The 55,894-nt window shown below is 57.5% G+C and carries 56 protein-coding genes (1 of these 56 cut by a window edge); 29 read left to right on the top strand and 27 right to left on the bottom strand.

The window, feature by feature from the left end; genetic code table 11:
- The 3 genes from secD to M8N44_RS01525 all read right to left on the bottom strand — a co-directional run.
- Window positions 1-1,988 carry the 5' portion of a protein translocase subunit SecD gene (gene secD, locus M8N44_RS01535; RefSeq protein ID WP_102722551.1) on the bottom strand. The gene continues 445 nt to the left of window position 1, outside the view, so 1,988 of the gene's 2,433 nt are visible here — the first part of the coding sequence; the start codon lies at window positions 1,986-1,988; its stop codon lies beyond the left edge, outside the window.
- Window positions 1,989-2,192: 204 nt separating this feature from the next.
- The gene (locus tag M8N44_RS01530; protein WP_180973695.1) at window positions 2,193-3,155 is read right to left on the bottom strand and encodes a polysaccharide deacetylase family protein; all 963 of its coding nucleotides are present in this window, start codon (window positions 3,153-3,155) and stop codon (window positions 2,193-2,195) included.
- A 129-nt stretch (window positions 3,156-3,284) separates the two neighbouring features.
- Entirely contained in the window at window positions 3,285-3,971 is a 687-nt protein-coding gene (locus M8N44_RS01525) for an outer membrane lipoprotein-sorting protein (protein WP_215442177.1), read from the bottom strand.
- Between the two features lie 188 nt (window positions 3,972-4,159).
- Here M8N44_RS01525 and M8N44_RS01520 point away from each other — a divergent pair, with 188 nt between their 5' ends.
- Together M8N44_RS01520 and M8N44_RS01515 are read left to right on the top strand one after the other, a co-directional pair.
- Window positions 4,160-4,849 carry a purine nucleoside phosphorylase YfiH/LACC1 family protein gene (locus M8N44_RS01520; RefSeq protein WP_180975244.1) on the top strand — a complete coding sequence of 230 codons (690 nt, stop codon included), beginning with the start codon at window positions 4,160-4,162 and terminating at the stop codon, window positions 4,847-4,849.
- 225 nt (window positions 4,850-5,074) lie between these two features.
- Entirely contained in the window at window positions 5,075-5,995 is a 921-nt protein-coding gene (locus M8N44_RS01515) for a phage capsid protein (RefSeq protein WP_102722555.1), read from the top strand.
- A 168-nt stretch (window positions 5,996-6,163) separates the two neighbouring features.
- Here M8N44_RS01515 and M8N44_RS01510 read toward each other — a convergent pair whose 3' ends face one another.
- Entirely contained in the window at window positions 6,164-6,958 is a 795-nt protein-coding gene (locus M8N44_RS01510; RefSeq protein WP_102728869.1) for a hypothetical protein, read from the bottom strand.
- A 363-nt stretch (window positions 6,959-7,321) separates the two neighbouring features.
- On the opposite strand from M8N44_RS01510, the gene M8N44_RS01505 reads away from it, so the two are divergent.
- From M8N44_RS01505 to M8N44_RS01490, 4 genes are read left to right on the top strand one after another with little or no spacing between them, the layout of a single operon-like run.
- Window positions 7,322-8,029 (top strand): type I 3-dehydroquinate dehydratase, encoded by a 708-nt coding sequence (locus M8N44_RS01505; RefSeq protein ID WP_102728870.1) that lies wholly within the window; start codon window positions 7,322-7,324, stop codon window positions 8,027-8,029.
- A gap of 27 nt (window positions 8,030-8,056) precedes the next feature.
- Window positions 8,057-8,983, top strand: a complete 927-nt coding sequence (gene menA, locus M8N44_RS01500) for a 1,4-dihydroxy-2-naphthoate octaprenyltransferase (protein WP_022397281.1) — start codon at window positions 8,057-8,059, stop codon at window positions 8,981-8,983.
- A 40-nt stretch (window positions 8,984-9,023) separates the two neighbouring features.
- Window positions 9,024-9,455, top strand: coding sequence for a hypothetical protein (locus tag M8N44_RS01495; RefSeq protein ID WP_022397282.1), 432 nt, complete (start codon window positions 9,024-9,026; stop codon window positions 9,453-9,455).
- A gap of 5 nt (window positions 9,456-9,460) precedes the next feature.
- A complete protein-coding gene (locus tag M8N44_RS01490) occupies window positions 9,461-9,955 on the top strand; it encodes a hypothetical protein (protein WP_102728871.1) in 495 nt (164 codons plus the stop codon).
- A 56-nt stretch (window positions 9,956-10,011) separates the two neighbouring features.
- Here M8N44_RS01490 and gluQRS read toward each other — a convergent pair whose 3' ends face one another.
- Window positions 10,012-10,857 carry a tRNA glutamyl-Q(34) synthetase GluQRS gene (gene gluQRS / locus M8N44_RS01485; protein WP_102728872.1) on the bottom strand — a complete coding sequence of 282 codons (846 nt, stop codon included), beginning with the start codon at window positions 10,855-10,857 and terminating at the stop codon, window positions 10,012-10,014.
- Window positions 10,858-10,988: 131 nt separating this feature from the next.
- Here gluQRS and M8N44_RS01480 point away from each other — a divergent pair, with 131 nt between their 5' ends.
- Window positions 10,989-12,863 carry an SLC13 family permease gene (locus tag M8N44_RS01480; protein WP_022397285.1) on the top strand — a complete coding sequence of 625 codons (1,875 nt, stop codon included), beginning with the start codon at window positions 10,989-10,991 and terminating at the stop codon, window positions 12,861-12,863.
- 59 nt (window positions 12,864-12,922) lie between these two features.
- Here the strand turns inward: M8N44_RS01480 and M8N44_RS01475 are convergent, their stop codons facing one another.
- From M8N44_RS01475 to M8N44_RS01455, 5 genes are all read right to left on the bottom strand, one after another.
- A complete protein-coding gene (locus tag M8N44_RS01475) occupies window positions 12,923-14,011 on the bottom strand; it encodes a hypothetical protein (RefSeq protein ID WP_022397286.1) in 1,089 nt (362 codons plus the stop codon).
- Window positions 14,004-15,344 carry a hypothetical protein gene (locus M8N44_RS01470; protein ID WP_215451227.1) on the bottom strand — a complete coding sequence of 447 codons (1,341 nt, stop codon included), beginning with the start codon at window positions 15,342-15,344 and terminating at the stop codon, window positions 14,004-14,006. Before M8N44_RS01470 ends, M8N44_RS01475 begins: the two co-directional genes overlap by 8 nt.
- A gap of 178 nt (window positions 15,345-15,522) precedes the next feature.
- Window positions 15,523-16,119 carry a guanylate kinase gene (gmk, locus tag M8N44_RS01465; RefSeq protein ID WP_022397288.1) on the bottom strand — a complete coding sequence of 199 codons (597 nt, stop codon included), beginning with the start codon at window positions 16,117-16,119 and terminating at the stop codon, window positions 15,523-15,525.
- Window positions 16,120-16,124: 5 nt separating this feature from the next.
- A complete protein-coding gene (locus tag M8N44_RS01460) occupies window positions 16,125-17,000 on the bottom strand; it encodes a YicC/YloC family endoribonuclease (RefSeq protein WP_022397289.1) in 876 nt (291 codons plus the stop codon).
- Window positions 17,001-17,020: 20 nt separating this feature from the next.
- A complete protein-coding gene (locus M8N44_RS01455; RefSeq protein WP_022397290.1) occupies window positions 17,021-18,295 on the bottom strand; it encodes a valine--pyruvate transaminase in 1,275 nt (424 codons plus the stop codon).
- A gap of 108 nt (window positions 18,296-18,403) precedes the next feature.
- Here M8N44_RS01455 and M8N44_RS01450 point away from each other — a divergent pair, with 108 nt between their 5' ends.
- The 5 genes from M8N44_RS01450 to M8N44_RS01430 all read left to right on the top strand — a co-directional run bounded on the left by M8N44_RS01450 (window position 18,404) and on the right by M8N44_RS01430 (window position 23,007).
- Window positions 18,404-18,865 (top strand): hypothetical protein, encoded by a 462-nt coding sequence (locus tag M8N44_RS01450; RefSeq protein ID WP_146018153.1) that lies wholly within the window; start codon window positions 18,404-18,406, stop codon window positions 18,863-18,865.
- An 18-nt stretch (window positions 18,866-18,883) separates the two neighbouring features.
- Window positions 18,884-19,885, top strand: a complete 1,002-nt coding sequence (locus tag M8N44_RS01445) for a hypothetical protein (RefSeq protein WP_102728875.1) — start codon at window positions 18,884-18,886, stop codon at window positions 19,883-19,885.
- A 16-nt stretch (window positions 19,886-19,901) separates the two neighbouring features.
- A complete protein-coding gene (locus tag M8N44_RS01440) occupies window positions 19,902-20,924 on the top strand; it encodes a thioredoxin family protein (RefSeq protein ID WP_102728876.1) in 1,023 nt (340 codons plus the stop codon).
- A gap of 51 nt (window positions 20,925-20,975) precedes the next feature.
- Complete coding sequence (zupT, locus tag M8N44_RS01435) at window positions 20,976-21,788, top strand: zinc transporter ZupT (protein ID WP_102722568.1); 813 nt, start codon at window positions 20,976-20,978, stop codon at window positions 21,786-21,788.
- Between the two features lie 100 nt (window positions 21,789-21,888).
- Window positions 21,889-23,007, top strand: a complete 1,119-nt coding sequence (locus tag M8N44_RS01430) for a DUF805 domain-containing protein (RefSeq protein WP_249852991.1) — start codon at window positions 21,889-21,891, stop codon at window positions 23,005-23,007.
- Window positions 23,008-23,077: 70 nt separating this feature from the next.
- On the opposite strand, the gene M8N44_RS01425 is transcribed toward M8N44_RS01430, so the two are convergent.
- A complete protein-coding gene (locus M8N44_RS01425) occupies window positions 23,078-24,157 on the bottom strand; it encodes a 6-phosphofructokinase (protein WP_022396132.1) in 1,080 nt (359 codons plus the stop codon).
- Window positions 24,158-24,201: 44 nt separating this feature from the next.
- Window positions 24,202-25,173, bottom strand: a complete 972-nt coding sequence (locus M8N44_RS01420; RefSeq protein WP_102722569.1) for a D-alanyl-D-alanine carboxypeptidase family protein — start codon at window positions 25,171-25,173, stop codon at window positions 24,202-24,204.
- 175 nt (window positions 25,174-25,348) lie between these two features.
- On the opposite strand from M8N44_RS01420, the gene M8N44_RS01415 reads away from it, so the two are divergent.
- The 3 genes from M8N44_RS01415 (at window position 25,349) to M8N44_RS01405 (ending at window position 27,162) form a co-directional block, all read left to right on the top strand.
- Window positions 25,349-25,759: a thioredoxin domain-containing protein gene (locus tag M8N44_RS01415; RefSeq protein ID WP_102728878.1), complete on the top strand. Its 411-nt coding sequence runs from the start codon at window positions 25,349-25,351 to the stop codon at window positions 25,757-25,759.
- 244 nt (window positions 25,760-26,003) lie between these two features.
- Window positions 26,004-26,273 carry a hypothetical protein gene (locus tag M8N44_RS01410; RefSeq protein ID WP_102728879.1) on the top strand — a complete coding sequence of 90 codons (270 nt, stop codon included), beginning with the start codon at window positions 26,004-26,006 and terminating at the stop codon, window positions 26,271-26,273.
- 19 nt (window positions 26,274-26,292) lie between these two features.
- Complete coding sequence (locus M8N44_RS01405; RefSeq protein WP_102728880.1) at window positions 26,293-27,162, top strand: PdxA family dehydrogenase; 870 nt, start codon at window positions 26,293-26,295, stop codon at window positions 27,160-27,162.
- Here M8N44_RS01405 and M8N44_RS01400 read toward each other — a convergent pair.
- Entirely contained in the window at window positions 27,159-28,121 is a 963-nt protein-coding gene (locus M8N44_RS01400; protein WP_215458489.1) for a hypothetical protein, read from the bottom strand. The genes M8N44_RS01405 and M8N44_RS01400 overlap by 4 nt on opposite strands.
- Window positions 28,122-28,335: 214 nt before the next feature.
- On the opposite strand from M8N44_RS01400, the gene rpsF reads away from it, so the two are divergent.
- On the top strand, window positions 28,336-28,620 hold the full coding sequence (gene rpsF / locus M8N44_RS01395) for a 30S ribosomal protein S6 (RefSeq protein ID WP_022396138.1): 285 nt from the start codon (window positions 28,336-28,338) through the stop codon (window positions 28,618-28,620).
- A gap of 122 nt (window positions 28,621-28,742) precedes the next feature.
- Here the strand turns inward: rpsF and M8N44_RS01390 are convergent, their stop codons facing one another.
- The 6 genes from M8N44_RS01390 to M8N44_RS01365 all read right to left on the bottom strand — a co-directional run bounded on the left by M8N44_RS01390 (window position 28,743) and on the right by M8N44_RS01365 (window position 35,069).
- Window positions 28,743-30,209, bottom strand: a complete 1,467-nt coding sequence (locus M8N44_RS01390) for a serine hydrolase (protein WP_249852990.1) — start codon at window positions 30,207-30,209, stop codon at window positions 28,743-28,745.
- 327 nt (window positions 30,210-30,536) lie between these two features.
- The gene (gene hisH / locus M8N44_RS01385; RefSeq protein ID WP_022396140.1) at window positions 30,537-31,145 is read right to left on the bottom strand and encodes an imidazole glycerol phosphate synthase subunit HisH; all 609 of its coding nucleotides are present in this window, start codon (window positions 31,143-31,145) and stop codon (window positions 30,537-30,539) included.
- Window positions 31,146-31,149: 4 nt separating this feature from the next.
- Window positions 31,150-31,740, bottom strand: a complete 591-nt coding sequence (gene hisB, locus M8N44_RS01380; RefSeq protein WP_102722573.1) for an imidazoleglycerol-phosphate dehydratase HisB — start codon at window positions 31,738-31,740, stop codon at window positions 31,150-31,152.
- 290 nt (window positions 31,741-32,030) lie between these two features.
- Window positions 32,031-33,257 (bottom strand): hypothetical protein, encoded by a 1,227-nt coding sequence (locus M8N44_RS01375; protein ID WP_022396142.1) that lies wholly within the window; start codon window positions 33,255-33,257, stop codon window positions 32,031-32,033.
- 143 nt (window positions 33,258-33,400) lie between these two features.
- Window positions 33,401-34,006 (bottom strand): 50S ribosomal protein L25, encoded by a 606-nt coding sequence (locus M8N44_RS01370; protein ID WP_102727434.1) that lies wholly within the window; start codon window positions 34,004-34,006, stop codon window positions 33,401-33,403.
- 133 nt (window positions 34,007-34,139) lie between these two features.
- Window positions 34,140-35,069: a ribose-phosphate diphosphokinase gene (locus M8N44_RS01365; RefSeq protein WP_102722616.1), complete on the bottom strand. Its 930-nt coding sequence runs from the start codon at window positions 35,067-35,069 to the stop codon at window positions 34,140-34,142.
- A 133-nt stretch (window positions 35,070-35,202) separates the two neighbouring features.
- On the opposite strand from M8N44_RS01365, the gene M8N44_RS01360 reads away from it, so the two are divergent.
- Entirely contained in the window at window positions 35,203-36,102 is a 900-nt protein-coding gene (locus M8N44_RS01360) for an exosortase/archaeosortase family protein (protein ID WP_180971833.1), read from the top strand.
- A gap of 14 nt (window positions 36,103-36,116) precedes the next feature.
- Window positions 36,117-36,839 carry an EpsI family protein gene (locus M8N44_RS01355; protein ID WP_102728882.1) on the top strand — a complete coding sequence of 241 codons (723 nt, stop codon included), beginning with the start codon at window positions 36,117-36,119 and terminating at the stop codon, window positions 36,837-36,839.
- A 20-nt stretch (window positions 36,840-36,859) separates the two neighbouring features.
- Here M8N44_RS01355 and M8N44_RS01350 read toward each other — a convergent pair whose 3' ends face one another.
- The gene (locus tag M8N44_RS01350; protein ID WP_146021172.1) at window positions 36,860-37,513 is read right to left on the bottom strand and encodes an alpha/beta hydrolase family protein; all 654 of its coding nucleotides are present in this window, start codon (window positions 37,511-37,513) and stop codon (window positions 36,860-36,862) included.
- Between the two features lie 92 nt (window positions 37,514-37,605).
- On the opposite strand from M8N44_RS01350, the gene M8N44_RS01345 reads away from it, so the two are divergent.
- The 5 genes from M8N44_RS01345 (at window position 37,606) to M8N44_RS01325 (ending at window position 43,762) form a co-directional block, all read left to right on the top strand.
- The gene (locus tag M8N44_RS01345) at window positions 37,606-38,190 is read left to right on the top strand and encodes a DOMON-like domain-containing protein (RefSeq protein WP_022396149.1); all 585 of its coding nucleotides are present in this window, start codon (window positions 37,606-37,608) and stop codon (window positions 38,188-38,190) included.
- 3 nt (window positions 38,191-38,193) lie between these two features.
- Complete coding sequence (locus M8N44_RS01340) at window positions 38,194-39,570, top strand: FAD-binding oxidoreductase (RefSeq protein WP_102728884.1); 1,377 nt, start codon at window positions 38,194-38,196, stop codon at window positions 39,568-39,570.
- A 55-nt stretch (window positions 39,571-39,625) separates the two neighbouring features.
- Entirely contained in the window at window positions 39,626-40,909 is a 1,284-nt protein-coding gene (lepB, locus tag M8N44_RS01335) for a signal peptidase I (RefSeq protein WP_022396151.1), read from the top strand.
- 39 nt (window positions 40,910-40,948) lie between these two features.
- Window positions 40,949-41,869 carry a phytoene/squalene synthase family protein gene (locus M8N44_RS01330; protein ID WP_249852989.1) on the top strand — a complete coding sequence of 307 codons (921 nt, stop codon included), beginning with the start codon at window positions 40,949-40,951 and terminating at the stop codon, window positions 41,867-41,869.
- A 102-nt stretch (window positions 41,870-41,971) separates the two neighbouring features.
- Window positions 41,972-43,762 (top strand): alpha-1,3-galactosidase-related protein, encoded by a 1,791-nt coding sequence (locus tag M8N44_RS01325; protein ID WP_102728886.1) that lies wholly within the window; start codon window positions 41,972-41,974, stop codon window positions 43,760-43,762.
- 13 nt (window positions 43,763-43,775) lie between these two features.
- Here M8N44_RS01325 and M8N44_RS01320 read toward each other — a convergent pair whose 3' ends face one another.
- The 6 genes from M8N44_RS01320 to hisA all read right to left on the bottom strand — a co-directional run bounded on the left by M8N44_RS01320 (window position 43,776) and on the right by hisA (window position 48,501).
- Window positions 43,776-44,768, bottom strand: a complete 993-nt coding sequence (locus M8N44_RS01320) for an HAD hydrolase-like protein (protein ID WP_102728887.1) — start codon at window positions 44,766-44,768, stop codon at window positions 43,776-43,778.
- A 22-nt stretch (window positions 44,769-44,790) separates the two neighbouring features.
- Window positions 44,791-45,528, bottom strand: a complete 738-nt coding sequence (locus tag M8N44_RS01315) for a 16S rRNA (uracil(1498)-N(3))-methyltransferase (protein WP_102730602.1) — start codon at window positions 45,526-45,528, stop codon at window positions 44,791-44,793.
- 22 nt (window positions 45,529-45,550) lie between these two features.
- Window positions 45,551-46,708: a molecular chaperone DnaJ gene (dnaJ, locus tag M8N44_RS01310; RefSeq protein WP_102728889.1), complete on the bottom strand. Its 1,158-nt coding sequence runs from the start codon at window positions 46,706-46,708 to the stop codon at window positions 45,551-45,553.
- Between the two features lie 24 nt (window positions 46,709-46,732).
- Window positions 46,733-47,287 (bottom strand): nucleotide exchange factor GrpE, encoded by a 555-nt coding sequence (locus M8N44_RS01305; RefSeq protein WP_022396157.1) that lies wholly within the window; start codon window positions 47,285-47,287, stop codon window positions 46,733-46,735.
- Window positions 47,288-47,422: 135 nt separating this feature from the next.
- Window positions 47,423-47,713: a DUF167 domain-containing protein gene (locus M8N44_RS01300; protein ID WP_102722583.1), complete on the bottom strand. Its 291-nt coding sequence runs from the start codon at window positions 47,711-47,713 to the stop codon at window positions 47,423-47,425.
- A complete protein-coding gene (hisA, locus tag M8N44_RS01295) occupies window positions 47,710-48,501 on the bottom strand; it encodes a phosphoribosylformimino-5-aminoimidazole carboxamide ribotide isomerase (protein WP_102728890.1) in 792 nt (263 codons plus the stop codon). The genes M8N44_RS01300 and hisA overlap by 4 nt, the downstream gene beginning before the upstream one ends.
- A 147-nt stretch (window positions 48,502-48,648) precedes the next feature.
- Here hisA and M8N44_RS01290 point away from each other — a divergent pair, with 147 nt between their 5' ends.
- From M8N44_RS01290 to M8N44_RS01270, 5 genes are all read left to right on the top strand, one after another.
- Window positions 48,649-49,101, top strand: a complete 453-nt coding sequence (locus M8N44_RS01290) for a hypothetical protein (protein WP_102722585.1) — start codon at window positions 48,649-48,651, stop codon at window positions 49,099-49,101.
- 205 nt (window positions 49,102-49,306) lie between these two features.
- The gene (locus M8N44_RS01285) at window positions 49,307-49,543 is read left to right on the top strand and encodes a hypothetical protein (RefSeq protein ID WP_146021173.1); all 237 of its coding nucleotides are present in this window, start codon (window positions 49,307-49,309) and stop codon (window positions 49,541-49,543) included.
- Between the two features lie 183 nt (window positions 49,544-49,726).
- Window positions 49,727-51,103: a hypothetical protein gene (locus M8N44_RS01280; RefSeq protein ID WP_146021174.1), complete on the top strand. Its 1,377-nt coding sequence runs from the start codon at window positions 49,727-49,729 to the stop codon at window positions 51,101-51,103.
- Between the two features lie 50 nt (window positions 51,104-51,153).
- Window positions 51,154-53,589, top strand: coding sequence for a ligand-binding sensor domain-containing protein (locus tag M8N44_RS01275; protein ID WP_102722587.1), 2,436 nt, complete (start codon window positions 51,154-51,156; stop codon window positions 53,587-53,589).
- Window positions 53,579-53,974: a hypothetical protein gene (locus tag M8N44_RS01270; RefSeq protein ID WP_146020139.1), complete on the top strand. Its 396-nt coding sequence runs from the start codon at window positions 53,579-53,581 to the stop codon at window positions 53,972-53,974. Before M8N44_RS01275 ends, M8N44_RS01270 begins: the two co-directional genes overlap by 11 nt.
- Window positions 53,975-54,030: 56 nt before the next feature.
- On the opposite strand, the gene M8N44_RS01265 is transcribed toward M8N44_RS01270, so the two are convergent.
- A complete protein-coding gene (locus M8N44_RS01265) occupies window positions 54,031-55,047 on the bottom strand; it encodes a hypothetical protein (RefSeq protein ID WP_102722588.1) in 1,017 nt (338 codons plus the stop codon).
- Between the two features lie 211 nt (window positions 55,048-55,258).
- Here M8N44_RS01265 and M8N44_RS01260 point away from each other — a divergent pair, with 211 nt between their 5' ends.
- Window positions 55,259-55,855, top strand: coding sequence for a bactofilin family protein (locus M8N44_RS01260; protein ID WP_022396162.1), 597 nt, complete (start codon window positions 55,259-55,261; stop codon window positions 55,853-55,855).
- Window positions 55,856-55,894: the final 39 nt, after the last annotated feature.

The following is a 55,894-nucleotide window of genomic DNA, read 5'->3' as shown; positions in this document are numbered from 1 at the left end:
ATGGCGAAGGTCCATTCAAACCGCACCGTCAGGTAAACCATGATGCCCAGAATGCCGAAGAAGAGTGCCCAGGCGGAAGTGATGAGCGTATCGTATCCCATGGACTGCCCGATGGTTTCCTCGCTGAATGGTGCGTTGTCCAGCACGGGGAACGCCTTGTCCAGGGCCGTGGTGATGGCCGCCTTGTCCAGGGCGTTGTCGGAGAAGTTGATCAGGATGTTCACCTTGCTGCTGTCCGTGGATTCCGCCACTTCCTGCACAGTGGCTTTCTGGGTCAGGGCCAGCTTGTTCACGACACCTTCCACTTCCCGGAAGGAGATGTCTCCCTTGTTGACCAGGTAGGAGATGGAGGAACCGCCCGTAAAGTCCATGCCCAGGCAGTCCTTGCCCTTCATGGCCCCCACCACGATGCAGATAAGCAGCAGAATGGCGGACAGGGAGCAGGACCAGACCTTCTGGCCCATGAAGTTGATGTTGCTCTTCTTCTTGAAGAGATTCAGGAATTTAAGGTCCTTCATCATGCCGATGGTATCCGCCCAGTAGAACAGGACGCGGGTGACGAGAATCGCCCCGATCATGGAGGTGATGACGCCCACCGTCAGCGTAACGGCAAAGCCCTTGATGGTGCCGGTGGCCATCCAGTACAGGATGACGGCGGTAATGAGGGAGGTGATGTTGGAGTCAAAGATGGCGGAGAAAGCCTTGTCAAAGGAGTTGCGGATAGCCACGCGGAAGGGGCGCCCCATTTCCTTTTCTTCCCTCAGGCGTTCGTAAATCAGCACGTTCGCGTCCACCGCCACGCCCAGGGTCAGCACGATACCGGCAATACCCGGCAGCGTCAGCTCAAACCCGAAGATGGACATGGCCCCCAGAAGAAGCAGGGCATTGATCGTCAGGCCCATGATAGCCACCAGACCGGCAAAGCGGTAGTAGATGATCATCATGATGAAGCAGAGAATCAGCCCCGTGATGCCCGCGTATTCCCCCTGAAGGAGAGCCGTATGACCCAGGGAGGCGGAGATTTCGCTGGCGGATTCAAAGTTGAGCTTGTTGGTGAGGGGGTTGGAAAGCACCTTCGTCAGGGCCTCCGCCTCGCCGGGCGCATCCAGTCCGCTGATTTCAAAGCTTTTTGAAAGAATGGCCTGAACCGTAGGCGCGCTCTTGACCACGTCATCCAGAACAATGGCCATGCGGTCGTGGCCCAGCTGCATGCGGGAAGTCAGGTTGTACATCTTGTCCGCCCCCTCGTTGCTCAGGGTGACGTTGACATGGCCGGGACGGGCCAGGTCCACCCCGGCGCGCACGATGTCCTTGCCCGTCAGGGATTCACGTTTTTCCAGGAAGATTTTTTCCGTGACGTCCTCGTTTTTGCCGTTCTTGAAGGTGTATTCATACATCCTGTAGCCGGGAACGCGGATGCGGCCTTCCGCCACCAGTTCATTGTTGCGCGGATGGACGGGGAGAATCTGCAGCTTGGCCACCTTGGTCAGGATGGCCTTGGTTTCCTCGCGCTTGGCAGGGTCCGCGGCGGGAATCTGCACTTCAATGAGGTTCAGGTTGTCCTTTTTCTTCGGGCGGATGATGACGTCATTGGCTCCGGTGCTGTTGAGCCGTTCCGTCAGGATCACGCACGCCTGCTCCATGGCCTGGTCCGTCAGCGGAATGGGCTTGCCGTCATCCCCGATGTTCGGTTCTACGCTCAGCGTGAAGGAGACGCCCCCGGCAATGTCAATGCCGTATTTCAAGCCCTGCTGGAAAAGGGAGAACAGGGAAAAGGACGCAATGCCGATGATGAAGATCGTGCCGGCGTTGCGCTTGACCTTGTCCTGGTCGGAACCCAGGTACCAGAAAAACACACCCAGCAATACCAGACCGCCAATGAAAATGAAGAGAGGGTTGTTGAAGAGATCGTAAATAAACGCGAGAGGAGCGGACATTCCGCCAGCCGCGGGGAGAGTGTCGGCAGATGCCAGGAGATTCATAGACATTTCAATCCGGATTGGGTGTGAGTAATACGGCAAGGGATTGTGGAGAAATTCGCCAGCAGGTCAAGCCTTCTGTGCGTGTACCCGTTAAGAGGAAGCCACCCCCTGCGGACCTCCGGAAAACGAGCTCCGCCGCGGGCATGAAAAACCCGGTTTCCCTGCGGAAACCGGGTTGAAAGAAGAATGGAAAAGGGGAAACGCCGGAGATTACATGCCTGCCACCGTTTCAACGGGAACGGGGGCGGGCGCCACGGGAGTGACGATCACGGGCGCGGAAAGGGGGGAGGAATCCGGAACGGCGGGAGAAGCGGGCATGGAAGGAGCATGGCCGGCGGCGGCGCGTCCGCGCCGGATGAGCTCGGAAACGGTCACCAGCTCATAACCGCGGTTTTTCAGCCCTTTCACAATGGCGTCTACAGCCGCCACCGTGGAGGCGTGGATGTCATGCACCAGGATGATGGAGCCGGGCTTGGCGCCGTTTACGGCGCGGGCGGCCACCACGGAGGAGCCGGGCTTGCGCCAGTCATTCGTGTCCACGTCCCACATGATGGTGGTGAAGCCGAAGCGCTGGCGGGCCCAGGAAGCTACGCCGGCGTTCGTGTAGCCTCCGGGGGGGCGCATGACCACGGGAACAATGCCGCAGGCGTTGCGGATGGCTTCATTGGTGCTCTGGAGCTGGGATTCCGCCTTTTCGCGGGATACCTTGCTCAGGTAGGCGTGGTTCCACGTATGGTTGCCCACTTCATGGCCTTCACTGACCATGCGGCGCACTACCTGGGGATGGGCTTTCACGTTGCAGCCCTGCATGAAGAAGGTTCCCTTGACATTGTTGTCCCGCAGGATGTCCAGCACCCTGGGGGTCAGCGTCCCGTGGGGACCGTCGTCAAAGGTGAGGGCCACCACTTTGTCCGGCACGGCCACGCGGCTGACCGTCACTCCCGGAATGCGGGGGGAAAGTGGGGTGTTGTTGTAGGACGGGCTCACGGACGGCACCTGCACGGACTTGGGGGGCAGCTTCACGGCGGGGCGGTCCGGCTTCTTCCCCGGAGCGGTCACGGGAGAAAGGGAGGTCTTCACCGGAGCGCCGGACTCCACCGGCTGCTCCTGATGCTGGGAACAGGCGGACAGCCCGAGCGCCAGGGCACATGCAAGGAATAAACGTTTCTTCATAACAGGTTTTTGGAGGATGTACGCCCATCCCGCCTTCTTGTCACGTCCTAAATCATCCATCCGTGCGGCATGAAAAAGAAGGAGGCTTCCCCTCCCTGGGAAGGGCGCCCGCGGGAACGAGGCGGGGGATTATTCCGGACTGTCCATGTCGATATAGCTGACAGATACCGTTCTGCGGGGATTGGAGGGGTCCCGAACCTCCACCTTCATCCGTTTGAAAAACCAGGAGCCGTCCTTCAGCTTCATCACGGAATCAATCATGAACCTTTTAGCCAGTTCCCCGCGGCCGTCAATGCCGTCCACCTGCCACATGGCTCCGTTTTCCTTGTCAATCCAGACGCGCACCCAGGCATATTGCCCGACCTTGGGGTTCGGGTTCGGAATCTGGACAATCCAGCAGTCCCGGCCCTTCACCGTGCTCGCCGCGTCGTCCCGGACGATTTTGGCCTGGGGCCAGTACAGGTAGCGCATGGAGAGGTCCTCATACGTCACGTCCGTCCCCGCGATGGGCACCGCGTACTGGGCGACCGGCAGAACGCCTGCTTTCCCGTCCTTCCAGGAAAGGATTTCCTGGCCGCGGTCCTTGAATTTCAGGTCAAACCTGTTCCAGACGTTATTCAACTGGTACTGGAAGGCAATGAGGTTGCCGCGCAAGCTCATGGAAAAGGGAACTTTCACGCTGCGTTTGCGTATTTGCCCCTTGATGTCCTTGTTCTCCTGGAGGGTCGCCCCCTGGCGAACCCTTTTCAGCAGTTGCCCGGCATCCGGTACGGCCTGGGAAAATGAAGGAGCCAGGGAAAGGACCATGGCGGCCATCCCCGCGAAAAAAGTGGAAAGCAAAGAATATCTGCGCAGCATGAATTGCTCATATCACTCCGGAAACGCGGAAAAAAACCTTTTCTCAGTCACCGGGCGGCGTCCGTGACATTTTGCGCTAGATTTTGCTCGACTAGGTAATACAAAACGACAAGATGTGCCCAACGACATCTATTGATCCATCAATTATGGAAACGCCTGCATTCTTGAAGCCCATCCAGTCCTATCCTGGGGAAATCGTCCAGTTTATTGAAAGAATCCCGGGGGTGGACGTAACCGGAGACCGCGAAACCGTGCTGGAACGGCTGGAACCGTACCACAAGGCGGAAGTGGAGGCCCTGGGCTGGCGGTGGAAGGACCTGCGCCGCGCCGAACAGGTGCACGGCACCAGGGTGGCCCTGGTGGGGGACATCGGCTCCAACTATCCCGTGGAAGGCGTGGACAGCCTGATCTGCTCCGGAGTTTCCGACTGCGTGCTTGCCATTTACGTGGCGGACTGCGCCGCCGTCTGGCTGTACGACAAGGAAAACTGCCACCGCTCCCTGATTCACTCAGGCAAGGCTGGAACCGCCGGCAACATCGTTTCCAACACCATCAAGTCCATGAAGAAATACCTGGGGGTGGACCCTGCCAACCTGATTGCCGTCATCTCCCCCTGCATCCGTCCCCCCCATTATGAGGAAGACATCCCCACGGCCATCAAGGCCCAGCTCGTTGAGGAAGGGGTGCCGGAAGACCAGATTCACGATTCAGGACTGGACACGGCGGCGGATACCAAGCGCTTCTACTCCTACCGCGTGGAGAAGGGGCAGACGGGCCGCATGCTGGCCCTCTTCGGCCCGGACCACGCCACCCGCCCGCACCCGATCATTCTTTAACAGCGGAAAGGCAGCGCCTTTCATTCCTTTTACCCAGCGCATCACGGTTTCGCCGTGGTGCGTTTTTTTTGCAGGTGGCCCATACCCGTTGGCGCTGGACGGGACCGGCCCGCAATCCCGCAAGGGACATGGCCGCATCCCACCGCGGCAGGACCGTTCCGGTTATTCCGGACCCGATAATCCAAGTTGCCGTTCCCGCATTCAAACATCATTACATTTGCAATCATGGCAGTAACAATCAGCGACAATTATCAGGTAAAATACACCAGGAAATGGGGCACCCTGCTCCAGCAGCACGCTTCCCGCCTGGACAAGTACGTCAGCGTCATGCGCGACTTGAGCGGCAAGGTGGTCTTTCTGGACCAATTCGGCGTTCTGGATTTCACGGAAAAAACCACCCGCGTGGGCCAGACCGTTCTGAACGAGGCGCCCACCACGCGCCGTTCCATGCGTCCGCGCACCTTCACCAAGGCCATCGGCTACGACGAATTCGACGCTACCCGCCTGGGCGACATGGACCTTCCCGTCAGCAAGACGATTGAAGGACTCCAGGCCGCCGCAGGGCGCCGCATGGACGACGTGATGATCTCCGCCTTCCTGGACACGAATTACGTGGGGGAAGACGGCATGACCGCCGTTCCGTTCAAGGAAAGCCAGCAGATCGCCGTGGACCACGTGGACAGCGGGACCAAGGGCGCAAGCAACCTCACGGTAGCCAAGCTGCGCGCGGCCCTCCAGCTCTTTGAGGAAAACGAGGCATGGAACCAGGATGCCCCCCAGTTCGGCGACCAGCTCGTCATTGCGGTGACCAGCTCCCAGATCATGAGCCTGCTGCGGGAAACGGAGGTCAGCAGTTATGACTTCAACAACGTGAAAGCCCTGGTGGAAGGCAAGATAGACACCTTCATGGGCTTCAAGTTCATCCGTACCCAGCGGCTTCCGAAGGCGGAGGACGGCACCCGTTCCTGCCTGGCCTGGGTGAAGAGCAAGGCGCAGTTCGGCATCTGGAACGACTTCAAGGTGAAGCTTTCCGTACGCGACGACATGGAGGAAGCCCTCCAGATCCGCGCCAAGTTCGCCTGCGGCGCCACCCGTCTCCAGGAAGAAGGCTTCGTCAAAATCCTGTGCGACGAAGGGGCCAACTAGGCCGCATGCACCATTAACACCCTCTCTTCATCCATGAAGGGAGACGCCCCGGGCCGTTCTGCGGTCCGGGGCTCTTGTTTTCCGGAAAACGACGGTCCCAATGACGAAAGCGTTCCGCTCCGCAACCGGAAACATGGCGTTGCCGGCACAAGGCGCTTTCCAGCGGTTTCACGGAAGCCCCTTCTTTCCGGCAAAAAGGTTCAGGCTTTTCAGCCAGCGCCATGAGTTGATCGCCGGATTTACCAGATAGGACAGATCCGTATATTTGGTACGTGCGTTATTGAAGTGTCCCATGGATTTGCAGAGGGCGGGCATGGGCGCTCCCACCCCGCAGGAAACAGGCGCCGGGGAAAGGGCATATAAATCCCCGTAGCGGCCCAAATACCGGGCAAACCATTCTTCCAGGGAACCATAATACCTCAGCCATGGCCAGACCCGCTGACCAGATGGAAGCGCCGGAAGAACACGGTCACATAAAGAAAGGTTCATCACATACGCTCCGGAGGCAGCCATATCCGATACGCGCAATAGAGCGGACTTTTCCCCATTCGCCACGGAGCAGGCAATATGGGGAGAAAGATGCGGTTCACTTAAAAACAAGGCTGTTCTTTCCCGGCATCCATTCAGCAACTGCCCAAGCATCCGCGCCATGGTGCCCGTTACCGGGAGCCTGAAACGGCAATTTTCCTCCACGACCATGAAACGGGTGAAATTACGGGAAGAAGCAAGAGCCAAAGCCGCCTGGTGCCCCAGCACCCGGGCCGCTTTCCGCCTCTCCGCCCGGAGAGAGGCCCCATCCCGGTCCCCTCCCGGAGAAGGAACGTCTACGGGAACCAGTTCATGAACCGGAACGCCATGCGGAACATACGCTTTCCAGGACCATTCCGGATGGCCGGACGCCCCTTCCTCCGTCTTTACCACCAGCACGACATCCAAAGCCGCCCAGAAAGGATTCCGCCCCATTCGCAGTAACGCTGACCAAAACATATTCACAGATTTTTACGTAACGCCGTCAGGCCGCCTTTTTCAAGCCTGCCCTCCCTTCTCAATATGTTCTTAACATCTGGAGATTGAAAAATAACGCCCTCCGCCGGAAAAGAAAACGGAACCTTATGAAACAATCTTGTCCGGATAGCTGAATGGCTGCCGGCGTTGGCGCCCCGCAAGCCATTCGCAGGGGAGCCGCACAATAGGATTGGCACAGGATTAAGGCAAACAGCTCCGGAAGGAACAAGGCTGGGGAACTGACATAATACGGACGCAAAATGAGGAGGAACACCTCAATAGAAGATTGACCTTCCTTTCTTTACTGGAATAGTAGGATGTATGCAGCAGATTGTACGTGAACATCAGACCTATCCGCCGAAAATCGTTGCGTCCGTCACCTCATGGGAGTTGTGGAAAACGCTGAAAGGAAAAGATTTAACAGACCAGTGCGACTGGGTGGAACTGCGCGTGGATGCCCTTCCCCCGGAACTCACGACGGAGCAGGTCATGGAGTTCAGGCCGGAGATGCCCCTGCTGGTCACTGTACGCTGCCATGAAGAAGGCGGCCTGCGCCGCATTCCGGAAGAGGAGCGCTTTGCCCTGATCCGTGCCTACATGCCGTACGCCACCGCCATGGACATTGAAATCAAGGCCATGCGGCATGCCAGGGAACTAATCATGGAAGCGGGAGCACGGGATGTCATCGTCATCGGCTCCACCCATGACTTCCAAATCACGCCGGGCGTGGACTACCTGCGCGAACTGGAAAAACGGGCGCGCGCCCACAAGGCGGACATCGTCAAATTCGCGTTCACCCCGTGCCTCGCCTCGGACATCCAGACGGGCGTGCAGCTTTTCACCAAACCCAAGGGGCCGATTGCCGTCATGGGCATGGGACCCATGGGGCCCGTCTCCCGCCTGCTTTACTCCCAGCTCGGCTCCTGCCTGGTGTACGGCTACCTGGGGGAAAAAGAGACGGCGCCCGGCCAGTGGCACGTCTCCCTCATCAAGGAAACCCTCCGCCACCTCGGCCCTATTCTCCGCTGATTCCGGAGCCTTTCTTTCCGCTCTCTCATGAACATCATTACTTCCGCCTTTCTGGCGGCACGCCCCAAAACACTCACCGCCTCCCTCATTCCGGTATGGGCAGGCTGCATGGTGGTGCAGAAACTGACCGGAAACTGGAACGCGGCCCTGGCCCTCCTGACGCTTGCCTCCTGCCTCTGCCTCCAGATTGCCTGCAATTTTTTCAATGACGCCATTGACCACGCCAAGCACGCCGATACGGAACGGCGCACCGGCCCCGTGCGCATGACGGCCAGCGGAGCGCTCTCCCACGGAACGGTCATGATCATCGGCCTCGCCTTCCTGCTGGGCGCGTGCCTGCTGGCGCTCCCCCTCATTGAGCTGCGCGGCTGGCCCATCATCGCCATCGGCATTCCGTCCCTCTACTTCACCTACGGCTACACGGGGGGACCATGGCCGCTGGCCTACAAGGGTCTGGGGGAAATATTCGTCATCCTCTTCTTCGGCCTGGTGGCCGTCCTGGGAACCATCCTGGTGCAGATAGGCACGGCTCCGGTCGTCCCCGGCACGCTGGTGGAATCCCTGGCGGTGTACAACGCCGGCATCGTGGTGGGCATTCAGTGCGGCCTTCTGTGCGCCGTCATGATAGCCGTCAACAACATCCGCGACAGAAAGGAAGACCTCACCACGGGCAAGCGCACGCTGGCCGTGCGGCTGGGGGAGGGAAAAGCGCGCGCCATGGCCCAGGCCTTCATCCTGGCGGCCTACATCACGCTGCCCACGTCCAGCCGGGCCCTGCACCTGAACCTCTCCCATACGTGGTGGATGTGGATTCCCGCCATCCTCTTCGGCGGCTACCTGATGCTCCTGATCCGCAAAACGCCTGCGGACAAACGCATGAACAAGGTGCTGGCCCTCGCCTCCCTCCATCTGCTGCTGTACCTGGCCACGTACACAATTCTGCCCGCACACTGAAAAACGCCTCCTTTTCCCAACGTAGTAACATACGTGTATCATGAATCTGCTTAAATTCATTCCCGTTTTTCTCATTCTCCCCACCTTCTTCTCCTGCACTCAAAAAAGCACTCTGGAAATCGCCACCGGGAAGGTGACGACCATCAAGCTGGGCAACGTGGTCCGCATCAAGGAAATCAACGTGCTGACCTCCGCGGATGACGGCACCTTCGCCAACATGGCGGGCACGGCGGCGGAAGCGATGACGCCCGGCATCATCGGCATGGGCACCTCCAAACTGGCTTCCGCCACCGGCTCCATCGTGGACGGCAGGGTGGAGGCCACCAAAATGATCCGCGTGCGCGTCAAGCTCAAGGACACGAACGAACTCGTGGAAGTCCAGCAGGAAGTAACGCCCAACTTCACCCTGAAAATAGGCCAGGAAGTCGTCATCACCCAGGGCAGCACGCCCGGCAACGTCTGGCCCGATTAACGGAAATGAACCACGCTGCGGCACCCGCCCCGCCACACCGGGGCCTCCTGATTAAAATCGCCGGCCTCCTGGTGGCCGTCTCCCCCCTCTGTGCGTGGAACTACTGGAACAGCATTCCTTCCGCAGCGCTGCTGGCCCCCCTGCTCCTTGCGGTCCTGTTCGCCGGAACGGCATGGGCCATGAAAAAAAACGTCCGTGAAACCTTCCGCCCGGTTCTTCCGGCGGTGCGTCTCACGCTGGCCGCTGGGCTGGCCTTCACGCTTATCACCCAGCTTTCCCAGGCTGCCCTCAACTGGCTTCCCCAGGTACTGGCGGGAACGGCAATCATGCCGCCCGCATGGATTATCCCGCTGGGTCACCTGAATCTGCTGGTGACCTTCTGTGCCCTTCTTCTGCTAACCATGGCGGCGGCCTGGGCATGCCTTCTCTGCATCGGAAAACGCGGAAGCCGCCCCACCGCGGAAAAAACGCAACCGGACTCCCGAACCCGGCCTTCCTGACGGAAGCCGCCGAAGACGCCAAGAAGATACTCCGGAAATACGGGAATGAACATCCCCTAACTCTCCCGCATCAGGCGGAACACGTCTTCCGGACGCATCCCCGCGGCACGCATCTCCTGAAGGCTCAGGCTCCGGTCCCTCTTGGCAAGCCGCTTGCCGGAGGCGTCCTTCACCAGCCGGTGATGGTACCACTGCGGCACTGGAAGCCCCAGCAGGGCCTGGAGCGTCCGGTGAATGCCGGTCACAGGGAACAAATCCTCACCACGGCTCACATGGGTGACGCCCTGGGCCGCATCATCCACCACCACGGCAATATGGTAGCTGGCCGCACAATCCTTGCGGCCCAGAATCACGTCCCCCAGTTCCTCCGGGCGGCAGACCTGGTCTCCGGACCGCATGTCCCGCCACAGCAGGGGGCCCGTAATCCGCGCCGCGGCGTGGCAGTCCAGCCGCCACGAAAAGGGCTTGCCGGATTTGAGAAGCTCCTTCCGGCGCCCCTTGTCAAGCAGGCGGCAGGTTCCCGGATAAACGTCCACGCGGCCGCCCTGCGGCGCGCCGCCCATGGCGGCCACCTCCTCCGCAATCTCCCGGCGCGTGCAGAAACAGGGGTACAGCACCCCGCGGTCCTTCAACGCCTGGAGGGCATGTTCATAAGCGCTGAAGCGTGAAGACTGGACCATCATCGGCCCGTCAAAGCGAATGCCCAGCCAGTCCAGGTCTTCCAGGATGCCCCCTACAAACTCCGGACGGCACCGCGTCCGGTCGATGTCTTCCATCCTCAGCACGCACCTTCCGGAAAAACGGTCCGCCAGGGAACGGGCCTCCCACGCGGCCAGGGCATGCCCCAGATGGAGACGGCCCGTAGGGCTGGGGGCGAACCTTGTTACTATGGGGGAATCCATGCGGCGCCGCCACCATAAAAAAGCGCAGCCGCCTTTTCAAACCCTTTCCGGAAAATTATTGCGGCTTGACAGAAAGAGGCCGGGAAAGTAGGAGAGTTGGTCCCTTTCCCTGCACCTTCAACTTTCAGTACATGCTTTCTCTTCTCAACATCAACTCCGCCTCCGTCATGGGCTGGCTGGAATCAGCGGCCACCCAGCAATGGATTGTGGGCATCCTGCTGCTACTCCTGTTCATCTGCTTCATCAAGGAATGGATGCCCGTGGAAATCACGGCCCTGGCAGGAACCGCCGTACTCATGCTCACGGGGATACTGAGCACGCGGGACGTGCTGTCCAGCTTTGCCAACAGCGGCCCGCTGACGGTGGTCTGCATGTTCATCCTGAGCGCCTCCCTGGAAAGGACGGGGCTGATCGGGGACCTCTCCAAGCTTTTCAACAAGGTAGCCAAAGGCCGGGAGCTGACCGCGCTGCTGGTCATCACGCTGGGGGCGTTCATGGTCTCCCCCTTCGTCAACAACACCCCGGTGGTCGTCATCCTGATGCCCATTGTGCTGGCCTTCTGCCGGGACCACAACATCGCGGCCTCCAAACTCCTCATTCCCCTCTCCTACGCCACCATCCTGGGCGGCACCTGCTCCGTGGTGGGCACCTCCACCAACGTGGTCGTGCTGGGCCAGGTGCAGAAACTGGGCTATGAAGGCATCCAGATGTTCACGGTAACGCCCATGGGGCTCATTTACGCGGCGGCGGGGCTGCTCTATCTCTGGACCTTTGGCCGCAAATGGCTCCCGTCCCGCCCCACCCTGTCCACCATGCTCCCCGGCGGCATCCAGCGCGACTTCCTGCTCCAGGTCAGAATCCCCGCGGACTCCCCGCACATCGGCGCCACTCCCGTCAGCCTCATGCAGTCCGAACTGCTGGGCACCAAAATCGTGGAAGTGCGCCGCAAGGGCTTCTCCATGCAGGAGGAACTGCAACACATCAACCTGGAGGAGGGCGACCGCATCCTCTTCCTGTGCAATGCCAGAAAAGTCAACCAGGTCCGGGAGGCCAGGGGCGTGGACCTGGGCTGGGACGACAGCCGCGGACTGGAAACGCTGGAACAGCGCGACGTGCAAATCGTGGAAGGCATGATTGCCAACAATTCCGAATTCGCCGGACTGTCCCTGTCCGAACTCAAGCTGCGCCAGCGGTTCAACATTTTTGTGCTCGCCATCCACAGGCAGGGCAAGAACATCACGGACATGGGGCCGGATACCAAGCTGGCCGCCGGGGACACCCTGCTGCTGGAAGGCCCGCAGGAAGGGATGAACCGCATCCTGACCAAGCAGCGCATCATTCCCCTGAGCCAGCGCCCCGCGGACGCGCACAACCGCAGCAAGCAGGGCTGGGCCATCCTGGCCATGGGGCTGTTCATCTTCATCGGGCTGCTGGGCTCCTTTGAGCAGTACGGGGAATTCTTCAAGTTCTTCGCGCGCTTCAACCCCTTCTACCTCGCGTTCATCGGCGCCCTGATCGTCGTCATCTCCGGCTGCGTCAAGCCGAAGGAAGCCTACCAGGCGGTGGACTGGGGCATCATCTTCCTGATTCTGGGCATGCTGTGCGTGGGGGAAGCCATGAGCAAGACCGGATTAGCCAAGGCCATCGCCTTCGGCGTGGTGGACAACATAGGCCCCATGGGCTGCCTGGTCGCCATCTCCGGCCTCTACCTGATCTGCTCCATCCTGACGGAAATGATTTCCAACAATGCCGTAGCCGCCGTCATGGGACCGCTGGCCTATGAAATGGCCCTGCAATTCGACGCCAACCCCATCCCCTTCATCCTGGCCGTCATGTTCGGCGCCAGCGCCAGCTTCTCCACCCCCATCGGCTACCAGACCAACACCTACGTGTACAACGCAGGCGGCTACAAATTCAAGGACTTCGTGAAAGTAGGGCTGCCCCTCAACATTCTTCTGTGGATCATCTTCACCTGCACCGTCGGCTGGCTGTACCCGCTCAAGTAGAAAAGACGATTCTGCGGAAAAGGCTTCCCGGCGGGCAATCCGCTCTTCCGTGTAAAAAGTCAGGATTCATCCGGATCACAGGAAAGGCGTTCTTTCCGTATCTTCTGACGCATGGGTTCTGAATGAAGATAAAGTGCCTCCTCATTCAAGTAGGAATCCGGCTGGGCCATCGTATGGAAAAAAGAAAGAATGGTCTCAATCAGGGGCGTGAATTCCTTCTTTTCTGTTAACGAAGCAAGCTTTTCACTTACCCGCACATACAGGGAATCAGGCTGGTGAATCACAGGTGACAAGTTACTGTACTGAAGAAATACTGATTTATAAAAGAATTGGCCCAAAGCCTGCTGTTCCTTCTCTGAGGCGGGTGGCTGAAGGGACATCACGTTCTGACCGGCGTTAATAGCGGCTTTCCAGGCGTCAACTGTCTTGGACATATCTTTTTCCCCATCCATGGCCAGCGTAAGGGCGCACGCGGCATTCCATGCCTTTTGAAGGTCCAGGATGACTTGACGTTGCTGTTTTTCAGAAGCGCCCGCGTGTTTGTCACGGAATAGGGGATCATAACCCTCTCTGGATAATCGGGAGGGCATGCGGAGGGTTGCGCCTTCCAATCCCTCGGCAATCATCGCCTGGAACTGCTGGCCGTTGAGAATGTCCGCGATCTGTTTCCGGGAGGGGCTGTTCGGAGATAGTTTGGAGTCCAGCTCCTTACAAATATCTCTGATTTGCCGGTCTCTCCAATTCAGGGCGAAAAAATTGTCCCTGGGACCTTCAAAAGGATCAAAAATGATTTTTTCAAGAAAACCTTGATGAAGCGGATCCGTGGCTTTTGCACGCCTGGCCAGTTCTTGAACTGCCTGCAAATAGTCTTCATCCGGAAATTTTCTGATGTAGTCAGCCATCTGTGTAAGCTCCACCCTGGAAAACCGGGAAAGATCATTGAAGATAAAGGGAATATTCTTAAGAATAAGCTGACGGCATTCGGCATCCGCCTTTGCCGCGGCCTTCCATTGCTTCTCCTTGATGCATTGACTTTTCTGTTGCTGAACAATTTTTATTTTTTTCCAATAATCCGGACTCTCCTGATTATTGGAAAAAGCCGGAAAGGAAAGCAGGCTCAGCAAGAAATAAGATAATAGTTTATTCATGTTTTCTAAAATAATTCGGGAATATTAAATATAGAATTTTATTGTTATCAGAAACTCCGCCACTAATTCCTGCACCGTCATAGTCTATAATAGCACAGTGGGCATCATCGAAACAAAGCCATCCAGGCTCAGGTAAAACAGTGGAAGCCTTGAACCATTTCCACCCTTTTATTGTTGTATTTGGTGATATCCATTCTGCAACTATGGGGGCCCGTGATTGGACGAGGTTGATGGTGAAGGTAGGAATATCAATACCACAGGAATGGCAGTGGTAAAATACAAATATATTACATTTGCTCTGATTATAAAAATTATTCATTCCAAAGGCATTATGCCCGTAATTCTTTACTTCTTTTTTAAGAAGAGCCGCTTCCGTATAAAGCTGTTTTGTTGCGGTATCCAATGGAGGAGAAGCGTTACGGAAAACATCTTCCAATTTGTCAAAATCATACCACGGGGTCAATTTGGCATAAGTCTTTTTCATCAAATCTGCGATGGCACTATTAATAAGGTTTTTCTCATGCTGACTGTTGACTACCCCTACGCAATCCGGGTCTCCCCTACACAAAAAAGGAGATTTTTTTCCACCATACGCATCTTCCCGCCGAGTATATGTAAAAATTTTACCATTGATTTTAGAACGCACACGGTAAATTCCCGGAGTATTGCACTGGTAGGTACATGTTGTTCCATTTCCAACTTCAACCCATTGGGTTTCAAAATTAAGTGTCTTTGATGCTCGAAGCCGGCATATTTCCCATGTGATAATATCTTTAAATTTGCTTTTTTGTCCCAGCATATCCTTATTCAACGCCATTTCTATGCATTCTCCCTTAATCAGCAATACTCTACTGTTCTCCGTAGGCGCATTTTGCTTCCGCACGGAAATGTCCACCACAACAGGAGTGACGAAAAGGGTAATTCCGTCTAGATCTTTTTTCCCCGGAGCCGGATTGTAATAGGTCTGGGAATATTCAATGTCAAACGTATGGGTGCCGGGCATCAAAATGTGGGGATAATCCCTTCTTCCCTTGGAAATATCATGACCTTTGCCGCTTTCTTTCAGCCATTCCTGTTTTTTTCCCTTATCGTCCGTAATGGAAATAGTGCAACCGTCATCTGATACCAGAGTCACGAAACCGATACCGCAAGGCTGACCAGAAAAATCGTTGTTTTTGTCGTCGTCATATTCAGGGCGTTTACGGGAATTGGGAGCCTCCTTAAAAGTGAAGGAGACGGAATAATTCTCCTTGTGAGGTTTTCGAGGATCATCAACAATGGTTGAGTTAGGTTTTTTGACATGGCCTTCCAATACAATCCCACTCTTGAACATTCTCAGTGAGAAGTATCTATCAATGTTGAGCTGGTCCGGCAAATCCGGAATCCGGAGCCTGATCCCACGGTACATTTTACCTTCCGTGGTGATTCAGATGTGGACCCATTTCATTATTTGGGGCTGTCTCTCCTGTAAAAAGAAAGACAGCCCCTTAAAAATCCAGCACCCGGGAGTCCTACTCCCTCATCAGCGCCACGCGCATGGACTGGCACTTGAGCAGGGCGGCAAAGGCGGCGTAGTCCGTTTCCCGGTCTGAGGAAACCAGGCAATACTGGTACCGGGGCAGGCAGGCGTCCTCCCGCGCGGCATTGCGCAGGCGCAGGGAGATCACCTCGTCTTCATCCGTCTGGCGGCCGCAAAGGCGGTTTCTCAGCTCTTCCTGAGGCACGTAGATGTAGACGTCCGTATAGCATTTGGGAAGAATGCCGTCCACGCAGGCGCGGATCTGCTCCGCCCCCTGCACGTCTATGTCCATCACCACGTTTTTCCCCTGTTCCAGAAGATTCAGGATGTCCGCCTTCAGCGTGCCGTAACGGTTGCCGTGCACCTCCGCATATTCCAGAAAGTCCCCCCGCTCCACCCTGGCGGCGAATTCGGCGGCAGTCAGGAAGTGGTAGTCCACCCCGTCAACTTCCCCGGACCTGGGACGGCGCGTCGTGCAGGAGATGCTGTACACGCACAGCCCGTTTTCCGTCGCGCGGCGGCACAAGGTCGTTTTCCCGGAACCGGAAGGCCCGGACACCACCAGCAAAGTTCCCAATGGCTGTTTCATGGCTGTTATTCGATGTTCTGAACCTGTTCCCTGATTTTTTCCAGCTCCGTCTTGGCCGCCACCACCAGATGGGCCAGCGTGGAGTCGTTCGCCTTGGCGCCGATGGTGTTGAATTCCCGGAAGATTTCCTGGCAGAGGAAGTCCAGGGGCCTGCCCGCGGGCGCGGACGAACCGCACAAGGTGCGGAACTGGTCAAAATGGGAGGAAAGGCGGGTGATTTCCTCGGAAATGTCGCACTTGTCCGCAAACAGGGCCACTTCCCGGATGATGCGTTCATCGTCCGCAGAAACGGACAGGTCGGCCTCCGCCAGACGCTTGAGCATGGCTTCCCGCAGCCTGACGGGCACGGAAGGGGCGTGCTCCGCGATGCTGAGGCGGAATTGTTCCAGCGTATCCAGCTTGCCCAGCACGTCCGCTTTCAGATTGGCTCCTTCCGCCGCGCGCATGGCGGTAAAATCTTTCAGGGCGGCCTTGAGCGCCTCTTCCACCACCGGCCAAGCCTCCTCCGGAGAAAGGGCGGCTTCCGCCGTGGAAGCGATGATTTCCAGCCGCAGCAAGTCGGACGCCTGGAGGGGCATGGGCTGCCCGGCCAGGTCAGCCGCGCGGTTCAGCAGCCCCGCGAGGGAGGCCAGCTTGTTTTCATCAAGCTGGAGGGAGCCGTCCGCTTCCGCCAGCCGTTCCACGGAGACGGAGACGCCCACGCGGCCGCGTGATACGGCCCCCTGGACGATGGAGCGCACGGGGGCGTCCCATTCCGCATAGCTGCGCGGCACGTTGACGGCAATTTCCGTCTGTTTGCGGTTTACGCCTGATATTTCAACAAGGATGTTGTAACGGTCTGTCTGGGCAACGGCTCTGCCGAAGCCGGTCATGCTGTTCATGGTTACGGGTCAGATTTAGGTTAAGAATGGGAGTAGGCCTTCTTCACCTCGTCCGCCACGATGGAAAGCCCCTTGCGCAGGAGTTCCTCCGTCTGGGTGAAGCTGATGCGGATGCATTCATGCCGGTGCGGCCAGGGTTCCCCCTCCTCCGGAAGGGCGAAGAAGAAGTGGTGGCCGGGATTCACAAAACATCCCCGGGCCTTGCACCGTTCGTAGAGTTCCTGGCACGTGATGGGAAGCCCCTCGAACCACAGCCACAGGAACATGGCGCCTTCACTCTTGTGGACGCGCCACGGGATGGATTCTCCGAAGAGTTCCGGCAGCAGGGACAGGGCGAATTCCGCCTGTCCGCGGTAAAACGGCGTGAGGGTTTCACGGCAGACGCGCTCCAGCGTGCCGTCTTCCAGATAGGGCGTTACCAGCGCCTGGCCCAGGTTGTTCGGGCACAGGGAGGAGGTGGTCACCATGCTGACCACGGCCCGGATGACGTCCGGGCGCGCAATCACGATGCCGGTGCGCGTGCCGGGCAGACCGATTTTGGAAAGGCTCATGGTCAGGATCATGTTTTCATCCCAGGCCGGCTTCACGGGCACAAAGCAGATGTTGGGCAGCGGCGGTCCGTAGGCGTTGTCAATCATCAGGGGCACCCCGGCGCGGGACGCCATCTCCCGCAGGCGGTCCAGCTCCTCATCCGTCACCACGTTGCCGGTGGGGTTCGTAGGGCGGGACATGCAGACGGCGGCCGTTTCCGGGCGTATGTCCAGGCGGTCAAAGTCAATCACGTACTTGAACGTATGGCCGTCCAGCATGCGGATGCCGGGCCGGATGCCCCGGAACATCACGCCCCCGCACAGGGACTGGGACTGGTAGCCCACATAATCCGGGCACAGCGGAAAAAGGATTTCACGCATGCCTCCGCCCGGGCAAGGCCCCGCGAGCATGTTGAACAGCGTGAAGCAGGCCATCTGGCCGCCCTGGGTGATCGCCACGTTCTCCGGCGCCAGGTTCCAGCCGCAGCGTTCATTGAGAAAACGGACCAGCGCGCGAATGAAGGCGGGGTCACCGCCCGGATGGGCGTAATGGCCCACCAGCACGTCAAACTTTCCATTCCGCACCAGCTCCGCCATGCTGCGGCGCCAGAGTTCCGTCACCTCAGGAATGACGGCGGGGCTCCCACCGTTCAACTGGCACAGGCCTGTTTCCTCCGAATGGAGGGCCTTGAACAAATCCTCCATCAAATCATCAATACCCGTTCTGGCCGTCAGGTGGCCTCCAATCTCCGATAATTGCATCATGCCGCGGGCATTGTAGCCGCATGCGCGTTTTATGCGAGAAAAATCATTGTTCCGCAGGGCGCATGAACAGTTTGACTTTCCCCCCCGTTAATGTTCATAATCCCCGGCATGTTCAATATCGTGCGATTCACCAGGCGTACCTGTCCGGCGCTGGCCCTTGCGCTGGCCCTCACCTCGTGCGACAGCGGTACGAATGAAGCCCTTACCTCCTTTATTACGGGAAATTCCTCCTCGGAACACCAGCAGCTCCAGGCCCAGCTCCAGCAGGCGAAGGACGCCCTGGCCCAGATAGACCAGGAAATCAGCCGCGCGGAATCCCACGACGCCCGCGTGAACTACAATCTTCAAAAACGGCTTTCCACCCCGGGAAAAGTCACCACGCCTTTCACGGTGAAGGATATTGACATTCTGCCCTCCAAGCGCCGCGACTTCGAGCACCTGTGCTTTGACATTGAAGACATGCGCAAGACGCTGGCTCAGCGCAAGCAGGAGTTCCACGCCCTGCAATACCAGTATAACGCGTATGCCGCCAAACTGGCCGAATTCAAGCAGTCCCACCCGGTAGATTAACCCCACCCCACGCAACCCATGACTGACTCACCTTCCCCCAAGCAGCCGTCCGACGAGGCCCTCCCTCCTTCCGAAGACGAAACCCGCTTCGCCCCCAGGGAGAACGGCGAAGAACACAAGGACGGAACCTCCGCCCCTGCGGCTAAAAAACGCCTGAAAACCTCCCTGGACGTTGTGTCCGAACACGCCGCGGAAGAAGAATCGACCCGGCAGGAAGACGCCGAACGGAAAGCCAGGGGAGACGCCCTTTTCTGGAATCTGTGCCTTGGGCTGTTCGCCCTCATCGTCATCGGGGCCGGCTACATCGTTTATGAAAAATTCTCCCAGCTTCCGGACCCGGTCAAAGACGCGCGGGAGGCGCTGGAGGCCAATCACTCCCAGCTCCTGAAAAAGCAGGTACAGCTCATGGAAATACGGAACAGGACCGCCCCCAAGGAACAGCTCCTCGGCCTGCTGGACATTTTTGAACATACGGCATCCGATCTGGAAGAGACGCAGAAGTCCATTGAGAAGGAGAAAATGCGCGTGGCCGGCATCCGGGGGGAAATCCGCTCCTACTTTGAACGCTACCGCCAGGACGCCAGGGCCAAGGCCCGCGGCCGCAAGTTCGACATCCTCAGAACATCCCATTCCGGCAAAACCTACCTGAACGTGGAAATCACCCGCGTGGAAAATGAATTCGTGCGCATCATGCACGAACAGGGGAGCACCTCCATTCCGGCCGGAGACCTCCCGGACGACATCCGGGAAATGCTGGCCTACGGCGACCCCCTGAACATCACGGCCATGAACCAGACGGACGCCTCCCTTCAGGCCCCCGTGATCCGCCGGGCGCCTTCTCCGGCTCCGGCTCCCTCCCCCGCTCCACAGCCCCCCAAAAAGAAAGTGGTGGTGGAGGACCTGGACCCGCCCGCCGGGAAGCCGCAAATTGAAACGCCCACACACACGGGAGATTCGGACGGATCCTCTTCCGGGAACATGTGGGTTCCTCCCGCCCATTCTCCGCTGCCCCCCATGTAACAATCATCTCCATATTATGAAAACACTCATATTACCCCTCGTGGCCGCGCTCCTTGCCGGAGTCGCCGGAGCTTCCGAAGCCTGGAGCACCAACCCCGCAGAGGCCATGCAGCAGGCCGCCGCCCGGAAAAAGGGCGTGATGCTGGAATTCACCGGTTCCGACTGGTGCGGAGCCTGCATCATGCAGAAAAAGCAGGCCCTTTCCCTCCCCAAGGTGCAGGAAGACATCGCCCGCTCCTTCATTCCCGTGGAACTGGACTACCCGCGTAAAAAGCAGCAGGACGAACAGACAAAAGCTTCTCTGGAAACCTACAAGAAATCCTACGGCATCACCGGATTCCCCACGCTGGTGTTTGCGGACGCCCAGGGGCGCCCCGTCCATACCGTCGTAGGCTACTCCAATCCGGACCAGGTCATGCAGGATACGGAAAAGGCGGCGGAAGCCCTCAAAACGCAGCAGGCCCTGACGGCCAAACTGGCGGGACAGCTTACAGAGCAAGAGCGCCGGGACGCCCTGGTCCAGCTGCTGAACACGGTTCCCCAGTCCAGCATCCGCACCTTCTATAAGCCGGCTCTGGAAGAACTGGCGAAACTGGATCCGCAGGATGCTTCCGGCATCCGCGCCAAACTGAACAGGAAAGAGCTGCTCAATACCCAGAGAGAGGAATTGGCCGATACGTTCCGGCAGAAAAACGTCCACATCCTGGCGGAGCAAAAGCCTGACGAAGCCCTTTCCATCATGGACAGCTACCTGAAGAAGGACGGGCTGCTTCCGGAAGTCAAACAGGCTGTCCTCATGCAAGAGGTGAACCTGCTTATGCAGCAAAACAGGGTGAATGAACTGGAACGGCCTCTTAAAGAAGCCATTGCGCTTCTTCCGGACAGCTTTGAAGGAAAAATGTGCAGCAGGCTTCTGGAAAAACTGCCCGAAATCAAGAAGGAACGGGGCCAGCTGAAGCCGGGGGAAGAGCCCCCGCTTCCCCCCGGAGCCATCCGGGCCACTAAAATGATCGTTCCTCCGGCGCCCGCGAAAAAATAACCTATTTTTTCCTGCCGGGTACCGGGTTCTCCCTGCCCGGCAGGTCCGCACATGGACCTTTCCGCCAACCACATCCTCGTCGTCTTCCTGCTCACTACGCTGGCCGGTCTCGCCACCGGCATAGGGGGCTTCATCGCCTTCTTCATGAAGAGGACGGATACAAAGACGCTTACCTTTTCCCTGGGGTTTTCCGGCGGGGTGATGGTGTACATTTCCCTGGTGGAACTGCTGGGAGAGGCGCAGCACCGGCTGATGGAATTTGAAGGCCACACGGCAGGCGCATGGATTGCCATTGCCTCCTTCTTCGGAGGCATTGCCGTGGCGGCCCTGATTGACTACCTGGTGCCGGAAGACGAAAACCCGCACGAAGCGCGCGGCCCGGAAGACATCCACGGGCAGGGCAGCGGGGAATTTTCCTCCTCCAAAATCAAAAGGTCCGGCATCCTGTTCGCGCTGGCCATCGGCATCCACAACTTTCCGGAAGGGGTCGCCACCTTCGCCGCCGGGCTGGACTCCCTGACGCTGGGCACGTCCATCGCCCTGGCCGTAGCCGTCCACAACATTCCGGAAGGGATTGCCGTGGCGGTGCCTCTTTACTACGGCACAGGCAGCCGTAAAAAGGCCCTCTTCTATTCCTTCCTCTCCGGCCTGGCGGAACCGGTGGGCGCGGCCATCGCCATGCTCTTCCTGTTCCACTTCCTCACCCCCACCGTGCTGGCCATCCTCTTCGCTTCCGTGGCGGGCATCATGGTCTTCATATCCTTTGACGAGCTGCTGCCCATGGCGGAACGCTGGGGGCACCACCACATTTCCATCATGGGCATCATTGCCGGGATGCTGCTGATGGCGGTTGTCCTGATCTGACCGGCTCTGCTGCGGGAAAGAAATTTTCCGTGTCCTGGACGCGGGCGTATTGAGCATTTCCCGGCGTCAGGGGGTCTAAACGGAAACCCCCTTCTCATCCATGCCGGACTCCCCTGCTACCCCTGCTACCCCTGCTACCCCTGCCGTTTCCGCCGCTCCACAGTCATCTTCCTCCCCTTCCCCCCTTTCCTGCTGGAAAAAAGGCTTCCGCCGTTATGCGGATTTCCGGGGCTGCACTTCCCGGGCGGAATTCTGGTGGTTCATGGCTCTTCCCCTCCTGGCCCTGATTCCGGCCCTGGCAGGCTACATCCTGACGGACTGGCTGCACATTCCGGATACAAGGCTGAGCGTTTACGGGGACGCCCTGACCATCCTCCTGTGGGCAGCCCTGATAGTTCCCTGCGCGGCGGCGGCATTCAGACGCCTGCATGATACGGGCAGGAGCGGCCTCTGGATTCTTTCCGTGCTGCTTCCCTTCGGCCTGGGGCACCTGATCTTTTTCTACCTGACGCTGGGAGAAAGCAAGACGGACGGCAACAAGTACTGCCGCCGCGCGGGCGCACAGCCGGCAAACGCCTCCGTTACTCCCGGAGAACGGAAAAAGCCGCCTTTCACGCCGTTTTACCTTTACTGGCTCATCAGCCTGCGGAAGCTGACCACGGTGGCCGGGCGCGCCTCACGGGCGGAATTCTGGTCCTTCTTCCTCCTTTCCGTCCTCCTGTTCCTGCCGCTGGGCTACAGCATGATAGACGTGGACAGCAACCCGCTGGGCTTTTACGTCTCCCCATCCCGCCAAATCCTGCTGTACGCCGCCCACCCGCAGGATACCCTGATCCTGCTGGCGCACGCCTGCTTTAACCCCACCTTTTACTTTTTCTACCAGGCCGGAGAGCTGAGCATGCTTTCCCTGGAGCTTCTGGCGGCTGTGGCGGGGCTCAACATCCTGTTCAACCTGCCGGTGGCCGTGCGCCGCCTGCATGACAGCAGCCTGAGCGGAAAATTCATCCTGATTCCCATCCTCATTTTCATCGTTACCTTCCTGCTGATTTTCCTGCTGCGCCTGATTCCGGAGGACATGACGCCCTACCTGGGCTATCTGGGGATGGCCTCCAGCCTGATGGACCTGTTTTCCATCCTCTTCCTGTCCATGATGCTGCTTAAAAGCTCTCCCGGCCCCAATGAATATGGCGTGCTTCCGCAAAAAATAACCGTATCCTGATTCCAGGATACGGTTGAAAAACAGTCAACGCCGCAGGAGGCCGCATTGTTCGCCTGCAAATGGAGGAACGTCAGTCCCCGAAGCATACGCCCAGGTCGCGCGCCGTGCGCACCAGCTGGCAGTCGGGGTCCACCAGCTTCAGGGTTTTCACGGCTTCCTCAATGGGCACGGCAGTCATCTGCGTTCCCCGGAGGGCAACCATGCAGCTGAACTTGCGCTTTTCCACCAGCTCCACGGCGTAACTGCCGAACCGCACGCCCAGAATACGGTCATAGGCGCAGGGGGAACCGCCGCGCTGGATATGGCCCAGCACGCAGGAACGCGTTTCAATTCCCGTGGCTTCCTCCAGTTTCTTGGAGATCACCTTGCCGATGCCTCCCAGGCGCACTTCCCCCTGGGTCTTTTCATCCAGCAGCACCAGTTCGTCCGCCAGGCGGGCGCCTTCAGAGACCACTACCAGGATTTCCCGCTGCCCGGCCGCCTTGCGGTCCTTGATGCATTTCACCACATTTTCAATGGAGAAGGGAATTTCCGGCAGCAGGATCACATCCGCGCTTCCGGCGATGCCGCCTTCCAGGGCAATCCACCCCGCATGCCGCCCCATCACTTCCACCACCATCATGCGCTGGTGCGCGTTTGCGGTGGTTTCCAGGCGGTCCAGGGATTCGGAGACGATGGAAACGGCGCTGTAGAAGCCGAAGGTGACATCGGTCGCGCCCAGGTCGTTGTCAATGGTCTTGGGCACCCCTACCACGGGAAGGCCTATTTCAGAAAGCAGCAGAGCTGTGGACTGGGAGCCGTCTCCGCCCACGACGATCAGGGCGTCCAGGCCCAGCCGCCGGATGGTGGCCTTGGTCTTTTCCAGCACGGCGGGTTCAATCGCCCCCTTCTGGTCCACGCCTACCTTGATGGCGAAGTTCCCCTTGTTCACGGTTCCCAGGATGGTGCCGCCCTTGGCGCGCAAGCCGCGGCAGCAGACAGGAGTCAGCCATTCAAACCGTTCATTGCCTTCCTCGGACAGAAGCCCTTCAAAACCGTCGTAAAAACCGACAACGTTCCAGCCGCGGCGGGAAGCCGCGCCTACCACACCTTCAATGACTGCATTCAACCCGGGAGAGTCACCCCCGCTATTCAAAACACCGATGTTCATATTCGGTGCCTCTTATAGCAGAAAATTCCGGGGCCGTCTACTTCCTATCTCTTTTCTGTACCAGATTTCACGGGAAGCTGGACAAACTCCTTGGGATCCTTCATGTCCATGCCGGAAGCCTGCCAGTTTTCCCACACCCGCCAGCCGGTGGTCATCATCTGCTTGGCCAGGGGATAGCGGTTCGCAGAGCCGAGCACCACAATAATCATGCGCTGCGGGTAAATCACCTCCGTCCCCGTCTGGGGGCTGCGGCGGGAGATGGCGTTGCGCGTCACGCTGAGCAGCAGGCAGGGGCCGGCGGCGCGGGAGGTTCCCGCCTTGATGCCGTCCACGCCGGGAGAGCTCATGAGCTTGTTGTTGTTGGAAATATCATACATCGTCCTGCCCTTGGTCTGGGACTGCACCTCAATGCGGCGGCTCGCCTGGGAAACGATGTAGCAGAAAGCCGGGTTCTGCATGCTGTAAACACCCAGCAGGGCCATGTCCAGCGCGCAGGAGGTGGAAACGGAGTTGCCCGCGTCCAGGCCGTGGGGAGCGGTGAAGCGCGTCTTGGCCATCCTCAGGGAACGAGCCAGGTTGTTCATTTCCGTCACGAAGGCGGCAATGGGTGAGCCGCCGCCCCGGCGGGACACCAGGTCACGGCCCACAAAGGAGGCGATGGTCAGGGCGGACACGTTGTCCGAGCCCAGCAGGGTGGAATACAGCGCGTCCCGGAGCGTCAGGCGGTCTCCCGGCTGGAGGTCCATGGGATTTCCGGCGCGGAGGCCGAAGGCTTCCTGCGGCACGGCGATGAAGGTGTCCAGCGGCAGGCGCGTGCGGGCCACCCAGTCCAGCGTCACCATGGCGGTAGCTACCTGGGAGAGGCTGGCTACGGGCCGTTTTGCTTCCGCGTTGGAACTGAAAAGAAGTTTGCCGGAATTGGCCTCAATGGCGATGTAACTGGGCCGTTCCTGCGCCTGGGCGGAGAACTGGAATACACAGGCCAGGGTCAAGAGGAATAGAGATAGCTTTTTCATGGCGGGACCGGCGGGATAGTGCCCGTTCCCCCCACGTTTGAAAAGTCTAAAATATTTTCCGTACAACACTTATATGTCATGACACGGAAAAACGCATTGACCTTTCGGCTCCTATCCTATTTGTTGGAGGAAGCCGTTTCCCGCAAACGGAAGCAGTCCGGACATCCCCAACGCCATGACCAGCATTCAATTTTTTTACAACCGGGACTTTCCGGGAAACGCCCTGCGCTCCAACGCCCGCCAGGCGCTGGACCGTCTGGGCATGAAACCGGAGATGCGGGAAACGGAAGCCGCGCCGGAGCAGGTCGGCGCTCTGCTTCCCGCCCTCGCCATTGACGGGGAGATCGTCGTTTCCGGCGTGGAGCCCTCCGTGCGCGAGCTGGAAATCCTCTTTGAAGACCACGCGCAGGAAGGGGAGGAAGATTCCGCCTGCGGCGCGTGCGGCATGGAGTGCGGCGGCGTGAACGGCACGGAGCATTGCCCCATGTGCGGCCAGCACGGGGAAGGCGGCAGCGTGGCGGGCAGGATTATCGGCTTCGTGATCCTGCTCATTATTCTGTTCCTTGCGGTTAAAATACTGTCCTGAATCTTTCCACGCCGCCTTCGTCTTCCCTCCTTTTACAGCTGCCCCACGCGCCGGGATTGGGCCGGCATGCGCCGGCGCAGTCGCCGCTCTGCTTCTGGGCGCCTTCTTTCTGCGCCGCCGCCCCTTCCGGAAATGGGCGTGCGCAGCGGCGGAGTTTTACGTGGCCGTTTACGGCGTTTCCAGCCCATGCAGGCGGTCTTGATAATTTCTTGAATTCCCCTTTCCGTCAGGACACAGTAACGGCATGCGCTCCTTCTTCGGTTCCATTCTCCTCATTCTGGTGCTGGCCGCCCTTGGCGCCACCATTTACTACCACTGGTCCACCAACTCCCACCTGGAGTTCGAACTCCGCAACCCTGACGAACCGGAAAAAACCACGCAGGTCATCAACATGGAGAAGCGGGCTGCCGCCCTCCAGGCGGGCCCGGCGGCAGAAGCCCCTGCTCCCGCTGCCCCCCCTGCGGAAGAAGTTCCGGCTCCCGCCACGGGGATACCGGAAGCCACGGAATTGTAAGGGCGCCACTTTCCACACCATGAAACCGGTTATCGGATACACGCTGGGCGACCAGTCAGGCATAGGCCCGGAAGTCATCTCCGCAGCTCTTGCCTCCGGAGAGCTCCCGGAAGGGGCGGAATACCGCCTCATCGGCAAGAGGGTGCAGGTCCGCCTCGGCAGGCCGAATGCGGAATCCGCCAAGCACGCCTTTGACCATCTGGAACAGGCGGCCCATGCCCTGCGGGAAGGAACGGTTGACGCCGTCGTCACCGCGCCCGTCTGCAAGGAAACCCTGCACGAGGCAGGCTTCCGCTGGCCGGGACAGACGGAATTCTTCGCGGAACGCCTGGATACGGGCAATTACGCCATGTGCCTGACCGGAAAACGGCTGACGGTGGGCCTGGCCACCATCCACACGTCCCTTCAAAGCGTGCCGTCCCTGCTGAACACGGAGGAACTGGTCCGCATCGGAACCCTGTTGAAAAATTTCTGCCTCCGCAAGGGAATCCTCCGCCCGCGCATCGCCCTGGCGGCCCTGAACCCCCATGCCGGGGAACACGGCGCCTTCGGCGACGAGGACGGAACTATTATTGCCCCGGCCGTAGAACGGCTGGGGGCCATTCATCCGGACGCGGAATTTGACGGTCCGTCCGTTCCGGACTGCGTGTACCGGGACGCCGTGGAAGGGAACTATGACGCCGTGCTGGCCCCATACCATGACCAGGGGCTGATTCCGCTAAAACTGGTGGACTTCCATACCGCCGTGAATGTCACGCTGGGCCTTCCCCGCCCCCGGCTGAGCCCGGACCACGGAACCGCCTTCAACCTGGCGGGCGCCGGAAAGGCCAATCCGTCCAGCACCATCCACGCCTTCCAGCTGGCCGTAAGGATGGCGCAGACGCGTTAACGCCCCTCTTCTTTCCGGAGTTTTTTCCGCCACACCTCTGCCACCCGTTCCGAGGCTGAAACCCAATACCGGAAGGTTTCTTCCATCAGGGGATCACTTTCCTCCCTTTCTCCTTTATTCCACAAAAGCAGAGCAATCGTTAACAGATCTGCGGCGGAACGTTCCAAGGCTTCCCTGTCATGCTCCCTCTTTTGGAACCAGCACCATTGTTCAGGCGTCAGGGCCGGAAGCCTGGAAAACCTTTCCGCCATCTCCACCTGCCGGTCTGCATAACACCGGATTAACAAAAAACGCCTCTCACGGGAAATCCGGGGAACCGTATCCGTCAACAACCCCAGAACTTCGCCACTCCAGCACCGTTGCAGCGTTTCTTCCAGACTGCCGTTGACCAGCGGGTCGTGATCTATCTTATAAGACAGGGAAGATTCAGGATTCAACTTCCAGGCCAGCAGCTTTTCATAGGAGTCTCCCTCCGGGGATGACGGCAAAGGCAGTTCCGCCTGCGCGATGAAATTATCCAGGGAGTCTATCGCCGTCTTGGACGCCCACATCATCCTGCGCAGCGCAGAAAATCCCTCTTCCGCCTCCTCATGGGTAATGACGCCGTCATCCTCCAATTCCGATAAGGAAACTATCTCCTCCTTTTTTTCCCGTTTCCTGCTTTCCGCCATTTTTCTGAACAACTGCACATCCACGTCAGCCACACGGCACCACTCCTGCGTGGTAGGGGGTCCGGACATGAACGCCTCCCGCCACGCCTTTTCCATCCGGTCAGCCTCCCGGTTCAATTCCTTGACCACTTTTTTGCAGGAGGAGGAATCCTTCACCTGGCTGCCAATCGTCTCCAGAGCCCTGGTAAACGTTTCATCCCCCACCACATCCACCATCCGGACGCCGGAACGGGCGCTCCCGCAGCAGAGGAATCCGGCAAGAAGCGCCATGCAGAACAATTTCACCATGAACGGATGATTGGCAACCGTACGGGAAAAGTCAATCTCTTCCGTTGCGGCGTTCCCCATTCTTTCCTTCCCCGGCGGGAATAAAATGCAGGAAACGGCATCTTCCCGGAAACAAGGTAAAAAATAGGCTTGCTTTCTGAAGACAATCATTGCACCTTACTTGCCCGCAAGGTGCGCACCGTTCGCACGACACATTTCTAATTATCACAAGACCATGAGAAATTACGAAGCTCTTATCGTATTCAACATGAAGGGTACGGAAACCCCCGTTGAGGAGTTGATCAATACCGTAGCCGCCACGATGAAGGAAGAAGGCGCCGACATCACCGCCACGGAAAACACCGGCCGCCGCGAATTCGCTTACGAATCCAACCACCTTTCCGCCGGCCAGTACGTGACCTACACGTTCTCTGCGGAACCTTCCGCCATCAAGACCATCCGCGAACGCCTTCGCCTGAATCCCCAGATTCACCTTCAGTACTACAAGGTGCTCGGCTAAAGCCGGCCCATGCGGACGAAGCATCCGCTCCTTGCCTTTTATCAAAAAGAACCGCCTCCCTAAAGAGGCGGTTCTTTTCTTATGGCCAGTTCCTTCCGTGCACGGAAGCAGGGAAGCCTTGTTCAGTAAACGTTTGCCGCCCTGGAGACAATGTTCCTCAGCAGCTGGCGGATGGGGGCAACAGGAGGCAGATTTTCCACGCCGTATGCCCTGGCAATTTTTTCCATGTGGGGAAAGCTGATCCAGGTGCTGCCCTCCTTATCCTCCCATACGGCAATGCGCAGGGGCAGTTCCGTGGCAATGCCCGGGTTTTCCAGCATCAGGTTGGTGCCTACCTTGGGAGAGCCGAAGATGACGACCTTGGAGGGGGGCATTTCCAGTCCGGCTTCACGGGCGTTCTTACCGTGGTCAATCCTGGCAAAGACGGGAATGGATTTTTCCGCCAGAATTTTTTCAATGCGCTCCATGGTTTCGTCCACGCCGAAGACGCTTTCATAAAGATACAGGGAATCGTCGTCCAGATGGCCGGAGCCCAGCTTGGGATCCAGCGCCCCGGCGATGCGGCGCGCCAGATTGGTCAGGTCCACGCCCTCCTTGTTCGCCGTCAGCGTCACGCACACGAGTTCGGACGGATCCGTGAACCGGCAGATGTAGGAGGAGAAGCCGGGAACGCCGCCTTTAATATCCATCAGGCCCTTGTGGTGAGGGAACTGCCAGCCGGCCATGGCCGGAACGATTTTCCCGTTGTCCAGCCGGATGGGCTTGTAAATCATGTCCCGGTGCTTTTCATCCTTCACCAGGATGGAGCCCGCCAGGCAAATGTCCCAGAAGCTGATTTCCTGCGGCGTGGACCAGATGTCCGAAAAACCGCGCAGGGAGGAGCGCGCGGGCGGCGGAACGGATTTAACGGCGCCGTCCTTTACCGCATAGCCCGCCGCCGTTTCCGCCGGGTCCACATATTCCACACGGGATTTGAACAGGGAATGCCTGTTGCCGTGTTCGCGCACGTTGTCCTGCTGCACGGCTCCCAGATCCTTCCCGAACATGGTGTGCTGGAGGCCCAGCGGCTGGAACTGGTTTTCCCGGACGAATTCCTCATAAGGCATGCCCGCCACCGCATCAATGACCATGGACAGAAGCAGGAAGTTCGTGGCGCTCTGGCGCACGTCCGTTCCGGAGGGGAATTCCAAATCGTTCAGCCTGACCAGGGAAAGGAGTTCCGCCGGATCATAATCCCGGCCTATATCGAACTGGGGGGATTTCCTGTAGTCCGGAATGCCGGAGGAATGCTGAAGAAGCTGGAGCACGGAGACATTCTGCCAGGCTTCCGGCAGGCCGGCCACATAGCGGGACACCTTGTCATGGATGTCCATTTTGCCCTTTTCCACGAGCTGGAAGGCGGCAATGGCGGCATATCCCTGGGAGATTTCCGCCGCAGGCCACAAGGTATTGGTGGAAGACAGCAGGCCCGTTTCCGCATTGGACAAGCCGTATCCTACCACGCGGGGAATGTAGGGGGCCTGGACAATCGCAAGGGTCATGCCGGGAATTTTTTCCTCCTGCATGAAGTCGTAAATCAACTGGTCCATGGACTACCCAAGGTACTCTACCCTGGAATTTCCGCGGCCCTGAGCCGGGAGCTGGATGGTTGCAGATTCTTGAGCGGACATTTTGGTGGGGATGTTATTTGCATGTGCGGGAAGGCCGCCCAGCATGCACGCGCATGCGAGAATCCCTCCTGTTAACCTGAATGATTTATTCATGGGTGTCTTTTTATAAGACCGCATTCCGCGCATACGGTTCATTCAATTTGTCATCACTATCCCCAAAATAACGCAAAGGCGGGAGAATGCAATCCTCCCCTGCCCCGTCCTCCAGGAAAAGGGTCCTCCCGTCCCGGTTCCGTGATTTGCGGGCTACAGGGAAACGAAGTTTTCCAGCAGCTTCACGCCCAGTTTCTGGCTTTTTTCCGGGTGGAACTGCGTGGCGACCAGGTTGCCGCGCCTGATGGCGGCGGCAAAACGCACGCCGTAGGTGCAGAAGGCGGCCGCTAGGGATTCATCCTCCGGCTGCGGATAATAGGAGTGCACAAAGTAGAAGTACGGCTCCGGCCCCATGCCTTTCCAGATGGGATCGGCGGGATTGGAAAGAGTCAGGCTGTTCCATCCCATGTGGGGCACCTTGAGTTCCGATTCCGCAAAACGGACCACGCGGCCCTTGAAGATGCCCAGTCCGGGCACCTGTTCGTCTTCCTCCCCGGTTTCAAAGAGAACCTGGTAGCCCACGCAGATGCCCAGAAAAGGCTTGTCCTGCCCTATCCACGTCCGGATCAGCGGCACCAGCTCCTGGCTGCGCAGCTTTTCCGCGCAGTCGCCGAAGGCGCCCACACCGGGAAGAACCAGATGGGTCACGCCTGCCGCATCCTCCGGCGTGCGGACCAGATGGCCAGTCACGCCGGCAGCCTCAAAGGTGTTCAGCACGCTGCGGAGGTTGCCCGCGCCGTAATCAATCACGCCGAGCTTCATGGACTTACAGCATTCCCTTGGTTGAAGGCAGCGTCCCGGCGGCACGCGGGTCAATGGCCGCGGCCTGCCGCAGCGCATGGGCGATGCCCTTGAAGACGGATTCCGCAATATGGTGGCCGTCCCTGCCGTAGAGCACTTCCACATGCAGGTTGCAGCGCAGGTTGTTGGCCAGGGCGCGGCAGAATTCCTCGCACAGGGTCAGCGGAAAGTTGGGCGCGTCCGGAAGGCCCCCTTCCGGAATGCGGAAGACCACATACGGGCGGTTGCTCAGGTCCATCACCACGCGCGTAAGGGTTTCATCCATGGGCAGGTAGGAACAGCCGTAGCGCGCAATTCCCTTCTTGTCCCCCAGGGCGTTCTTGATGCATTCCCCCAGAACTATTCCTACGTCCTCCACCGTGTGGTGGGCGTCCACCTCCAGGTCGCCGCGGGCCTGGAGGGTCAGGTCCATCAGGGAATGGCGAGCCAGCAAATCCAGCATGTGGTCAAAAAACGCATGGCCCGTGGCGACGGCGGCGCACCCGGTGCCGTCCAGGTTCAGTTCCATGCTGATGTCCGTTTCACCGGTGACCCGTTTGCAAGAAGCGTTCCTCATGTGACTCTTCTATACCGAAGCCGCGGCGGAAGAAAGCAGGAAATACCGCATGGGGTAAGATTTGCCCGCTTTTCCGCGCAAAAAACCGCATGGCCCAGTAATAGGGCCATGCCACCGGAGCCCCCTCCATCAGAAGAATTCCAGGAGGCTTTTATATTAAACAACACGGGGTAAATGGACTAAACAGGCCCGACAAACAGAATGGGTCCAGCTTTACTTGATCCATCCTGTCCATGAAGGCCATTTCTGCGGCGCTCCCCGGAGGGTCTTTTCTCCGGGAAACAGCCGGATTATTTTTTCCTGGCCTTGGCAGCGGCAGCCCGTTCCTCCTGGCGCTTCTTATCCCGGTCTTCACGGGCCTTGCGCGCCGCTTCCGCACGTTCCGCGCGTTCGCGGGCACGCTGTTCCTGCAGGCCCGCGCGCACCGTCTCCGTCAGTTCCTCATAGTATTCCCTGGGAACCTGGGCGGTGCGGACTTCCGTCAGGGCCTCCATGGCCTCGTCAAATTTCTTCTCGTCACACAGGTTCCAGGCCTTTTCCAGTGCGGCGGAGCCAGCCCCGTTTTCCGGGTCCTGGTTTTTCAGGCGTTCCGCATCCGTAGCGGCCACCAGCTTGACGTCCCTCATGGCTTCCAGGGAGCCGGCCGCAGGTTCAAACCACCGGTCCCCGCGCTCCTTGACCTTCTTGCGCAAGGCCCGGTGCACTTCCGTGAGCTGGTTTTCACGCTCCCGGATGGCGGTCTGCCTTTTCTGGAAAGCGTCCATCAGGAGCTGGCGCTGCTCTTTCGTCAGCTTGGGGTCTCCGCGGCGCTTTTCCTCTTCCTTTCTCAAGGTTTCACGTTCCTTTTCCAGGGCTTTTTCCTTGGCGGCTATCATGACCTCCAGCTTGCGGTTGAGCTGGCCGGCGATTCTGGAGGCATCCGGATAGGCGTCCGCCAAAGCGGCGGAGCCGGGGTAGCCGTCACGCAGGCGGTCGTACACAGCCATGGCCTGGTAGGGATTGCGCACGGCAAGCGCCTTGAAGCGCTTCAACAGCTTATTGGCCTCATGGTCATATTTGGTGCGCACGGTCACTTCCGCTTCCTCCTTGGCTTCCTGGGCGGCCTGGGCTCCTTCCACCAGCTTCTTCTCCTCCAGCAGAACCACCACCCTGGCCCTGGCCTTGACGGCGGCGTCATGGGCAAGCCCCTGGGGATTCTTCTTGATGGTCTTGTCCAGGTCCGCCAGGGCGCTTTCCAGGTCCTTGGCGTTCATGGTTTCCGGCTTGGCGTACGTCTTGTTGATCTTGGCGGCCTCCAGTTCATCCGGAGTCGCCTTCTTGATGGATTCAATCAGTTCCCTTTTAACGGTCACGGAATCCTTGATCCCGCCGGCTACGGGGACCAGGAGGCTGACGCTTTCCGGCGTTTCCACCTCCACGGTGCAATCCTTGTAAACGGTTCCATCCTTGAGTTTTACTTCATCCGCCGCGGCAAGCGGAACGAGTGCGGTCAACGCCAATATGAGGGACTTGTTCATAAATCTAAGGCTTTTTTCCAGAGTAATCTGACGAATACGTATCTTGCACTTTACCAGAAGACGCCCTCTTGGCGACAAAAAAAAGCCCGGAGCCGTAAAAACGGTTCCGGGCCCGGAGAGATAAAAAACAGGCTGTTTCAGGCTTACTTCTCGGCAGCGGCTTCTTCAGCGGCCGGAGCGGCTTCCTCACTGGAAACGCGGGGGGCTTCCACGATGGCCACGATCACGTCGCCGGCCAGTTCCGTGTTCACGCCGGAGGGCAGCTTGAGATCGGCAATGCGCAGGGTTTCACCCAGCTTCAGGCCGGAGATGTCGGCAGTAATGGCTTCCGGCAGGTTCTTCACCTGGCAGACGATAGCCAGTTCATGAATGGTCTGGTCCAGCACGCCGCCCAGGGCTACGCCGGCGGCTTCGCCTTCCAGAATAACGGGAACGATGGAGTGAATGACCGTGGTGTCGGTCACGGCCTGGAAGTCCACATGCAGGCAGGCGTTGGTGATGGGGTTGTGCTGCACTTCCTTGAGGAGGGCCTTCACGATCTTGCCGTTAATGTCCAGGGCCACCAGGATATGTTCGGAAACGGCGGAAGCCAGCATGCGAGCGAATTCGCGGGCGTCAACCTGGATATTGACGTTGTCAAAACCGGGACCGTAAACCACGCCGGGGACCAGGCCCTGGCTGCGGAGTTGCTTCAGATTACCGGAGCCGCAGGCTCTCGTTTCGGCCTTGAGGGAATGGGATGTAGCCATGTTTTATAGAGGCAATATTGAGTGTTGATTGATAATGTTTCCTAATCGGGTTCAGGCAGAGGCCCCGCCGGGATTTCTGAACCCGCGTAAACCAGTACTCAGGTCAGGGCGCAGGACTCTGCACTAAAATTGGCTAAATGTCAAATAATGATGATACGGATTCTCCGTCATGTATGCGCTGCACGGCATGGCCCAGCAGGTCGCCCACGCTGATGCAGTCCACCTTGGGGCCATAGGCCATGGGAACGGTGTCGGAGGTAAGAACGCGTTCAATGCAGGAGCCGGCAATGCGTTCGCGGGCCATGTCCCCCAGCACGCCGTGGGACACGCAGGCAAACACGCGCTGGGCGCCGCGCTCCTTCAGGATGTTGGCGGCGGCGCACAGGGTGCCGGCGGTCTCCGTCATGTCGTCAATCAGGACGGCGTCACGGCCTTCCACATCACCGATGACGTTCATGGCTTCCACATGCGTGGCGTTGACGCGGTGCTTGGCGACGATGGCCAGCTCCGCACCCAGGGCGTCGGAATAGGCGCGGGCCATTTTCACGCCGCCCACGTCCGGGGAGACGACGACCAGGTTCTGGAGGTCTTTTACATAGTGCTCGCGCAAGTGGCGGATTAAAACGGGAGCGGCGTACAGGTGGTCCACCGGAATATCGAAGAAGCCCTGGATCTGGGCGGCGTGCAGGTCCATGGTCAGCACGCGGTCCACGCCGGCGGCGGTCAGCAGGTTGGCCACCAGCTTGGCGGTAATGGGAACGCGGGGCTGGTCCTTGCGGTCCTGGCGGGCGTACCCGAAGAAGGGAACCACCGCGGTGATGCGTCCGGCGCTGGCACGGCGGGCGGCGTCCACCATCACGCACAATTCCATGATGTTATGGTTGGTGGGGGGGCAGGTGGGCTGAATGAGGAAAACATCCTTGCCGCGGATGTTTTCATTTATCTTTACAAAACTTTCCCCATCGGGGAAAGTGTTCACCGTGACGTCCGTCAACTGAATGCCTACGCTTTGCGCAATGCGCTCCGCAAGTTCTCTGTGTGCTGTACCGCTGATAATCTTCATACCGGAAACTGAAAAGCGGACGCATTCTGAACACAGGTCCACATAATCGCAATACTTAATTCTCACAATTTGATTTTTCTCCATGATGGGTTCCCCCGTTCCAGATGCCAAAGAGAGATTTCTAACCGTCCCCATGATTGCTGCCCTGGCCGTGTGCGCCATCCTGCTGGCGGTGCCCTACCTGGCGTTTCCCGAATTCGGCTCTACCGGGAATGAAAGCAGCATCCAGTGGCTCGTTTCCTCCTGGAACAAGCAGACGGATTACGAACACGGCTGGCTGGTGGTCCCCATCATCGCCTTCATGCTGTACCACGCCAGAAAGAAGATTGCCCAGGCGCCCAGGCGCATGGACTGGCGCGGGCTGATCCTTTTCATCCCGGCGGCCCTGCTTCTGGCGCTCTCCTTCCGCGTGGGACAGCCCCGCGTGGCCGTGGGCGCGCTTCCCCTGATCCTGCTGGGCGGAGCCTGGTACCTGGCCGGACCGCAGATCGCCAGGCTGTGCGCCTTCCCCCTGCTCTTCTTCTGGCTGTGCATTCCCCTTCCCTCTTTCCAGCAGGCCACGGTGGAGCTGCAAATCGTCGCCACGGAGCTGGGGCACCTGGGTGCGGCCCTTTTCGGCGTGGATACCTACCTGCAAGGCACCAACATCCGCTCCACCGGCGGCCACTGGGACGCCTTCAACATCTCAGGGGGGTGCAGCGGCATGCGCTCCCTGATGGCCCTGCTCATGCTGTCCGCCGCCTGGGCCTACCTGTCCGACCTGAAGTTTTGGAAAAAATGCGTGCTCTTCCTCAGCGCCATTCCCCTGGCCGTCATCGGCAACGGCGTCCGCATCACCAGCATTGTGGTGCTGGCGGAATACGGGGACCCCGAGTTTGCCGCGAAAACCTGGCACGACTGGTCCGGCCTGCTGTTCTTCTTCCCCATCTGCCTTCTCGGCCTGGCGGCCGTCCACTCCCTGCTGGCCGGGGAGCTGATCTGGAAGCCGTCCCGGCGCAAAAAGCTGGTCGTTAAAATGAACAAGTCCCACTAAGCGTTTCCGCCGCCATGAACATTAAAACGCTCAAGATTTTCGCCCTTCCCCTCCTGCTGGCCGTCACGCTCGGCGGCATTTACCTGATGCCGCGCAAGGGAGAGGTGCAGGATTCGTCCATCAGCATGGCCCTCCCCACCGGCATGAATCCGGACGGCTGGCACGGCACGCGCCGGCAGGAGTCTGAACAGGAGCGCGGCATCCTGGCTCCGGACACGGAATTCTCCAAGGCGGATTACGTGCAGGAAGTCCCCATCAGCCTGGACGCGCCGGAAACCGCTCCCGTGCTGTGCCGCGTCTCCATCGTCAAATCCGGCCATGACCTGAACAACTCCATCCACCGCCCGGAACGCTGCCTTCCGGCCCAGGGTCATTTCAACCTGACGGGAACCAAGGTGGAGGTGCCCGTGGAAGGCCACGGAATTATCAGGATGACCAAGCTGAAATCCCAGCAGAACATCACTCCGGACCAGCCGCAGCCCATCATTCTGGACAGCATGCACTATTACGTGTTCATCGGCCACCGCCACATGACGGAGGACCACCTGGCCCGTACCCTGACGGATATGAAGGACAGGGTGCTGTACGGCGTGGACCAGCGCTGGTGCTACTTCCAGATTTCCACCGCGTACGGGGACAAGATCAAGGTGCCGGAGGAGGAAGCCCGGAAACAGACGGAGCGCCTCATCAGCCAGCTTCTTTCCCAACTGGTGAAGTGGGACGAACTGGACCGGTAGCGCTCCCCGCCCCGCGGCGGTCAGCCCGGAAGACGGCCTTCCAGCCATGCGGAGGCCGCCTGAAAAAGGCTGCACGTTTCTTCCGCGGGGGCTTCATACAGCATGGGAGCGGGCCTCCGGTGGGAATAAAGGCGGCCCTCCCGGTCGCGCCGGTAGCCGGAAAAAGCCAGGTTGGCGTCCGCCCCGGCGCAGTGCCCCCAGCGGCCGCCGATCCTGGGCACCACGTCCATGAAGCCGCCCCCGTCCCGCAAGTAGGCGTTCCCCCACCATTCCACGCAGGCCGGGCGCGCGTTTTTCTGCCGGCGCGCCACGGCGTCTATGGTCAGGAGGCAGAGCGGAGCGGCCTGAACAGACTGGCGCCTGGCTACTTCCACCGCGCAGGAGCCTCCGTAGCTGTGCCCTATCAACACGATGGGCAGCCCGGGGCATTCCCGGCGCAGCTCTTCCAGCTCCGCCGCAATTTTTCCGCACCTGTCCAGGAACACGCCGCAGCCGCCCCCGTCCCAGTGGTAATAGGCCGTGGCATGCGCCACTCCCGGCAAAAAACCGGGAAACCTCTTTTCCACCCGGCTCAGGCAACCCGCCACCACGTCCCCGAAGCCGCCGATGAACACGGCCAGGTAACCGGGAGCGCTTCCGCGGGAAAGCAGGTTCAGCGTCCTTTGAAAATGCATGACGGAGCCCATGATGGAGAAATCACGTCAATATCCAAGTCCATAAGACGTTCTGGCTTGATAAAACCTGCAAACTGTCCAAATGTGATGGTATGCAAGTAATCATTCACCAATGGGCCTTCAACGGAAGCTTTGACCAGCTTGCCTCCCTGCCCCGCCAGGAACTCGTCAACGACTGGTTCGGCTACGACGTGGAGCCAAGCGCGGAGTTCGCCTTCGCCACGGACGGCGAGTACCTCTGGTTCCTGGCCTCCCGCAGCAAGGAAGCCACCGTCCATCCGGACGCCCGGCCCGGCCAGTTCCTGCCGGAGCTGTGGCGGTACGACCTGGCGGAATGGTTCATGGCCGCCGGGGACGGCACCAATTACTGGGAATTCAACCTTGCGCCCAACGGCGCGTGGTGGGCCTGCGCCTTTTCCGACACCCGCCGGGCCAATGAAGACATTCCCGCCCCGCTGGCCGTGGATACCAAATGCATCCTGACGGACGAGGGCTGGTGCGCCATGGCCCGCATTCCGCTGAACGAACTGCGCGGCGTGGACGTACGCGACTGCAAGCTGGCCGCCACGTTCATCCTGGACACCCCGGACCAGATTTTCCTGACTACGGCGGACGACCTTTCCGGCAACCCGGACTTCCACCGCCCGGACTGCTTCTGCACCCCCATTCTCAAGTAATCCATGTCTTTGGAAGAAGACATTTCCCGCATCCTGGGGCCTGAAAAGGTCTCCGGGGCTCCGGATGTGCTGGCCGCGCACGCCGGGGACAAATGGTACGCGTCCGTGCTCCCGGAGGCGGTCGTTTTCCCGGAGAGCACGGAGGACGTCTCCCTGCTCCTGCGCTACGCCTCCTCCATGAACATTCCCGTCACGGCCCGCGGCGGCGGCGTGGGATACGTAGGGGGCTGCGTTCCCGTGCGCGGAGGCATCAGCCTTTCCCTGGAACGGATGAACCGCATTCTGGAAATCTCCCCGGAAGACGGCGTGGCCGTGGTGGAACCCGGCGTCATCACGGCGGACCTCCAGCGGGAAGTACGCGCCCTGGGGTGGTTCTACCCACCGGACCCGGCGTCCAGGAAGGAATGCAGCATCGGAGGCAACATCGCCACGAACGCAGGAGGCCCCAGGTGCCTGAAATACGGAGTCACCAAGGCCTACGTGCTGGGCCTGACCGTAGTGCTTGCTAGCGGGGAAGTGGTGGAATGCGGAGGGCGCACCCACAAGAACAAAACGGGCTTCGACCTCGGGGACCTCTTCATCGGTTCGGAAGGGATGCTGGGCATCGTCACCCGGGCCATTCTGCGGATCATCCCCCATCCGGAAGCCTTCGGCGCGCTCAGCGCCAGCTTCCCTCAGTTCCCGCTGGCCGCCGCCGCCGTGCAGCGCATCCTGAACAGCGGGCACCTTCCCTCCGCCCTGGAAATAACGGACAGCTTCACCCTTCGCGCCGCGCGGGCCTACCTGGGGGACAGCGCCCTGCCCTCCGGCAGCCGCGGCCACCTGATTGTGGAAGTGGACGGCAGGCAGGCCGCCGTGCGGGAAGAACTGGATTCCCTCTGCGCCTTGCTGGAAGAATGCGGCGCAACCGACATCCTGCGCGCGGACACGGAAGAGAAGGCGGAAGCCATTTGGCAGCTGCGGCGTGAATTTTCCTACAGCCTGAAAGCCACCGGCATGACCAAGCTGAATGAAGACATCGTCATCCCCAGGTCCCGCCTGGTGGACCTGGTGGAATTCTGCGAGGCCATGAACCGGGAAACGGGGCTGGACATCGCATGCTTCGGCCATTCCGGAGACGGCAACATTCACACCAACATCATGGTGGACGATTACGCGGACCCGGAGAAGAAAGCCCTGGCGGACGCCTGCGTGGACAGGCTGTTCCGCTGGGTGCTGGAACACGGGGGCACCATCACCGGGGAACACGGCATCGGCCTGGCGAAGGCCAAATGGTTCCGGGAAGCCGTGGGAGAAGGAGCCTTCCACCTGCACGAACTGGTCAAATCCGCCCTGGACCCCCGGAATTTGCTGAATCCGGGCAAAATGGGACTCCCGTAACGTAAAATAGACTTCCATGATGCCCCCGGACGGGGCATCATGGCAACCGCACTTCATGAACAGCCCGCACAAGTCCATCCTAGCTGCCCTTTACGACCATTTCCCGGTCGCAGATGCCATCCTGGTGTTTATTCTGGACCATCCCCTGGCCTGGTTTACGCCCAAATGGCGCAGGAAAGGCCGCATGGCCCTGAAGGCGGTGCGCCGCTACGTCAATTACAACCGCGACCTTTTGCCGCCCGAGCGCCTGGCGGAGTTTGAAGAAAACCGCAACCTGCTGAAAACGGCCCTCCGCCGGGGTGACAGGCAGCAGGTGGAAACCATCACTGCCAAACTGGAATCCACGCTGGAATCCATTCCCGGCGCGCTGCCCTCCGGACTGGCGGAAAACGTGGAGGTGCTGTTCGTGATTCTGGCCATTTTCCTGGGCCTGCGCTGTTATGTAGTCCAGCCCTTCCGCATCCCGACCGGCTCCATGCAGCCCTCCCTGAACGGCATCCGCGCCGTCCCCCAGGAGGGAGACCCCACCCTGATGAAGAAAATCGGGGACATGATCCTGTACGGCGGCTCCTATGTGCATGAAACGGCCTCCAAGGAAAAGAAAATCGTCCGCTTCGAGCCCGCTACCAAATACCTCCTGCTCACGGTAACCAACGTGATTTTCGACGACGGCTCCAAGCTGGAAATTCCGGCGGCGGAGGCGGAGACGCGCCGCTACTTCCTCAACCAGGAACCGCGCTTCGAGTCCGAACGGCACACGCCGTTCAGAAGCTACCTGCCGGGGGATACGATCGTGAACGCCCGCTTTGACGCCGGTGACCTGATCGTGGTGAACAAGATGGCCTACCACTTCCGCAAGCCGGAGCGCGGGGAAGTCTTCGTCTTTGACACGCGCGGCATTGAAGGCATCGCCAACAAGGGAAGCAGCACTGGGCAGGAAGGCGGAACGCACTACGTCAAACGCCTCTCCGGCGTACCGGGAGATTCCCTGTCCATCCGGGATTCCCAATTGATCGTCAACGGAAAACCGGCCACGGAATGGACCATCCAGAGGGTAGCTTCCGGCAAGCCCCCCTACCAGCCCTGCGGCTATGTGGCCCTTCCCGCCCCCCTCAGCCTGCTGGACGGCAGGGCCTACATCACGGAAGGGGGAACCGTGCACCTCTCCAATGATAAAAAACGCCCCTACCTGCGTGAGTACGTGGCCCTGGGCGACAATTCCACCCGTGAAAATTCCTTTGACTCCCGGTACTGGGGGCCCGTTCACCAATACAACATCGTAGGCCCCGCCAGCTTCTGCCTGTGGCCCTTCACTTCCCACTGGGGGCTTATCCCCTGATTCCCGGCCATTCCGCAGGCACGCTTTCCCCGTCAAGACATGACTCAAGCTCAGACTATTACAAGCAAGGCCAAGTCCAACCTGGCCTTCGCCCTCATTGACCTTCCTGAAGAAGAACGCCGCCACATGGCGGAATTTTACGCCTTCTGCCGTACGGTGGACGACATCGTGGACGAACCGGGAATGACGCCCCGAGAACGCCACGACGCCCTGAACCGCTGGATAGAAGTCATCAACGGCGGAGACGTTCTGGAGCTGACGGAGCTGGAAGAAGACATCATCGCCCTCATCCAGGACCTGGAGCTGGACACCACCCCCATGCTGCACCTGATTGAAGGCTGCCGTTCGGACATCTGCCAGCAACAGCCCCTGAACCGTGACGAACTGCTGGATTACACTTACTGCGTGGCCTGCTGCGTGGGCCTCACCTCCGCCCGCATCATGGGCGCCGGGGAAGCCGCCTACCCGTACGCCATCGCCCTGGGGCACGCGCTGCAAATGGTGAACATCATCCGTGACGTGGCGGAAGACTGCGGCAAATCCAACCGCATCTACCTGCCCAGAGAGGACATGGACAGCTTCGGCTACACCCTGGAAGACCTGCGCGGCAGAGTCTATTCCCCCCAGCTTCAGGAACTGCTGCAATATGAAGCGGACCTGGCGGAAAAGTTCTTCGCGGAGGCGGAGGAGGAATACAACCGCCTCAGCCCGGAGGATAGGGCGGCGCTCGTTCCCGCCCAGGCCATGGCGCTCATCTACCACACCATTCTGGACAAAATGAAGGCGGGCGGCTTCCGCATCTTCGACATCCGCTACCGCGTCAACACCTTCCACAAGCTCTGGCTTCTGTTCCGCACCAAGCTGGACATCGACCCCCAGTCCTACTACGACAAGTCCAAGGCGTACTATGACAAGCTGGTCGGCTTCCTTTCCCGCCCCGGCAGGAAGGATGAAAAGTAAGGGCCGCTCTCCCGGCGCGCAGGGCAGAAAACCACGGCCTTTCCTTCCGGCCCTGCGGGCATTATGCTTGTCCTGAAAGCCGTGTTCCTGTAGGAGTGCAGCATGCAAACTCCCGCAGCCACCCTGCTTCTTGTTCTCACAACACTAACCGGGCTGTGCGCGGCAGCGGACTACCCGGAACGGGCGCAGCGCACACAATCCGCCGGGAACCATACCTGGTACATAGACCCGGACCAGGGAAACGACGGCAACCCCGGAACTTCCCCCTCCACGGCCTGGAAGAGCATGTCCCCGGCCAACCGCCTCATCATGTCGCGCGGGGACACGCTCGTCATCCAGCCCGGAGAGCATGCGGCCTCTCTGGCGCTCATGGGGGAAGGCTCCAGACAGGCCCCGGTCACTATCCGGTTCATGCCCGGCAGGCACGTTTTCAAGCACGGCGCCCTGGTCACCGGAAAGCCGCAGATTTCCAACACCAATGACGCTCCCAACGAGGCCAAGGCTATGGCCATCCGCCTGGTGGAGGCCAAAAACGTACGACTGGAGGGCAAGCCGGGAGCCACCGACATCCTGCTGGAGGGAAAAGCCATTTTCGTCTGCATGGAGCACGCGGAAAACGTTTCCCTGAACGGCCTGGGCTTTGACTACGTGCACCCTACCATGGGGGAATTCCTGGTGACGGAAGTTGAAGGAAACACTATGAAGGCGACCATTCCGGACGGTACCCTGTATACGGTGAAGGACGGCTCCCTGACCTGGCGCGGCCCCGGCTGGGAATTCCGGATGGGAGGATATTCCAAGGTCTTCGATGCCGCCTCCGGCACCTTCCAGGGCCGCTTTGACCCGGGAAAAACAGTCATTAAAGAACTGTCCCCCGGAAAAATCAGCATCACGTTCAAGGAAGGCGCCCCGACCATGCGGGCGGGACAATCCTACCAGAACCGCAACACGCGGCGGGACTGCTGCGGATTTTTCCAGCACAGGAGCAGGAACATCGTCTGGAACAACTGCCATATCTACTACATGCACGGCATGGGCGTGGTTTCCCAGTTCAGCGAGAATATCATATTCAATAACTTGAAGATAGCGCCGCGCCCCGGCTCCCTGCGCACCAATTCCTCCTGGGCGGACAACCTGCATTTTTCCGGATGCAGGGGGAAAATCATCGTCAGGGACTGCGTGCTGGGAGCCTCCCATGACGACGCCATCAACGTGCACGGCACCCACCTGCGCATTGTGGACCAGCCGGCACCCAATAAAATCACCGTCCGGTTCATGCACCCCCAGACCTTCGGTTTTGACGCCTTCGCGGTGGGGGACCGGATTGACTACGTTTCCTGCAAGACGCTGGTTCCTTACGCCTCCAATACCGTTTCCGGCATCAAAAAGCTCAATGAGAAGGAAATAGAACTCACGCTGCGGCAGCCCAACCCCGGGAACATCCAGCCCAACGACGCCGTGGAGAACACCACCTGGACGCCCTCCGTCCACGTCAGCAACACGGTTTGCCGCCACATTCCCACCAGGGGCTTCCTGCTTACCACCAGGAAGCCGGTGCTGATTGAACGGTGCCGGTTTGAGAAGACGGGCATGCCTGCCATTCTGGTGGAGGATGACGCCTCCGGCTGGTATGAATCCGGTGTGGTCAAGGACATGGCCATCTCCCGCAACACCTTCATTCAATGCGGGGAGGCCGTCATCCAGATCGTTCCGCACGCCCCCCAGCCGGAAGGAAACGTTCACGAGAACATCACCATCACCGGCAATACGTTTGACCTCAGGAATGGCACCGCCATCCGCACCCGCCATACCGGCAACGTAAAGGCGGAGAAAAACACCTTCACCAAAGACGGGAAAAACATTCCCGCGGAGAAGGCGGTGGATATCCGGTAGGGAGCCTCCCCTTTTACCGGTGCCGTGAAACATGCACCGTCACGGAGACGCTGTCCGTCCGCGGCAGGATGAACTTGCGCAGGGTGACGATCACGTGACGCGCGCCGAACTCCTTCAGGCAAACCTTTCCCATGTCCTCCGCCAGCGTTTCCACCAGCTTGCGGGGTCGCGCCATGGCTTCCGCCCTCAGGGCGCGGGCGATGGAATCATAACAGACGGTCCTGGAAAAATCGTCGTTCAGGCCAGAGAGGGCTTCATCCGGATAAAAAGTGATATCCGCCTTCAGGGTCTGCATAGAGGCGCGTTCCTCCTCCGGCACGCCGATGAAGGTATCCAGCTCCAGGCCGTTGATGTTGATGGAATCCTGCGTATCTGAAGGCAGGGCATAGCGGCGCATCAGCGTGCGCAGGACAAGCAGGTCCGGAACGATGATGTCCGGCCTGGCCTTGGAAAGCTGGGCAGCGTCATTATAGCCGGTCAGCACGGCGATGGACGTGATGCCCGCATGGTGGGCCGTCTCTATGTCATGCTGCATGTCCCCGATGAACGCGGTTTCATGGGCATGCAGCCCGTGCTGGGCCAGCAGGGTGTGGATATGGGCGTCCTTATGGCGGATGCCCGCGTGAATGGCTTCAAAATATTCCATCATGCCCAGCTCCTGGCACTGGATGTCGAACTCCTTGGCGTCCACGCTGGTGAGGATAAAGCAGCGCACGCCGCGCGCGCGGCAGAACTCCAGGAATTCCCGCGCGTTCGGCAGCACCTCCACCGGCGCGTTGGAAACGCGGAAGGCGTACCGGAAATGGTCTTCCAGTTCATTCAAATCCGCCTGGGGCAGCACGCGGGCATAATAGTCCGGATAGGGAAGCTGGAATTCCGCGCGGAATTCATCCCTGTCCATGCAGGGTTTTCCGTACTGGGAAAAAACGTAATTGGACGCGTCCAGCGTCAGGGCCAGGTCATCCACCAGGGTGCCGGACCAGTCGAAAATGAGATTCTTGAACATGGGAATGCGTATCGGGAAAAACTCAGTCCAGGGCGTACCGCATGGCGGCCAGCCCGAAGAAGGCGGCCGTCTCCACCCGGAGGACGATGGGGCCAAGCGTAACGGGAGAGAATCCGGCCTCCAGCGCCATGGCCGTCTCCTGGTCCGTAAAGTCGCCCTCCGGCCCCACCAGCAGGGCAGCACTCCGCACGGAGCGGGAGCGGGCTTCTTCCAGCACGTCCCTGACCGGGCGCACGCCGGGCACCAGGGAGGCGATCACGTTCAGCCCTTCCGGCGCTCCGCGGCGCAGCCATTCCGCAAAGGGAACGGGAGACGCAACCTCGGGAAGCGTGTTCTGGCCGCACTGCTTGCAGGCCTCCAGGGCGATGCGCTGCCACTTCTGCCTCTTGGCCTCCGCCTCCCGCGCGTTCAGGCGCACGATCGTGCGGTCCGTCAGGAGCGGAACGATGGCGGAAACGCCCAGTTCCACGGATTTCTGAATGATGAGGTCCATGTTGGCTCCTTTGGGGACCGCCTGGCACAGCGTCAGATGGGCCAATTCCGGAGCGGGAGGACATTCCTCCCCCGGAGCCAGCAGCACCCCGGAGCTGCGCGGAGGTTCCGCCACCACGGCATGGGCGGCGCGGCCGCGGCCGTCAAAGACGACGCAGGAATCACCCTGTTTCAGGCGCAGAACCTTGGCGGCATGGTGCGCCTCATCCCCGCGCAGCTCCCAGGAGGGAGCGGCCCATTCCGAAGCCGGGAGGTAAAAGCGAGCCATGCGTGAAAGGGAAAAACGGACCTTACTTGTTCTTCAGGTAGCGCGCCGCCTTGTCGGCAAACGCCACGCAGGCCGGCTGGTTGCGCTTCTCATCCACCGTGGAGGCAAAGGCGTTCAGCTTGTCCATCTGGTCCTTGGTGAGCTGGGTGGGGATTTCCACCTCCACTTCCACCAGCATGTCCCCTACGTCCGAACTGCGGAGGGCTTTCATGCCCTTGCCGCGCAGGCGGAAGATCATGCCGTTCTGCGTGCCTTCCGGCAGCTTGATGGTGGCCGCGCCTTCCAGCGTGGGAACCTTCAACCTGCCGCCGGAGACGGCCAGGGAAAGCGGAACCGGAACCGTGCAGCTCAGGTCGTTGCCTTCCCTCTGGAAAATATCGTGAGGTTTTACGTCAATAAACACGTGCAGGTCCCCGGTGGGGCCGCCGTGCACCCCGGCATCCCCTTCCCCGGCGATGCGGAGCTGGCTGCCCGTGGCCACGCCTGCGGGAATGCGGATGGTGATGTGGGAATCCTCCCTCACGCGCCCTTCCCCGCGGCAGGCGGGGCACGGGTCCGAGATGATTTCCCCGGTGCCGTGGCAGGTGGGGCAGGTGGACTGCTGGACGAAAAAGCCGCTCTGCTGGGTGATGATGCCGCGCCCCTGGCAGGAGGGACACGTCTTGAACGCTTCCTTTCCATCCCGGGCTCCGGTGCCGTGGCAGGCCTTGCAGGTCACCAGGCGCTCAATCTCCAGCTTCTTGGTGCAGCCCTTCGCGGCTTCTTCCAGCGTAATGTCCAGGTCATAGCGCAGATCGGAACCGGGCCTCTTGGAGGATCTCTTCTGGCCGCCGTGGCCACCGCCGCCGAACATGTCCGCAAAACCGCCCATTCCGGAAAACATCTGGGCAAAAATATCCATCGGGTCCTGGAACCCGCCTCCGCCATAGCCGCCGCCCGCGGCGGGACCGCCCTGTTCAAAGGCGGCATGGCCGAAGCGGTCGTAAGCGGCCTTTTTGTCCGCATCGGAAAGCACCTCGTAGGCCTCTCCCAGCTCCTTGAACTTCTCTTCCGCGGAAGGATCGTCCGGATTGCGGTCCGGGTGGTACTTCAAGGCCAGCTTGCGGTAGGCCTTCTTGATCTCATCATCAGTGGCGTCCTTGGAAACGCCCAGGATCTCGTAATAATCTTTCTTAGCCATGTGGCGTGAATGTTAAAAAAACGGTCAAACTTGCGGTTCGGGTTCCGGAGTCTCGGCCACCACGACGTTTGCCGGGCGCAGAAGCCTGTCCTTCAGCTTGTATCCCTTGCGGATGACGCGGAGCACGGTGCCTTCAGGCTGGTCGGAGGGTTCGCGCTGGAGGGCTTCCTCCGTGGCGTGGTCAAACATGCTGCCCACTACCGGTTCAATGGCGCTCACGCCATTGCTGGAAAGAAATTCGTCCAACTGCTTCTTCACCATGCTCATGCCGATGTAAATCATGGAGGCGGTGTCCGCGCTGGCCGCCGCCATGCCCATTTCAAAATTGTCAATCACCGGCAGCAATTCTTCCAGCAGGCGCTGGTTGGCAAACTTGGCGCATTCTTCCTTTTCCTTCACCATGCGCTTGCGGTAATTGTCATATTCCGCGGCAGTGCGCATGGCGGTATCCCTCCATTTAAGCAATTCCTCTTCCAGGGAAGCTTCCGCTCCTTTTTCCTCTGCGGGGGCGTCCTGGGCCTGTTCCAGAACTTCCTGCTCTTCCGCTTCCGCGTTCTTCTCTTTCTCTTCGTTGCTCATGCGGACAATGTAGATACTTTTACCGAATGCGTCAACGGCCTGCTAAGACATGGATGACGTTTGACGCGTGATGACCGGAACATGATGCAACTCATCTACGCAGAAAAGGGAATGGCGGCTTTCCGGCCAGCCTCCCTAAGCTTCCGGAACGCCTGCCTCAGGCAGCAGCCGGGCAAGCTTTTCCGCGCAGCCGTCCGGCAGCTCCACCACTTTCAGCCGGGCTGACTCTCCGCGCAGCAGGCTGACGGCGGACCGGGGAACGTCCAGCCAGGCGGACAGGAACAGGATGACGGCCCTGTTCGCCTTCCCCTCCACGGGAGGCGCGGCAATGCGCAGCTTCAGCACGCGTCCGGCACGGGGATCGTCCTCCCAGCCCGCGGCTTCGCTCTTCTTCGCGTTGGGAATGACTTTCAGGGCCAGCTTCATGCCTTGCGCCTTTCCGTCCCGGATTTCCCGCTTTGCCTCGCCACCAGGTCCGCGTACCTGATAAGGCCGCCCCCGAACAGGTCCAGGGCGCTCCCCGCCGTGGCGTCCATCGCGCCGCCGCTCAGGGCGTCTATCTCGTCAAAATCCTGAATACGGCTGATTCCGCCGGCATAGGTCATGGGCAGGCGGCGCCAGCTTCCCAGCATCTCCACCAGTTCCCGGTCAATGCCCGTGCAGAGGCCTTCCACGTCCGCCGCATGGATAAGAAACTCCGCGCAGTGCTCCGCCAGCATGTCCAGCGTCTCCGCCGTCACCCGGAGCTCCGTCAAGGTCTGCCACCGGTTCATGGCCACGGCCCAGCCGCCCGGAACCCTGCGGCAGCTCAAATCCAGCACCAGGCGTTCCGCGCCCACGGCGGAAACAAGGTCCTTAAGCTTCCCCTCCAGAAATTTCCCCTCCGCATCAAACAGGCAGGAGGTGACGATCACATGGCTGGCTCCGGCTGAAATCCATTCCTTCGCGTTCCCCGGCGTTATGCCGCCGCCTACCTGGAGGCCGCCCGGCCACGCCGCCAGGGCTTCCCGCGCCGCAAGGTCGTTGCCGGGTCCCAGCTTGATCACGTGGCCGCCGTGCAGGCCGTCCCTGCGGTACAAATCCGCATACCATGCCGCGCCGCGGTCGGAGACGAAATTGGTGCGCAGGGAAGCGCCGTCCTGCGTCAGGGAACCGCCCACGATCTGCTTCACGCGCCCGTCATGTAAATCAATGCATGGTCTGAATCTCGTCACGCGGCCACTTTGCCCGCCCTATCCCCGCAGGTCAAGAAGGGATTACCCTCCGGCGCCGTCCGGAAAACGGGCGCGGAAAATTACACAAAACAGTCCCGGGCCTCCGCTTTACCGGATAACCGCCCCTGAACATCATTCAAGAAGCCGATGAAAAACAACCTCGTCAAAAACAACCTCCTTTCCTACTGCGCCGGGAGCGCCCTGTTTGCCCTCCTGGCCTTCCCACCTTCCGTTGCGGAAGCCGGAATCCATCTGCACGGTGAAATCCGCATGGCCCCGGGAGGACAAGTCAGCCTCCTGTATGACTCCTCCGGATTCCCTATCTGGGGCTATTCCGCATGCGGCCGGCCCATTTACGCCTATTCCCCCGCAGGCATGCCCATCTACGTCATCAGGGGCATCTACCGCGGCTGCTACGTTCCCGCCTGGAATCCCAGGCCGCATTATCACGGCCCCTTCTGGCCTGCGGGCGTCTGCCGCGGACGCCGCTCCGCGCATCCGCAGCATGGAATGGCGTACCCGTCTCCCCGTCCGCATTGCCGTCCCTACCGCCCCAGGCCCCCTTACGGCGGACTTCCGTCCCATTTCCGCCGCCGATGATTCCATCTATTTCTTGATTCTCTTCTGCACTTTTGAAACAAAAAAATTGATCGTCAATCAGAAAAAAATGTTTGACAATTTCTCTTTTTCATTGATAGTCTTTGGATAAGGATGTGTGTTGGCACCCATATTACAAAAATAGATGCTTTAAAAAAGTCAGATACTAATCTAAACGCTATCTTTCATACCAAATTTTATCAAAAATATGGTAAAAAACTTCCTCTACATTTTACTTTCTATTTCTCTACAGATTTCATCTGCAGAAGTTCCTGCAGAAGTAAAAAGTGCATTGCATAGTGGTAGTGCGCGATTAGTGAGTAATGTAACAGAACGGGTAATTATTCAGACAATTGATGCGAAAACACTAAATGAAGAATCTCTTAACTCCCTTTTAGAAAACAAAGATATTGAGCATGTTTGTTATATCAATAGATTTTTTTAAAATATAACCAAGAAAAACAATTGTTTTATTGAAGCTCTTCAAGATAATGAATTTTGTAATTTTTTATTAAAAAATCCAGTTATCTTTCAGCAACTCGCAAAAGCCAACCGGGGTAATAGCGGTACTCTTAATGTCATTAGAGAAATTTGGCTAAGAGAAAACAAAAAGCTTGAGGGAATTGATTTGGTCTCTGCTTTAGGATGCGGACTTGAAGCACATCCAGAATTAAAAGAAGGACTTGAACAAAGTCTGGAGAGATATGAATTTTATAAAAAATCAAGAAATAATGGAGATTTATTTAAGCAATATGATCATCTAAACGCTTGGGAAATGGCAATTCTCTACCACCACCATCATAACGTTGAAGATTTGGAATGGGGACAGAGATTTAGTAAAACTAGAAATAAATTCAAATCAGAAAGTGCAGGCAGCGCAACTCAGTTCATTCCCTACAGAGAAAAAAATAAAAACGGAGTCAGTATACATGCCGGAGCTCCATTTTATGATTACAAACCAACGACACTAGCTATTTTAAATGAATATGGAGGTGTTTGTGGAGCAGTTTCTAAAGGAGCTGCAGGTTTTTTAGCGTCCCGCGGCGTTCCAGCTTATCCGATCGGACAACCAGGACACTGTGCTTTTGTATACAAAAATCTATCTGGTGAATGGGTCATCGGAAATAATATTTATGGCTGGGTTTGGTCCGGGGGCCACTCCGGTTGGAAACTTCCTGGGAGTTCAAATATGTCTCCATGGGAAGGACCTCCGGCAATAATTTCTTCCTTTGTGAGATTTGAGCAATTAAATGAAGCAAGAGATTCGGAATTATGCCGGGCTTACTCCAGCTTAAGCAAAAACAATATTAATAAAAATATTTTATCCCGTAAAGCTATCGAAAAAGCATATGGTAAAAATATTGCTGCATGGCAGGATTTTATTTCTATGCAATCCAGACAGATATCCACTGAAAAGAAATATCAGTTAGCTCAAAAAATTGTATACTCATTCCGTAAGGATCCTATAGCAGCACAATATCTTCTTGATCAATTCATACCATTGAATCTTAAAAAACAAGATAAATATAAAATAATTTCTCAAATTATACAAAAAGAACGAGTAGAAGACTCCGCCATTCAGTTGTACATGCAATCATTTTCAAAATGTTTGGCAAATGATATTCCTGAAATAAAAGGTAAAGTAATATATAATGTGCATAAAAGGCGTATATTTTATAGTGACTGGCTTTTATACTACAAAACCAATAAAATAAAATTTTCAACCAAAAAGAAAACCTTAATTATCTTGGAACAAGCTATTGAAGGATTATTACCCAACAGCTCCGAGTCAATCAAACATCTCAAATTCTATGCTGAATGTCAAAAACTGTGGAATGATCCACGATTGATTGAACTCGGAAATATCTTCTTAAAAAGACTTCTCAAGGAGGAAACCGATAATATCACAGGGATAAGAAATGAATTGATCAAAGTTGGAATTGATATAGCTACTCTTTCAAAAAATAAACATGATCTGGAATATTACCATTCCCTGCAAAAATAAATATTAGAAATAGCCATGCCAATTAATATTAACTTTTTAATTAGATAATTATGAAATTACATCAGAGAATACAAAGAATTTTAATCGCGTGTCTGATTTCTTTATCATCAGTCTATGGAAAAGATCGGACTATAGAATTTTCTGACCAACTGCCGCCGTGTCCCGCAGAATATCTTACTGATTGCCTATTAGCTTCTGATGGTTCAATCTGGATAACGAGCGAAGGACAGGGAATCTACTGTCTGAAACCTTTGGAAAAAGCGCAAGCGGGAAAAGAAAGCTGGTTGGACATATCCTATTATCATGGTCTTAAAAAAGAAACCAATTATTATTCCATTGCTGAAGATAAACAAGGTCGCATCTGGGTTGGCACGGATAATGAAGGGGTATCAGTATTTAATGGAGAGAAATGGAAAACCTACAATCGTGAAAATGCTTTGCTCGGTGAACGTATTTTTGACATAGCCGTATCTCCTGTAACTGGAGACGTTGCTATTGCTACCTCCGGTGGAGTGAATGTCTTTAAACCACAAACGAATCAATGGCTCAATCTAACGCGTGCAGAGGGTTTGGTGGAAGATCAAGTAGAAACTCTTGCCTATGATGATAAAGGAAACCTTTGGCTGGGTTATGCATGTGGAGGTGTTTCTCAATTATCTGAACAACAGAATTATAAGATTATCAATACTGAACAGGCAAAGTGGTACTGGGACAAAGAGAACCGGGTACGCCAACCTATAGAAAGTTTTGGTTCAGGTCTTCCTTCGAATTTATGTAATACAATATTGCCAACAAAAAAGGGCGATATCCTTTTAGGAACTAACAGTGGCTTGGCCTTCAAAAAAGGTACAAGTAGTTGGAAATACCTAAGGGGAGAAGATTGTCGTGACAAAAACCAGGGATTATGGAATGTCAAAGTGGACCGGGATATTTCTTCCAAAGCAGGAGTGTCGCTCCTACCGGAGGACTATGTTACTTGTTTAGCGGAAACCAAGGAAGGATGGTGGATTGGATTCCGCCAAAAGGGAGCTGTTTTAATTAATCCGCTCAATCTGAAAAAAAATAAATTAGGTATATTCCCAAAAAATATTAAGAATCCCTTTGTGAAATCGTTGCTTACTTTACCAAACGGAAGCGTATATGCAGCAACGTATGGACATGGCATTATCAAAATACACGAAGAGAAGAAAAGAAATCAATTAAAAGTCGCTGAGAGAGAGGATTTTCCATCTTTCCCGCCTATTCCTTCTATTAAAACTCGTGATGAACTGAATCAAGAAGCAGTTAAACTTAACCAAGTTGTTGATGAGGAAAACAACCATAAGGTAAAAAAAATCCCCTATGCTGTCGCATGGAAAGAGGACTGGGCGACAAAAGGAGATTGGTATGGATATTACGGCAAAGATTATGCTCTCCTGTGCGGGACCTGCAATATGGGAAATGATATTATAGCCAATTTGGATGTTAAAATTGATAGCAATCAAATATTAGGATTTCATAAGCAGAAAGAAGATTCTTTGTCTGTACGTCCCCATAATGATAATGCGTCATTAAATCCTAATGTACTATTTAATCCGAAAACAGGTACGCGTATAGCAACAGAATGGTCCGATAATGGAGAAGAATACGCATCTAAATTTGATGGGCCCGATATTTGGACAAGTATACAAGTACCAGAAGGATACCATTCTTGTTCACTGTATTTTTATAATTATCAAGGTAAAGATCATAATATAGGAACTTGGAGGGATTTTATTATTGAAGTTAGATCCGGAAAACTTGATGAAGGAGAAAAAATTCAAATGGCTCCAATTCTTGCACGTAGCCGAGTGAAGGATTTCCATGGTAGTGGTGTCTACAAAACATTCATTCTGTCCGGTCCCGAAACTTACAGCATACGAATTCTTAATAATTATTCAAGCGATGCTATACTAAACGGGCTTTTCATTAGCCGCATGGATCTTTTAAAAGAAAAAATGAATAGTATATTTAATAATAAAGATGTTTTTCTTCTTAATAAAAAAATCCCGATTACACCAAAGGGAATTTCTCAAGAAAGAAGTTTTCTCTTATCTTTATACCGCCACTTGAATGCAATAGAAAAAGAAACAGAATTTAAAAAAATATTGAATATATGGACATCGGAAGATCATGAAGCAGTGCAAAAAAAATTCTTGGAAGAGTGGTATCACAAACAAGATGAATATGCTATATACAGGTCACAAGAATTCTTTCCATTTAGTCCTAGAACATTACCTCTCACTGTAGATGAATGCGAAGTAATTGAATACATGGGTCTCGATTGGAAAAGTTATCTACCAAACAGTAAAGTTAAACCAAAAATTGAACTGGTAGAACTGCAAGAGAAAATTTCTTCTATGAGCCAAGCTGAACTAGATAAATTAAAAAATCAATACCAGAAAAAACTTATAGAAGAAATCTCGAAATCATACAAAAATAGAAATACAAAAGAAAATGAAGACTAAATTATTATGTATCATATTCTTGTCAATCCCAACTGTAATGGCATATGAAATGCGGTTATCAGGGCCAAATATCTGTAAACAAGATACAATATATCCTTATGAAGCTATCATGAAGCGCGAAAATGACGATAAGAAAAAAGGGAATTTGAAAGAGCTAAAATATGAGTGGTTTCTTCCAGGATTTATTCCAGAGAAGGCAGATGAAAAGACTCCAATAGCTAAAGTGCGCACCCCCAAAGTTGAGGCATTTTCTCCCGATCCTAAAAAATGGCCCAAAGCCTCAGCAGCATGTAATGGCAAAGCTATTTGGTCGCGAAGACCAGTACAAGAAGTCAAAACATCTAACCGAATAGATGTAACAATATCTCCACAACAACTAAGGTAAATAATATCAGGGGACTTGCCGTATTCCTATGGCAGTCCCCTATTCTAAGCAAGTTACTATTTATTTGCAACGGAAAGGCCATACCACCCTTCCCCGAGCAGCTTCACCAAGGTGAAGGAATATTCCCCCTTGCGGTTGGGCTCCTTGCTGCGGGAAAGCAGGACGCGCACGCGGAGCATGTCAAGTTCGTCATTAGCGTTCAGCACCCGGTATGGGGAATGCTCCATTTCCTCATTGATTTTAAACAGCATAAACAGTCGCTTGCCCGTTTCCGATTTTCTGGGAACATAAACCATGGGCCGCGCAATGCTGCGCTCCTCCGACCCGTTCATTCCGGGAGCGATCAGCTTGAACGCGTAGTTGTCCTTATTCTCCGACATGCGGTCCCGGATCATCCACACGCGGAATTCCGCGATGTCCTCCCCTTTTCCACGGACAAAATCCTCCCAGTTCACCGGCTGGTAGCGGGCGAACTGCTGCCAGTCCAGCTTCCAGGCGCCATCCTGTCCATCCTTGAAAAAGCAGAATTCCATGTCGGGCGTCTTTTCAAAGCCTATCAGCAGCTGGGCGCAGGGATGCCCCTCCACCTCAAGCACGGCGAAACTTTTAGGCCCCACGGGCTTGCTGGCAATCACCTCAGGCGGAGATACGGCGTAATGCCTGACCATCAAAGGAAGCGATTGCAGGGAATTCCACACGAAGGAGGATTTCTGGACCACGTCCGGAGCGCTCAAATATTTCTGCGCCTCCACCAGGCAATTGCGCAGCAGGTCCTGCCGCTCCATCGGGGGGATGTGGCAGGGAGGCCAGAAACTGTAGTCCACCTTGTCCTTCAGCGTGGCCTGCAATTCCCCGGACAGCATCTCCGGCGTGGCGCAAATCCGCGCGGCGGCCCCTGAATCCCGAGATGCCTGGCGCTTCTGGAGCCAGAAAAAAAGGCCGCCGAAAAACAGCCCCAGCGCCATCATGAAGAAGATGACGGAAAGAATGCGCCCCAGCGCGCCGCCCGCTTTTCCGCCGCTCCTGCGCGCGGCAGGGGAAAGGGGCGGTTTATTGTCAGATAAATCACTCATTTTAAACCGGAAATACCCACAGAAAACAACTGCGGAAGGATGGTCAAACACTACCGGAACGCCAAGGGTAACGCAACGATAAAAAACAGACACATTTTTTTATCCCTTCCGGAGAAAATTGTTTCACATCCACAAGCGGGTGATGTACATTAAACCGGACGAGTTTCAAGAACTCCCACCTTACCTTTCACCCCTCCCTCTTTTTAACGCCATGTTTGGATCATTCACCACCGTTCCCGCCCCCAAGGGCAACAAGAATCCTGAATCCACCCCCAGCTGGATGGACGTAGCCAAGAGCCAGGACACCCCCGAACCGGTTGCGGAAGCCGTACCCTCCCCCGCTTCCTACGCCCCCACTACGCGCGTCCAGCAACTGACCCGCAACGTGCTGAACTCCGACGTGGAGGTTGTCGGCTCCCTGCGTTTTTCCGACGACCTGCTGATTGACGGCACCGTTGAAGGCGACATTTCTTCCGAAGGGGTGCTCTCCGTAGGCCAGAATGCCGTCATCCGCGCGGAAATCAACACCAAGTCCGTCATCATCCACGGCAAGGTCATCGGCAATGTAACGGTTACGGACCGCGTGGAACTGAAAAGCACCGCGGAACTCGTAGGCGACATCCAGGCCGCCTCCCTGGCTATTGAAGGCGGCGCGATCTTCATCGGCCATTCCACCGTAGGCGCCCCCACGGTAGGCACCGCCGGAGCCTCCGCCGCGAAGAAAGCGGCCCCCGTTCATACCTTCACTCCGGAACCGGAAGCCCCCGCCCCGACCAGCCAGAGCACGCTGGACATTGACGCGGAATAAGAAAAACCTTCCACCAGCCATTTTCAGGGGCGTCAAAGG

Origin of the sequence: Akkermansia massiliensis, assembly GCF_023516715.1 — a bacterium.
GTDB lineage: Bacteria > Verrucomicrobiota > Verrucomicrobiia > Verrucomicrobiales > Akkermansiaceae > Akkermansia > Akkermansia massiliensis.
This window is presented reverse-complemented; position numbering and strand designations above follow the sequence as displayed.

Coding starts and splice junctions, on each gene's coding strand:
- M8N44_RS01530 (WP_180973695.1), bottom strand. CDS start 3,155: ATGAAGAAACGTTTATTCCTTGCATGTGCCCTGGCGCTCGGGCTGTCC.
- M8N44_RS01525 (WP_215442177.1), bottom strand. CDS start 3,971: ATGGCCGCCATGGTCCTTTCCCTGGCTCCTTCATTTTCCCAGGCCGTA.
- M8N44_RS01520 (WP_180975244.1), top strand. CDS start 4,160: ATGGAAACGCCTGCATTCTTGAAGCCCATCCAGTCCTATCCTGGGGAA.
- M8N44_RS01515 (WP_102722555.1), top strand. CDS start 5,075: ATGGCAGTAACAATCAGCGACAATTATCAGGTAAAATACACCAGGAAA.
- M8N44_RS01510 (WP_102728869.1), bottom strand. CDS start 6,958: ATGGGGCGGAATCCTTTCTGGGCGGCTTTGGATGTCGTGCTGGTGGTA.
- M8N44_RS01505 (WP_102728870.1), top strand. CDS start 7,322: ATGCAGCAGATTGTACGTGAACATCAGACCTATCCGCCGAAAATCGTT.
- menA (WP_022397281.1), top strand. CDS start 8,057: ATGAACATCATTACTTCCGCCTTTCTGGCGGCACGCCCCAAAACACTC.
- M8N44_RS01495 (WP_022397282.1), top strand. CDS start 9,024: ATGAATCTGCTTAAATTCATTCCCGTTTTTCTCATTCTCCCCACCTTC.
- M8N44_RS01490 (WP_102728871.1), top strand. CDS start 9,461: ATGAACCACGCTGCGGCACCCGCCCCGCCACACCGGGGCCTCCTGATT.
- gluQRS (WP_102728872.1), bottom strand. CDS start 10,857: ATGGATTCCCCCATAGTAACAAGGTTCGCCCCCAGCCCTACGGGCCGT.
- M8N44_RS01480 (WP_022397285.1), top strand. CDS start 10,989: ATGCTTTCTCTTCTCAACATCAACTCCGCCTCCGTCATGGGCTGGCTG.
- M8N44_RS01475 (WP_022397286.1), bottom strand. CDS start 14,011: ATGAATAAACTATTATCTTATTTCTTGCTGAGCCTGCTTTCCTTTCCG.
- M8N44_RS01470 (WP_215451227.1), bottom strand. CDS start 15,344: ATGTTCAAGAGTGGGATTGTATTGGAAGGCCATGTCAAAAAACCTAAC.
- gmk (WP_022397288.1), bottom strand. CDS start 16,119: ATGAAACAGCCATTGGGAACTTTGCTGGTGGTGTCCGGGCCTTCCGGT.
- M8N44_RS01460 (WP_022397289.1), bottom strand. CDS start 17,000: ATGAACAGCATGACCGGCTTCGGCAGAGCCGTTGCCCAGACAGACCGT.
- M8N44_RS01455 (WP_022397290.1), bottom strand. CDS start 18,295: ATGATGCAATTATCGGAGATTGGAGGCCACCTGACGGCCAGAACGGGT.
- M8N44_RS01450 (WP_146018153.1), top strand. CDS start 18,404: ATGTTCAATATCGTGCGATTCACCAGGCGTACCTGTCCGGCGCTGGCC.
- M8N44_RS01445 (WP_102728875.1), top strand. CDS start 18,884: ATGACTGACTCACCTTCCCCCAAGCAGCCGTCCGACGAGGCCCTCCCT.
- M8N44_RS01440 (WP_102728876.1), top strand. CDS start 19,902: ATGAAAACACTCATATTACCCCTCGTGGCCGCGCTCCTTGCCGGAGTC.
- zupT (WP_102722568.1), top strand. CDS start 20,976: ATGGACCTTTCCGCCAACCACATCCTCGTCGTCTTCCTGCTCACTACG.
- M8N44_RS01430 (WP_249852991.1), top strand. CDS start 21,889: ATGCCGGACTCCCCTGCTACCCCTGCTACCCCTGCTACCCCTGCCGTT.
- M8N44_RS01425 (WP_022396132.1), bottom strand. CDS start 24,157: ATGAACATCGGTGTTTTGAATAGCGGGGGTGACTCTCCCGGGTTGAAT.
- M8N44_RS01420 (WP_102722569.1), bottom strand. CDS start 25,173: ATGAAAAAGCTATCTCTATTCCTCTTGACCCTGGCCTGTGTATTCCAG.
- M8N44_RS01415 (WP_102728878.1), top strand. CDS start 25,349: ATGACCAGCATTCAATTTTTTTACAACCGGGACTTTCCGGGAAACGCC.
- M8N44_RS01410 (WP_102728879.1), top strand. CDS start 26,004: ATGCGCTCCTTCTTCGGTTCCATTCTCCTCATTCTGGTGCTGGCCGCC.
- M8N44_RS01405 (WP_102728880.1), top strand. CDS start 26,293: ATGAAACCGGTTATCGGATACACGCTGGGCGACCAGTCAGGCATAGGC.
- M8N44_RS01400 (WP_215458489.1), bottom strand. CDS start 28,121: ATGGTGAAATTGTTCTGCATGGCGCTTCTTGCCGGATTCCTCTGCTGC.
- rpsF (WP_022396138.1), top strand. CDS start 28,336: ATGAGAAATTACGAAGCTCTTATCGTATTCAACATGAAGGGTACGGAA.
- M8N44_RS01390 (WP_249852990.1), bottom strand. CDS start 30,209: ATGGACCAGTTGATTTACGACTTCATGCAGGAGGAAAAAATTCCCGGC.
- hisH (WP_022396140.1), bottom strand. CDS start 31,145: ATGAAGCTCGGCGTGATTGATTACGGCGCGGGCAACCTCCGCAGCGTG.
- hisB (WP_102722573.1), bottom strand. CDS start 31,740: ATGAGGAACGCTTCTTGCAAACGGGTCACCGGTGAAACGGACATCAGC.
- M8N44_RS01375 (WP_022396142.1), bottom strand. CDS start 33,257: ATGAACAAGTCCCTCATATTGGCGTTGACCGCACTCGTTCCGCTTGCC.
- M8N44_RS01370 (WP_102727434.1), bottom strand. CDS start 34,006: ATGGCTACATCCCATTCCCTCAAGGCCGAAACGAGAGCCTGCGGCTCC.
- M8N44_RS01365 (WP_102722616.1), bottom strand. CDS start 35,069: ATGAAGATTATCAGCGGTACAGCACACAGAGAACTTGCGGAGCGCATT.
- M8N44_RS01360 (WP_180971833.1), top strand. CDS start 35,203: ATGATTGCTGCCCTGGCCGTGTGCGCCATCCTGCTGGCGGTGCCCTAC.
- M8N44_RS01355 (WP_102728882.1), top strand. CDS start 36,117: ATGAACATTAAAACGCTCAAGATTTTCGCCCTTCCCCTCCTGCTGGCC.
- M8N44_RS01350 (WP_146021172.1), bottom strand. CDS start 37,513: ATGCATTTTCAAAGGACGCTGAACCTGCTTTCCCGCGGAAGCGCTCCC.
- M8N44_RS01345 (WP_022396149.1), top strand. CDS start 37,606: ATGCAAGTAATCATTCACCAATGGGCCTTCAACGGAAGCTTTGACCAG.
- M8N44_RS01340 (WP_102728884.1), top strand. CDS start 38,194: ATGTCTTTGGAAGAAGACATTTCCCGCATCCTGGGGCCTGAAAAGGTC.
- lepB (WP_022396151.1), top strand. CDS start 39,626: ATGAACAGCCCGCACAAGTCCATCCTAGCTGCCCTTTACGACCATTTC.
- M8N44_RS01330 (WP_249852989.1), top strand. CDS start 40,949: ATGACTCAAGCTCAGACTATTACAAGCAAGGCCAAGTCCAACCTGGCC.
- M8N44_RS01325 (WP_102728886.1), top strand. CDS start 41,972: ATGCAAACTCCCGCAGCCACCCTGCTTCTTGTTCTCACAACACTAACC.
- M8N44_RS01320 (WP_102728887.1), bottom strand. CDS start 44,768: ATGTTCAAGAATCTCATTTTCGACTGGTCCGGCACCCTGGTGGATGAC.
- M8N44_RS01315 (WP_102730602.1), bottom strand. CDS start 45,528: ATGGCTCGCTTTTACCTCCCGGCTTCGGAATGGGCCGCTCCCTCCTGG.
- dnaJ (WP_102728889.1), bottom strand. CDS start 46,708: ATGGCTAAGAAAGATTATTACGAGATCCTGGGCGTTTCCAAGGACGCC.
- M8N44_RS01305 (WP_022396157.1), bottom strand. CDS start 47,287: ATGAGCAACGAAGAGAAAGAGAAGAACGCGGAAGCGGAAGAGCAGGAA.
- M8N44_RS01300 (WP_102722583.1), bottom strand. CDS start 47,713: ATGAAGCTGGCCCTGAAAGTCATTCCCAACGCGAAGAAGAGCGAAGCC.
- M8N44_RS01290 (WP_102722585.1), top strand. CDS start 48,649: ATGAAAAACAACCTCGTCAAAAACAACCTCCTTTCCTACTGCGCCGGG.
- M8N44_RS01285 (WP_146021173.1), top strand. CDS start 49,307: ATGGTAAAAAACTTCCTCTACATTTTACTTTCTATTTCTCTACAGATT.
- M8N44_RS01275 (WP_102722587.1), top strand. CDS start 51,154: ATGAAATTACATCAGAGAATACAAAGAATTTTAATCGCGTGTCTGATT.
- M8N44_RS01270 (WP_146020139.1), top strand. CDS start 53,579: ATGAAGACTAAATTATTATGTATCATATTCTTGTCAATCCCAACTGTA.
- M8N44_RS01265 (WP_102722588.1), bottom strand. CDS start 55,047: ATGAGTGATTTATCTGACAATAAACCGCCCCTTTCCCCTGCCGCGCGC.
- M8N44_RS01260 (WP_022396162.1), top strand. CDS start 55,259: ATGTTTGGATCATTCACCACCGTTCCCGCCCCCAAGGGCAACAAGAAT.